This is a genomic window from Rhodocaloribacter litoris (genome assembly GCF_011682235.2).
GTDB classification, from domain to species: Bacteria; Bacteroidota; Rhodothermia; order Rhodothermales; family ISCAR-4553; genus Rhodocaloribacter; species Rhodocaloribacter litoris.
Window position 1 is genome coordinate 3,926,681 of sequence record NZ_CP076718.1, and the last position, 56,409, is coordinate 3,983,089.

General features: G+C 67.7%; 49 protein-coding genes (2 of these 49 only partly in view). 23 read left to right on the forward strand and 26 right to left on the reverse strand.

Annotation, left to right across the window (positions count from 1 at the left end; genetic code table 11):
* Positions 1–508, forward strand: partial view of an energy transducer TonB gene (locus GQ464_RS16285; protein ID WP_166973694.1) — the 3' portion only. Its footprint begins 260 nt before the window's first position; 508 of the gene's 768 nt are visible here — the last part of the coding sequence; its start codon lies off the left edge, out of view; the stop codon is at positions 506–508.
* Here GQ464_RS16285 and GQ464_RS16290 read toward each other — a convergent pair.
* Together GQ464_RS16290 and mpgS are read right to left on the reverse strand one after the other, a co-directional pair.
* The gene (locus GQ464_RS16290) at positions 489–1,328 is read right to left on the reverse strand and encodes an HAD-IIB family hydrolase (RefSeq protein WP_166973698.1); all 840 of its coding nucleotides are present in this window, start codon (positions 1,326–1,328) and stop codon (positions 489–491) included. The two genes, GQ464_RS16285 and GQ464_RS16290, sit on opposite strands and share 20 nt — an antisense overlap.
* Positions 1,325–2,668, reverse strand: a complete 1,344-nt coding sequence (gene mpgS / locus GQ464_RS16295; RefSeq protein ID WP_166973701.1) for a mannosyl-3-phosphoglycerate synthase — start codon at positions 2,666–2,668, stop codon at positions 1,325–1,327. Before mpgS ends, GQ464_RS16290 begins: the two co-directional genes overlap by 4 nt.
* Positions 2,669–2,915: 247 nt before the next feature.
* Here mpgS and GQ464_RS16300 point away from each other — a divergent pair, with 247 nt between their 5' ends.
* The 5 genes from GQ464_RS16300 to rlmB all read left to right on the forward strand — a co-directional run bounded on the left by GQ464_RS16300 (position 2,916) and on the right by rlmB (position 7,263).
* The gene (locus GQ464_RS16300; RefSeq protein WP_166973704.1) at positions 2,916–3,563 is read left to right on the forward strand and encodes a response regulator transcription factor; all 648 of its coding nucleotides are present in this window, start codon (positions 2,916–2,918) and stop codon (positions 3,561–3,563) included.
* A gap of 224 nt (positions 3,564–3,787) precedes the next feature.
* The gene (locus tag GQ464_RS16305) at positions 3,788–4,231 is read left to right on the forward strand and encodes a response regulator (RefSeq protein WP_166973707.1); all 444 of its coding nucleotides are present in this window, start codon (positions 3,788–3,790) and stop codon (positions 4,229–4,231) included.
* 255 nt (positions 4,232–4,486) lie between these two features.
* The gene (locus GQ464_RS16310; protein WP_262899678.1) at positions 4,487–4,891 is read left to right on the forward strand and encodes a response regulator; all 405 of its coding nucleotides are present in this window, start codon (positions 4,487–4,489) and stop codon (positions 4,889–4,891) included.
* A gap of 26 nt (positions 4,892–4,917) precedes the next feature.
* Entirely contained in the window at positions 4,918–6,474 is a 1,557-nt protein-coding gene (locus GQ464_RS16315) for a hybrid sensor histidine kinase/response regulator (protein ID WP_166973713.1), read from the forward strand.
* A 6-nt stretch (positions 6,475–6,480) separates the two neighbouring features.
* Positions 6,481–7,263, forward strand: coding sequence for a 23S rRNA (guanosine(2251)-2'-O)-methyltransferase RlmB (rlmB, locus tag GQ464_RS16320; protein WP_166973715.1), 783 nt, complete (start codon positions 6,481–6,483; stop codon positions 7,261–7,263).
* Here rlmB and GQ464_RS16325 read toward each other — a convergent pair.
* From GQ464_RS16325 to thpR, 6 genes are all read right to left on the reverse strand, one after another.
* Positions 7,260–7,514 (reverse strand): hypothetical protein, encoded by a 255-nt coding sequence (locus GQ464_RS16325; RefSeq protein WP_166973718.1) that lies wholly within the window; start codon positions 7,512–7,514, stop codon positions 7,260–7,262. The two genes, rlmB and GQ464_RS16325, sit on opposite strands and share 4 nt — an antisense overlap.
* A gap of 211 nt (positions 7,515–7,725) precedes the next feature.
* Positions 7,726–10,188: a HEAT repeat domain-containing protein gene (locus GQ464_RS16330; protein ID WP_166973721.1), complete on the reverse strand. Its 2,463-nt coding sequence runs from the start codon at positions 10,186–10,188 to the stop codon at positions 7,726–7,728.
* 21 nt (positions 10,189–10,209) lie between these two features.
* Positions 10,210–11,292 (reverse strand): lysylphosphatidylglycerol synthase transmembrane domain-containing protein, encoded by a 1,083-nt coding sequence (locus tag GQ464_RS16335; RefSeq protein ID WP_166973724.1) that lies wholly within the window; start codon positions 11,290–11,292, stop codon positions 10,210–10,212.
* 93 nt (positions 11,293–11,385) lie between these two features.
* Entirely contained in the window at positions 11,386–12,042 is a 657-nt protein-coding gene (locus GQ464_RS16340) for a LolA family protein (protein ID WP_166973727.1), read from the reverse strand.
* Positions 12,043–12,122: 80 nt separating this feature from the next.
* Positions 12,123–13,289 carry an aminotransferase class V-fold PLP-dependent enzyme gene (locus tag GQ464_RS16345; RefSeq protein WP_166973730.1) on the reverse strand — a complete coding sequence of 389 codons (1,167 nt, stop codon included), beginning with the start codon at positions 13,287–13,289 and terminating at the stop codon, positions 12,123–12,125.
* Positions 13,290–13,298: 9 nt separating this feature from the next.
* Entirely contained in the window at positions 13,299–13,838 is a 540-nt protein-coding gene (gene thpR, locus GQ464_RS16350) for an RNA 2',3'-cyclic phosphodiesterase (RefSeq protein WP_166973733.1), read from the reverse strand.
* 47 nt (positions 13,839–13,885) lie between these two features.
* Between thpR and GQ464_RS16355 the strand changes: the two genes are divergently transcribed.
* Positions 13,886–14,356, forward strand: coding sequence for a putative molybdenum carrier protein (locus tag GQ464_RS16355; RefSeq protein ID WP_228350373.1), 471 nt, complete (start codon positions 13,886–13,888; stop codon positions 14,354–14,356).
* A 6-nt stretch (positions 14,357–14,362) separates the two neighbouring features.
* Here GQ464_RS16355 and GQ464_RS16360 read toward each other — a convergent pair whose 3' ends face one another.
* The 3 genes from GQ464_RS16360 to proC form a co-directional block, all read right to left on the reverse strand.
* Positions 14,363–14,779 carry a hypothetical protein gene (locus GQ464_RS16360; RefSeq protein WP_166973736.1) on the reverse strand — a complete coding sequence of 139 codons (417 nt, stop codon included), beginning with the start codon at positions 14,777–14,779 and terminating at the stop codon, positions 14,363–14,365.
* A gap of 217 nt (positions 14,780–14,996) precedes the next feature.
* The gene (gene hisA / locus GQ464_RS16365) at positions 14,997–15,806 is read right to left on the reverse strand and encodes a 1-(5-phosphoribosyl)-5-[(5-phosphoribosylamino)methylideneamino]imidazole-4-carboxamide isomerase (RefSeq protein ID WP_166973739.1); all 810 of its coding nucleotides are present in this window, start codon (positions 15,804–15,806) and stop codon (positions 14,997–14,999) included.
* Between the two features lie 48 nt (positions 15,807–15,854).
* On the reverse strand, positions 15,855–16,679 hold the full coding sequence (proC, locus tag GQ464_RS16370; protein ID WP_166973742.1) for a pyrroline-5-carboxylate reductase: 825 nt from the start codon (positions 16,677–16,679) through the stop codon (positions 15,855–15,857).
* A gap of 220 nt (positions 16,680–16,899) precedes the next feature.
* Between proC and metG the strand changes: the two genes are divergently transcribed.
* The gene (gene metG, locus GQ464_RS16375) at positions 16,900–18,987 is read left to right on the forward strand and encodes a methionine--tRNA ligase (protein ID WP_166973745.1); all 2,088 of its coding nucleotides are present in this window, start codon (positions 16,900–16,902) and stop codon (positions 18,985–18,987) included.
* Here metG and GQ464_RS16380 read toward each other — a convergent pair.
* Together GQ464_RS16380 and GQ464_RS16385 are read right to left on the reverse strand one after the other, a co-directional pair.
* The gene (locus GQ464_RS16380) at positions 18,984–19,499 is read right to left on the reverse strand and encodes a VOC family protein (RefSeq protein WP_166973748.1); all 516 of its coding nucleotides are present in this window, start codon (positions 19,497–19,499) and stop codon (positions 18,984–18,986) included. The two genes, metG and GQ464_RS16380, sit on opposite strands and share 4 nt — an antisense overlap.
* A gap of 135 nt (positions 19,500–19,634) precedes the next feature.
* Positions 19,635–19,844 carry a cold-shock protein gene (locus tag GQ464_RS16385; protein WP_166973750.1) on the reverse strand — a complete coding sequence of 70 codons (210 nt, stop codon included), beginning with the start codon at positions 19,842–19,844 and terminating at the stop codon, positions 19,635–19,637.
* A 252-nt stretch (positions 19,845–20,096) separates the two neighbouring features.
* Between GQ464_RS16385 and GQ464_RS16390 the strand changes: the two genes are divergently transcribed.
* Positions 20,097–20,516: a BlaI/MecI/CopY family transcriptional regulator gene (locus GQ464_RS16390; RefSeq protein ID WP_228350374.1), complete on the forward strand. Its 420-nt coding sequence runs from the start codon at positions 20,097–20,099 to the stop codon at positions 20,514–20,516.
* On the forward strand, positions 20,500–21,873 hold the full coding sequence (locus GQ464_RS16395; protein ID WP_166973753.1) for a M56 family metallopeptidase: 1,374 nt from the start codon (positions 20,500–20,502) through the stop codon (positions 21,871–21,873). Before GQ464_RS16390 ends, GQ464_RS16395 begins: the two co-directional genes overlap by 17 nt.
* Before the next feature lie 124 nt (positions 21,874–21,997).
* Here the strand turns inward: GQ464_RS16395 and lpdA are convergent, their stop codons facing one another.
* A complete protein-coding gene (gene lpdA, locus GQ464_RS16400) occupies positions 21,998–23,413 on the reverse strand; it encodes a dihydrolipoyl dehydrogenase (protein ID WP_166973756.1) in 1,416 nt (471 codons plus the stop codon).
* Positions 23,414–23,761: 348 nt separating this feature from the next.
* Here lpdA and gyrA point away from each other — a divergent pair, with 348 nt between their 5' ends.
* Entirely contained in the window at positions 23,762–26,335 is a 2,574-nt protein-coding gene (gene gyrA, locus GQ464_RS16405; protein ID WP_166973759.1) for a DNA gyrase subunit A, read from the forward strand.
* 87 nt (positions 26,336–26,422) lie between these two features.
* Here gyrA and GQ464_RS16410 read toward each other — a convergent pair whose 3' ends face one another.
* Positions 26,423–27,952 carry a PKD domain-containing protein gene (locus tag GQ464_RS16410; protein WP_166973762.1) on the reverse strand — a complete coding sequence of 510 codons (1,530 nt, stop codon included), beginning with the start codon at positions 27,950–27,952 and terminating at the stop codon, positions 26,423–26,425.
* Positions 27,953–28,430: 478 nt separating this feature from the next.
* Here GQ464_RS16410 and GQ464_RS16415 point away from each other — a divergent pair, with 478 nt between their 5' ends.
* Positions 28,431–29,321, forward strand: coding sequence for an HDOD domain-containing protein (locus GQ464_RS16415; RefSeq protein WP_166973765.1), 891 nt, complete (start codon positions 28,431–28,433; stop codon positions 29,319–29,321).
* Between the two features lie 36 nt (positions 29,322–29,357).
* A complete protein-coding gene (locus GQ464_RS16420) occupies positions 29,358–30,269 on the forward strand; it encodes a TPM domain-containing protein (RefSeq protein WP_166973768.1) in 912 nt (303 codons plus the stop codon).
* A 38-nt stretch (positions 30,270–30,307) separates the two neighbouring features.
* Here the strand turns inward: GQ464_RS16420 and GQ464_RS16425 are convergent, their stop codons facing one another.
* The 8 genes from GQ464_RS16425 to sufB all read right to left on the reverse strand — a co-directional run bounded on the left by GQ464_RS16425 (position 30,308) and on the right by sufB (position 39,666).
* Positions 30,308–30,739, reverse strand: coding sequence for a VOC family protein (locus tag GQ464_RS16425; RefSeq protein WP_166973771.1), 432 nt, complete (start codon positions 30,737–30,739; stop codon positions 30,308–30,310).
* A 28-nt stretch (positions 30,740–30,767) separates the two neighbouring features.
* Positions 30,768–33,782: a sigma 54-interacting transcriptional regulator gene (locus tag GQ464_RS16430; RefSeq protein ID WP_166973774.1), complete on the reverse strand. Its 3,015-nt coding sequence runs from the start codon at positions 33,780–33,782 to the stop codon at positions 30,768–30,770.
* Positions 33,783–33,844: 62 nt separating this feature from the next.
* On the reverse strand, positions 33,845–34,177 hold the full coding sequence (locus GQ464_RS16435) for an SUF system Fe-S cluster assembly protein (RefSeq protein ID WP_166973777.1): 333 nt from the start codon (positions 34,175–34,177) through the stop codon (positions 33,845–33,847).
* Between the two features lie 20 nt (positions 34,178–34,197).
* A complete protein-coding gene (locus tag GQ464_RS16440; protein ID WP_228350375.1) occupies positions 34,198–34,653 on the reverse strand; it encodes a SufE family protein in 456 nt (151 codons plus the stop codon).
* 53 nt (positions 34,654–34,706) lie between these two features.
* Positions 34,707–35,957: a cysteine desulfurase gene (locus GQ464_RS16445; RefSeq protein WP_166973780.1), complete on the reverse strand. Its 1,251-nt coding sequence runs from the start codon at positions 35,955–35,957 to the stop codon at positions 34,707–34,709.
* A 40-nt stretch (positions 35,958–35,997) separates the two neighbouring features.
* Positions 35,998–37,329: a Fe-S cluster assembly protein SufD gene (gene sufD / locus GQ464_RS16450; protein ID WP_166973784.1), complete on the reverse strand. Its 1,332-nt coding sequence runs from the start codon at positions 37,327–37,329 to the stop codon at positions 35,998–36,000.
* A 63-nt stretch (positions 37,330–37,392) separates the two neighbouring features.
* On the reverse strand, positions 37,393–38,151 hold the full coding sequence (gene sufC / locus GQ464_RS16455) for a Fe-S cluster assembly ATPase SufC (protein WP_166973787.1): 759 nt from the start codon (positions 38,149–38,151) through the stop codon (positions 37,393–37,395).
* Positions 38,152–38,205: 54 nt separating this feature from the next.
* On the reverse strand, positions 38,206–39,666 hold the full coding sequence (gene sufB, locus GQ464_RS16460; RefSeq protein ID WP_166973790.1) for a Fe-S cluster assembly protein SufB: 1,461 nt from the start codon (positions 39,664–39,666) through the stop codon (positions 38,206–38,208).
* Between the two features lie 337 nt (positions 39,667–40,003).
* Between sufB and GQ464_RS16465 the strand changes: the two genes are divergently transcribed.
* Positions 40,004–40,336, forward strand: a complete 333-nt coding sequence (locus GQ464_RS16465; RefSeq protein ID WP_166973793.1) for a HesB/IscA family protein — start codon at positions 40,004–40,006, stop codon at positions 40,334–40,336.
* A gap of 39 nt (positions 40,337–40,375) precedes the next feature.
* Here GQ464_RS16465 and GQ464_RS16470 read toward each other — a convergent pair whose 3' ends face one another.
* Positions 40,376–40,843 (reverse strand): universal stress protein, encoded by a 468-nt coding sequence (locus GQ464_RS16470; RefSeq protein ID WP_166973796.1) that lies wholly within the window; start codon positions 40,841–40,843, stop codon positions 40,376–40,378.
* Positions 40,844–41,065: 222 nt separating this feature from the next.
* Here GQ464_RS16470 and GQ464_RS16475 point away from each other — a divergent pair, with 222 nt between their 5' ends.
* From GQ464_RS16475 to GQ464_RS16495, 5 genes are all read left to right on the forward strand, one after another.
* Positions 41,066–42,238, forward strand: coding sequence for a serine hydrolase domain-containing protein (locus GQ464_RS16475; RefSeq protein WP_166973799.1), 1,173 nt, complete (start codon positions 41,066–41,068; stop codon positions 42,236–42,238).
* A 75-nt stretch (positions 42,239–42,313) separates the two neighbouring features.
* A complete protein-coding gene (locus GQ464_RS16480) occupies positions 42,314–43,510 on the forward strand; it encodes a lysophospholipid acyltransferase family protein (protein ID WP_228350376.1) in 1,197 nt (398 codons plus the stop codon).
* The gene (locus GQ464_RS16485; protein WP_166973808.1) at positions 43,507–44,898 is read left to right on the forward strand and encodes a sodium/glutamate symporter family protein; all 1,392 of its coding nucleotides are present in this window, start codon (positions 43,507–43,509) and stop codon (positions 44,896–44,898) included. Before GQ464_RS16480 ends, GQ464_RS16485 begins: the two co-directional genes overlap by 4 nt.
* A 143-nt stretch (positions 44,899–45,041) precedes the next feature.
* On the forward strand, positions 45,042–45,143 hold the full coding sequence (locus GQ464_RS16490) for a 30S ribosomal protein THX (RefSeq protein ID WP_166973811.1): 102 nt from the start codon (positions 45,042–45,044) through the stop codon (positions 45,141–45,143).
* 316 nt (positions 45,144–45,459) lie between these two features.
* On the forward strand, positions 45,460–48,627 hold the full coding sequence (locus GQ464_RS16495; RefSeq protein ID WP_166973814.1) for a VPS10 domain-containing protein: 3,168 nt from the start codon (positions 45,460–45,462) through the stop codon (positions 48,625–48,627).
* Between the two features lie 16 nt (positions 48,628–48,643).
* Here GQ464_RS16495 and mtaB read toward each other — a convergent pair whose 3' ends face one another.
* Entirely contained in the window at positions 48,644–49,981 is a 1,338-nt protein-coding gene (gene mtaB / locus GQ464_RS16500) for a tRNA (N(6)-L-threonylcarbamoyladenosine(37)-C(2))-methylthiotransferase MtaB (RefSeq protein WP_228350377.1), read from the reverse strand.
* Positions 49,982–50,120: 139 nt separating this feature from the next.
* Here mtaB and GQ464_RS16505 point away from each other — a divergent pair, with 139 nt between their 5' ends.
* The 4 genes from GQ464_RS16505 to GQ464_RS16520 all read left to right on the forward strand — a co-directional run bounded on the left by GQ464_RS16505 (position 50,121) and on the right by GQ464_RS16520 (position 52,514).
* Positions 50,121–50,831: a phosphatidylserine decarboxylase family protein gene (locus GQ464_RS16505; protein ID WP_166973820.1), complete on the forward strand. Its 711-nt coding sequence runs from the start codon at positions 50,121–50,123 to the stop codon at positions 50,829–50,831.
* On the forward strand, positions 50,831–51,691 hold the full coding sequence (gene pssA, locus GQ464_RS16510; RefSeq protein ID WP_166973823.1) for a CDP-diacylglycerol--serine O-phosphatidyltransferase: 861 nt from the start codon (positions 50,831–50,833) through the stop codon (positions 51,689–51,691). Before GQ464_RS16505 ends, pssA begins: the two co-directional genes overlap by 1 nt.
* Before the next feature lie 119 nt (positions 51,692–51,810).
* Positions 51,811–52,077, forward strand: coding sequence for a phosphoribosylformylglycinamidine synthase subunit PurS (gene purS / locus GQ464_RS16515; protein WP_166973826.1), 267 nt, complete (start codon positions 51,811–51,813; stop codon positions 52,075–52,077).
* Positions 52,078–52,217: 140 nt separating this feature from the next.
* Complete coding sequence (locus tag GQ464_RS16520) at positions 52,218–52,514, forward strand: ATP-dependent Clp protease adaptor ClpS (protein WP_228350378.1); 297 nt, start codon at positions 52,218–52,220, stop codon at positions 52,512–52,514.
* 91 nt (positions 52,515–52,605) lie between these two features.
* Here GQ464_RS16520 and GQ464_RS16525 read toward each other — a convergent pair whose 3' ends face one another.
* Positions 52,606–56,409, reverse strand: the 3' portion of a protein-coding gene (locus GQ464_RS16525; protein WP_166973829.1) for an Ig-like domain-containing alpha-2-macroglobulin family protein. 2,004 nt of this gene lie beyond the right edge of the window; the window shows 3,804 of its 5,808 coding nt (coding positions 2,005–5,808); the start codon falls outside the window, past its right edge; its stop codon occupies positions 52,606–52,608.

Below are 56,409 nucleotides of genomic sequence, written 5' to 3' on the forward strand. Positions count from 1 at the left end.
TCTGGCCGGCCGGCCCGACCTGATCCGGCAACAGCTGGCGCAGGCCGTCCGGCAGAGCCTGGTCCGGCTCTACCGAAACCAGCCCGCCGTGATCGATTCGCTCTTCGAACAGTACGTCGTGCCGCGCATCATGAAGGCGTCGGTGCAGGGCGACCCGCGCGAACTGGTCGAGCAATACAAACGGGAGGGATACAAGGTGATCCGCCGGCACTTCCTGGAGCCGCGTGCCGTGCGCCGGCTGGGGGAAGACATCGTGGTACCCTATCCGGACAGCCTCCGGGAAAAGCGGGTCGGCGGGGTCGTGCGGATGCAGGTCTATATCGATGCGTCGGGCGAGCCGGCGGCCGTCGAGCTGCTCGAAGGGGTGCATCCCGTGCTCGACCGCATCGCCCTGCGGGCCGTCACCGAGATGCGCTGGCAGCCGGCCTACCTGCTGCGCGGGGGCAAGTCGGATCCGATTCCCTCGTGGACGCGCTTCAACCTCACCTTCAGCGCGCCTTCGACGTAGGGGCGCCGGGTTCGTCGAGCAGGGCGTGAAGGACCCGGGCCCAGCCTGCCGGCCCGGCGGCTTCGACGCGGGTCAGGCCGGGCACGTCGAGGTCGGCCCAGGAGCCATCCGGTCGCTGGACGAGGAACGGGCGGTCGACGGCACGCAGCAGCGGGGCGTCGTTGGGGCTGTCGCCCAGCCCGATGGTGAGGACGTCGTGGCCGGCCTCCCGCAGCAGGTGTACCAGGTGGCGGACCGCGCGTCCCTTGTCGCTGCCCGCCCCTGTGATCGTATGGAAACGCCCGCCGGGAAAGCGCACCAGCCCCCGGGCGGCCAGCGCCTCGTCGAGCGTTTGCCACTGGGCCGGTGTGAGGTGGGCGTCGATGGTTTCGCTGTAGTCCCGTTGCCGGGCCCGGGCGGCAGCCGCCTCGTCCAGGCCCGTGCGGGCGGCGACTTCGGCCACGGGCATCTCGCTGAAGCCGCGGAACGGGAGGCCGGTCTCGGCCCGGATCGCCTGCAGGGCTTTCCGGACGGTGTGAGCGGGTACGCCGAACGCAAAGACGGCGGGAAGCGTGCGGCCCCGGAACCAGCGGGTGCGGGCCTCCGCCGGCACAAAGAGCGCCGCCCCGTTCTCTACGATGAACGGCTCGTCGAGGCCCAGCGCCGTGCGGTAGACCTCCTGTTCCGCCCGGGTTTTCGAAGAGCAGAAGATGATGGGCCAGCCGGCGGCACGGGCCCGCTCCAGGGCCGGACGGGCCGCTGCCGGGCTGTACGTCTCGAAGTCGAGCAGCGTGCCGTCGAGGTCTGTCACGATGACCGGTAGGCGGGCGTTGCGCGTCATGCCGGGGGCGCGTCGGTCTTGCCGTTCTCGAGCGCCGGGGCGGCCGCCTCCTCGGGCAGCTCGTCTCCGGTATCGCCAAGGTGCCCGTTCTCGAGGGTTTCCCGGCCGGCGGGGGCGGCCTGCGGCAACGGCGGAGCATCCGGCCGGGACGACCGTTCAAGCAGCGGCGCGTAGGGCTCGTTGCACAGCGCCTTCCGCAGCGTTTCCAGGTCCACGCGGTGCAACGACGGGTAGTAGGTGCCTTCCGGCACCGGATCGCCCGGCCCCAGGATGCCGCGCTCCCGCAGCTCCTGAACGATTTCCCGCTTGAGTTCCTCCGGGCAGATCGGCGAGTGGTAGATGGTCTGCAGGGCGGCCAGGATCATCTGGTCGACGTGGGCTTCGCCCTTGGCCTCGTGCAGGTGCGGGTTGCGCGACTCGATCTGAAAGATCTCCACGTGACGCAGGATGATGTCCGACGAAAGGCTCCCGACCACCCCGCCGTAGCGTTCCCAGAGGTTGATGTAGTGGTAGGGTTCGATGGCATAGCCCGTCGCATAGTCGAGTTGCAGGGCCAGGTCCATCGTCATGGCGTGCTCACCCGCGTTGCCCGTCTTGATGACCTCCGTGCCGAAGCCGGTGTAGTGGCTGACGAGCTTGTTGAGGAAGTGGTTGGTTACCACCGAGGTCCGGCCCCACTTGGCGAAGTAGAGGTGCGACCGGACGATCTTGGGCTTGCTGTTCCAGGCGATCCGCACCATCGAGTAGTCCGAGTTGCTCAGGGCAAACCCGGCGGCGTATTCCTTGATATACTCGTGGACGGCCCCGGGGAAGTAGTTGTCCGCATCGATGAAGCCGACGTAGCGCTTCCCCGCCAGGCAGGCCAGCAGGGTGGCCACGATCATGCCCTCCGCCTTGCCGTCCCGGACGAGCCCGTCCTCGTCGAGCAGGTAGTCGTAGCCCGCCCGGGCCAGCGCATCGGACAGGACCGGATCCTTCTGGTGGAGGTGCAACAGCCGCTTGCGCGTGAACCGGGCGAGTACCTCGAGGGCCTTGTGCTCCATGGTGAAGCGGTCCACCGGTTCCCGCTTGCTGTTGGAGACGACGATGACCAGGCAGTGGTGGGGAATGCCGAAGAGTACCCCCTCCAGCAGCTTCAGCTTCTCGTCGCGGATCGGCACGACGATGGCCATCTCCTTTTCGATCTCGTACAACTGCTCGTAGGAGAGCCGCTGGATGACGCTGTCCTCGTCGCCGGAGGCTTCATGATGCGGGCCGGAGTCAAACTCGTAGACCTTCTGCAGCCCGTAGATATGGTTGGCGCCGAAACGCTCGGCTTCGCGGGGGATCTCGATGCGCATGGTCCTGGGGGTGATGGTTCAACAATCGCGGAGACGTGGCGCACAGGGACCCGAGAGCCGCCTGTCGGTATGACATTGAACAAACTACCCCTATAAATACCCGGCGTATGCGGAAGGGTTGTGTTAAAAATCGGTTCGCAGAAAAAAAACCGTTATATTGTGACGGGCGGTGGGTTGGGAAAGGTCGGGGGTGGGATGATGATCTGTGGCGGAGTCTTTTGTCTTCACCGGCTAACGGTAAGTTGCTATGGCGCGCATCTTTATCGTGGAAGACCACCCCATTTACCGGGAAGGTCTGGCCGGCTACGTGAACGAAGAACCCGGGCTGCAGGTCTGCGGGGTGGCCGACAACGTAGCCGACGCCCTGACCGGGATCGAACGGACCAATCCACACCTCGTGGTGGTGGACCTCCAGCTGAAGGGTTCAAGCGGGCTCGACCTGATCCAGGATATCCGGTATCGCTGGCCGGAGCTGCATATCCTTGTCCTGTCCATGTACGACGAGATCCGGTATGCCGACCGGGTGCTCCGCATGGGAGCCCGCGGGTATGTCATGAAGGACAAGGGACCCGAGACGGTGCTGAAGGCGATCAAAACCGTGTTGCAGGGGGAGGTCTATGCCAGCCAGCGCGTCAAGGATCAGCTCCTGATGGGCAAGGTGGAAAAGTCGCCCACCGATGTACTCACCGACCGCGAAATCCAGATCTTTCAGCTGCTGGGAGAGGGCAACACGGTCGCCGAGATCGCCGAGCAACTCAACCGGAGCCCGAAGACCATTCAGAACCATATCGACCACATCCGCACGCGCATGCACCTCAAGAGCCGGCAGGAACTCTATCAGAAATCCAAGGAATGGGTGCTGGGCCTCGGGGAAGCGGAGGACGACGCCGGATGACCCGAGCCGGAGGCCCGGGCCTGAAAAGCCGGCGCTTTCGGCGGGCGAAACCATGCAGGGGGCCCCGGCGCAACCCGGCGACCAGGAACGGGGCGTGTGAAGGCAATGTGAAAAAGGGCATTTTTTTCTTGCTCATTCGCGACAAGCAAGGTTTCTCGAGTTGACTTATATTTGCGCGTCCTGTTCATCCCAACCCCCGTCTTGCCCACGCTAACCCCATCGCCATGAAGCCGGTGCCTGCCACGATACTGCTGGTCGAAGACAATGTGGCCCATGCCGCACTCGTGTTCCGGACGCTGGAAGAATATGATTTTGATGTCAAAATCGTGCATGTATCCGATGGCGAATCGGCGCTGGATTACCTTTTTCGGCGTGGTATGTTTGCCGGGCGAACGGAGCATGACCTGCCCTGTGTCATCCTGCTCGATCTGCGCCTGCCGCGCGTAGACGGGCTGGAGGTTTTGCGGCAGATCAAGTCGAACGAACGGTTGAAGAAGATTCCGGTTGTCATCATGACGACTTCCTCCGCCGAGCGCGACGTGTCCGAAGCCTACGAGCGACACGCCAACAGCTACCTGGTCAAGCCCGTCGACTTTGCACGCTTCTCCCGGATGATGGAGGGGATGAGTGAATACTGGCTGAAGTGGAACTATTTTGCCGGGGTGTGAATACTGGCTTCTCCGTCTGGACCGGGTTCCGGCGGAAGCACCCGCCGCCTGCAGGTTGAAACGGCGGTCATAGATCGAAGGCCGGTGCAGGTTGGCCGGCCGGTTTTTTTTGAGGTATCGTTGTTTTGCTTGCCGGGCATTGCGTTTTTTGTCTATTCCGGCCTGCGTCATGAAGTCCGTGCGGTTCGGAAGGGCAAACCCGGATGCGCGTGGGGATGAGGGGATATGGAACAGGGACCATTCAGGGTCTTGCTCGTGGAAGACGATCCGGCCCATGCGGCATTGATCAAACGAGGACTGGGTGAGGGGGATGTACCGCATCAGATCATCCACCTGACGAACGGGGAAGCGGCGCTGGACTTTCTCTTTCGTCGTGGAGAGCATGATGCCGCACCACGCCCTCACGTCGTATTGCTGGATCTCCACCTGCCCCGGGTGCACGGGCTGGAGGTGTTGCGCCGGATCCGGGATTCCAGCGAGCTGCGCCTGCTGCCGGTGGTGGTCCTGACCACCTCGGAGGCCGAGCAGGACGTGGCCGGTGCGTACGAATATCGGGCCAACAGCTACGTCGTCAAACCCCTGGATTTCCAGCGATTCAGGCGTTTCATGCAGGCGTTCCGGTACTACTGGCTGGAGTGGAACCACTACCCGTGGATCTGACCCCTCCTGCCGGGCATTAGCAAAGGATGGACCTCGACCGCATCGACATACTGCTGGTAGAGGACGAGGCCGCGCACGCCGCCCTGGTGCAGCGGGCGTTCAAGGCCCGGGGCGAGGCGGTGCACCTGCGCCATGCCGACACGCTGGCCGAGGCACGCCGGCAACTGGAACGGAGTCTGCCCGATCTGGCCATCGTCGACCTGCGCCTGCCGGACGGGGACGGCATCGAGTTGCTGGTCGTGGAAGACGGCATGCCGCTTTTCCCGGTCGTCATCATGACCAGCCATGGCGACGAGCAGGTGGCCGTCGAGGCCATGAAGGCGGGAGCGCTGGACTACGTGGTCAAGTCGGAGGCCATGCTCGTGCAGATGCCCCGCATCGTCGAGCGGGTGCTGCGGGAATGGGGGCACATCGTCGAGCGGCGGCGGGCCGAGAAGGCCCTTCGGGAGAGCGAGATCCGTTTCCGAAGTCTCTTTGCCCATTCGCCCGTCGCCATCTGGGAGGCGGATTATGCCGGTGTGAAGACCTTCCTGGATCTGTTGCCGCTCACCGAGCAGGAGGACGTCCGGGACTATTTCGACCAGCATCCCGAGGTCGTGCGGGCCTGTGCCCATCGCGTGTGCATCCTGGCGGTCAACGAAGCGGCGGTACAGCTCTTCGAGGCCGACGGCGCCGGGCCGCTGCAGGAGACGGCCTCCGTGCTCGTCGCCGGCGAGATGGGCGAGGCCTTCAAGCAGGAACTGCTCGCCATCCACCGCGGGGAACGGCTGCTCGAGCTGGAGGCCGTGGCCCGCACGCTGAAGGGCAACCGTCGCGACGTGACGCTCCGCTGGACGGTTCCGCCGGGGCACGAGCAGGACTATTCCCGGGTGCTGATCTCGATGGTGGACGTCACCGAGCGCAAGCGGCTCGAGAAGGAGATCCTGGAGATCAGCGGCCGGGAGCAGCGGCGCATCGGGCGGGATCTGCACGACGGCCTCGGGCAACTGCTCGGTGGCGTGCGCTTCAAGATCGCCCGGCTCCGGCAGCGCCTGCAACGGCGGGGCATCGAGGCCGAGGCCGAGATGCTCGATGAGATCGACCAGTTCATCGCCGAGGCGATGACGCAGGCCCGGGCGCTCGCGCAGGGGCTGAGCCCGGTCAGCGTCGAGGAGGACGGGTTGACGCAGGCCCTGCGGGGGCTGGTCTACACCGTCGAGCGGCTGGGGGGGATCCCGTGCACCCTGCACGTGGACGAACCGGTCTCCATCGGCGACCCGGAGGTGGCCACCCAGCTCTATCGCATCGCGCAGGAAGCCCTGACCAACGCCATGCGCCACAGCCGGGCTACCCGGCTCCAGGTGATCCTCGCGCGCGAGGGGTCCAGCGTCACGCTCACCGTGCGCGACAACGGGGTGGGCATCCCGAAAAAAGCAGCCCGGCGGGAAGGCATGGGCCTGCACATCATGCGGTACCGGGCCCGTATGATCCAGGCCGACCTGGAGGTGCGGAACCTGCCGGAGGGCGGAACGCAGGTCTCCTGCCGCTTCTCGACGGCAACGACCCTGCGGTCTTCACGGGCGCTCTCTGCGAACGAAAGCTAGGGGTTCATGGGAAAGCAACCAGCGGTGCCCGAGAACCTGATCGTCGGGCGGAACCCGGTGCGGGAGGCCCTTGCCCGGGACGAGGGACGGATCGAGAAAGTCCTGATCCAGCAGGGGGCGGGCGGAGCCGCCATTCACGCGATCCGGCGGGCCGCGACGCAGGCCGGGGTGCCCGTCCAGTTCGTGCCGGCGGCGCGGATGGCCCGGCTCGCCCCGGGACTCAACCATCAGGGGGTGGCGGCCGTGGCGGCCCCCGTCGCCTACCTGGAGGTGGAGGCGCTGCTCAACCACATCGCGCCGGACCCCGACGCGGTCCGGGCCCGCCGTCCGCTCCTGCTGCTGCTGGATCAGATCGAAGATCCCCACAACTTCGGCGCCATCTTGCGCAGTGCCGTGGCGGCCGGCGTCGACGGGGTGATCGTTCCCAGGCACCGGATGGCGCCCCTGAACGCGGCGACCATCAAGGCAAGCGCCGGCACCGCCCTGCGCGTCCCGCTGGCCCGCGCGGGCAACCTCGCCGACGTGATCCAGCAACTGAAGGAACGCGGCTACTGGGTCGCCGGCGCGGCCGGTACGGGAGCCACCTCGCTGTGGGAGATGGACTGGGACCGGCCGCTGGCCCTCGTGATCGGCAACGAAGAAAAAGGCCTGCGTCCCCGCGTCGCCGGGGCGTGCGACTACCTCGTTTCCATCCCGATGCGGGGCCCTGCCGAGTCGCTCAACGCCTCGGTGGCGGCCGGCATCCTGCTCTTCGTCGCCATGCGGGCACGGACCGGCAACCCGGGTTAGTTCCCGTTGAGCTTGTAGACGATCTTGCGGATCGTGTCGAACTGCAGGTACGGATAGTCTTCTCTCAACTGCTCGATGGCGTCGTAGGCCGGCACGTTCTGGCGACGTAAGGCACGAAACCGCTTCCGGATCTGATAGTCCCGGACCCCCTTTTCGTTGAGCAGGTTGTGTCTCGCCAGCACCTCATAGACCTCGTCGCTGATCAGGCCCGACAGGGGGTTCTTGGTTTCTGGATTGGCCACAGCTTGCATGGGTTTGACGGAATGGTTCGTGGAAGTACGGTGTCTGTGGGGAGCGTGTCGCCAAGGGATCGGGTTCGGGTAACCCTTTTTCGAAGAGAAGAGTAGGGCAAGGAATTTTCCATACCCGGGGAAATGACCCGAACGGTCGGGCCGGCGAGACGAGTTGTTCGATAAGCGGACCGAGCCGCGGGTGTCTGCGGTGGGTTGAGGCCGGCGGCGATCAGGGGGAAGGAGCGTGCCGTTCCAGGGCGCGGCGGAGCAGGAAGCGGAGGTCGGGGTCGGGTTCTTCGGCGAGGCGACGTTCGAGCCGTGCCCGGTCGGCGGGGCCGTCGGCGAGGAGGGTTTGCAGGGAGGCCCGGCGCACCCGGGGGTCGGGGTCGTCGAGGAGGGCCCAGAGCCGCTCGCGGGCGCGGGGCTGCGTCCCGGCGAGGGCGTGAAGCAGAGGCAGGGTGGCGATGCGGACGGGAGCGGGGTGCGTCGCTTCCGTGTAGGGCAGGGCGAGGTCGAGGGCGGTCCGGGCCGGCAGGTCGAGCCGGGCCAGGCCGGTGAGGGCGGCCTGCCGGATGACGTCGCGGTGGGAAGGGGTGATCAGTGCGGAGCGGATCACGTCGAGCGCCTGCGGGGCGCCGATCCGGGCCAGGGCCCGTACGGCGGCCGCCTGCACGCGGTAACTCCGGTCGGTGTTGGCGATCTCCACCGCACGGCGGGCGACGACCTCCGAGCCGGCGAAGGCGCCGAGCCCGTCGAGGGCAGCGGCACGGACGGCGGGTGCGGGGTCCGACAGGGCGTCGAGCAGCGCCCGCTCCACGCTGGGGGCGGGCGGCACCTTCCCCATCGTCTCGACGATGGCAGCCCGCACGGTGGCGTCCGGCTCGCCCGCCAGGGCCGACCGGAGACCGAAGAGCAGGTCCGGGTGCTCCCGGAAGGTAGCCAGCGCCCGGGCTGCCCGGAGGCGGTGGACCGGCGCGGCGGCATCCCGGAGCTGGGCGACCCAGGCCGTCACCGGCTGGTCCATCCGCACCTCGGCCAGCAGCGTGCTCCCGGCATCGAAGACGACGAAGCGCGGCGGCATGCGCAGCGGGAACGTGTACCGGGCCTCTCGCCGGTGCAGGCGGAGTGGGAAGCGTTCGGTGCCGGCCAGCGTTTCGACCTCCAGCACGACCTCGGCCTCGAAGACCTCCGGCACCAGAGGACCTTCCTGCACCTGCCGGACGGTCACGTCGAGCCGGCCGGTGGCGGCGTCATGCGCGTACGCGACCTCCAGGACCGGATGGCCGGCGGCGTAGACCCACTGGTCGAAGAACGGCCCCCAGTCTCGACGGGTCTCGGCTTCGAGCGCCCGCACGAAGTCGCCCGTCTCGACGGAGGAGCGGTCGTGCGCGTAGAGGAAGCGGTTGAGGACCCGGCGGAAGGCCTCGTCGCCGATGGCCTGGCGGATCATGTAGAGGACCCAGGCGCCTTTGGCGCGGCTGTGGGCGTCGCGCATCTGGGCCGGGTCTTCCCACCGATCCCACACGAGGGGGCGGACGTAGCGGGCCGTCTCTGCCCGGTAGGTGTGTGCCAGGCGGTCCATGTGCAGCGCGAGCGCCTCTTCGCCCCAGACGTGTGCGGCAAACCGGGCGCCCAGGTAGGCGGGGAAGGCGTCGTCGAGCCAGCGGTCGGTCCAGAAGTCGGCCGCCACGAGGGTGCCGAACCACTGCCGGGCCAGCAGGCGGGCCAGCGTCGTGTCCGGGTTCTCGTCGAGGCGGGCACGTTCGTCGAGCAGGTCGCCGGCATTCAGAAGCACCAGGCCGGGGGCGGCTGCGTCGCCGGTATGGAGGCCGGGGACGGCTACGAGGGCAAGGTCCGGCGTCGGGAAGGGGTAGCGCAGGTGGTCGGTGAGGAAGCGGATCACCTCGGGCACGTGGGCCAGGGTGCGGGCTGCCGCGTCGAGCCGGTTCGGGGGAGCGGCGTAGGTCGCGGTCACGCGGGCGCCGGGCAGGGTGTCGCCGCCGGCGAGCGGGCCGGACACCGGGAGGAGGTGGTGAAAGGCGACGGGGTAGGGGGCGGTGAAATGGTAGGTCAGGGTGCCGTCATCACGGGCCTGTCCGGTCTTCGGGAGGCCGAAGAGGTAGGCCCGTTCTCCGGCTTTTACGGTCCACCGCACGTCGGCGGTGAAGCGGTCGCCGGCGGTGTGCAGGAGGGGGGTCCAGTGGGCCTGCACGTCCGGTTCGTCGCTCGCCCAGCGGAAGGCGCCGGTGGCATACAGCCCGCGCCGGGGGGCGGCGGTGTAGGCGATCTCCAGCGCGAAGGGCGTGCCGGCGGCGAGGACGGTGTCCGGCCGGATGAGGAGGGTGTCCGGCGGGGCAAGGCGAAACGGTGCCGGGCGGCGCAGGGTGTCGGAGAGGGTCAGGTGCACCGAATCCACGTGCAGCGCGGGGGCGGCCAGGAGCAGGGCGTCGAGCGAGTCGACGAGGGCGACGAGGCGGAGGGTGACCCGGCCCGCAAGGCGCTCCGGTGCCGGGCCGGGCCGGAGATCCAGGTGCAGGTGCTCTAGTTCGACCGGCGGAAGCGGTGCCTCCCGGACCGGACCCGTGAACAACGGGTGATCGAACGGTGGCGTTTCCTGCGCCGCAGCCGGCAGGGCGAGCAGCGCGCATCCGGCCACCGCCAGCGATCGGAGGAGCGTGGAGCAGCGTGGCATCGGCGACGGGAGCAGGGTGAACTAGGCAGGAGGACGCAGGCTTTCGGCCGGACCGGGTGCGGTCACGGGCGCTTCGGGCTCGCGCACGACCTCCCTGAGCGTGCGCAGGCCCGCCCCCTGGAAGGCGAGGAACGCAAAGCCCAGCATCACATAGAGCACCATCTGGCCGGCGTGGGCCACGATGGCGTAGGAGGCGGCCACACTGCGCGCCACGCCGTAGAGGTGCACCAGCGTTTCGATGGTAATATAGTGATACGAGCCCGTACCACCCGGCGAGGGAAGGGCGACGCCGATGGCGCCCAGGATCATGACGTTCCAGGCGTCGACCAGCGTCAGCCCGAACGCATCGTTCATGCCGAAGAGGACGAACGGGAGGTAGGCCATCAGCGCGTAGCAGAACCACATCGCCAGCGTTGAGAACAGGATCACGCCGGGGCGGCGGCTCCGCAGAACGGTCAGCAGCCCGGCTTTGAAGGACCGGAGCGCCGTTCGGGCGCGCCCGGCCCAGCCGCCATGCCCGCCCGCCACGAGGCGCCGGTAGACCAGCAGCACCAGCCCGCCTACGACGAGCACGCCCAGGCCGAGCACCAGCACGGATCCCGGCCCGAGCCGGGTGCGAAGCGGTGCGAAGAAAAGCGTGTCGAGGGTCGTGAGGTGGTCCAGCAGCAGAAAGAACACGCTCACCAGCGCCAGCCCGAGCACGAGCACGTCGAGGAGGCGCTCGACGGCGACCGTGCCGAGCACCCCGCTGAAAGATTGCCGGGTCCGCCGGGCCAGGTGTGCCGACCGGGCCAGTTCCCCCGCCCGGGGCGCGGCATAATTGACCATGTAGCCGATCATGAGCGAGCCGAACGCTTCACGCAGGGAGACGCGGCGCGGCGTCTCGCCGGGCAGGGCTTCGAGCAATACCTGCCACCGCCAGGCCCGGAACAGGTGGCTCAGGATCGTCACCAGCGCCAGCGGAAGCAGCCAGACGTATTCGGCCGTTCGAAGCGCCGTGCCCACCTCCGAGAAGTCGACGCCGCGAAGGGCCAGGTAGAGCAACCCCCCCGCCAGCACGAAACTGCCGGCCTGCGCCAGAATCTTGCGGGTACGCTGGGTCATGGGTTGAAAGCCGGTGGTCGGAACGAACGCCCCCTGACGGGGAGGGCCGGGGCATACCCGCCGGTGCCGGGGATGATCCCATTCGATGTCCCGTCAATCCGACCGCAGGTCGACCACCTCGGCGCCCGGCGGCGGGGTGAACGCAAACGTGTCCGGCGCCAGCGGAGGATCGAGTTCGATCTCGCGGAGGTCGAAGACCAGCTTCGTCTCGTTCACATCCACGACCTCGATCCGGGTGATCAGGTCGTCGCTTTCCCGCATCACCACCATGATTTCGCGGAAATAGGAGGCGGGGTCGCGCGGGCGGAGCCGCACCGTGCGGTGCTCTTTTCCGTTCAGGAGCGCCCGGCCGGTGGAGATGATCTCGTACCGGTCCTCGAAGTTGAAGAGGAAATCGTTCAACGAGAAGGTGGTTTCATCCTTCACGTAGTCGTTGATGAGGACCTGGTTTTCGGCGGCGTTGTAGATCCAGGTCACCCGGCCATCGGTGACGATGGTCTGCCCGGGGACTTCCACCCGGAACTGGTCGCCGCGCAGGATGAGGGTGCCGGAGAACGTGTCACCCTCGCGCCCGTCGGGCGTGATCAGGGTCTGCCGGAAGGCCGCCCGGAGGGCATCCACCCGTTCGTACCGGGTCTTGAGGCGCTCCACCACCTCCTGCCCGCTCTGGGCACGGGCGGCCGGCTGTCCGAAAAAGAGGACGGCGGTGAGGAGCGTCATCGGGCAAAAAGGCAGGAGAGCACGTCGCATGCGTCGTTTCCTTGAGGATGAATCGAAAAGCGGGGAGGCACGCTCCCAGAACGCAAACGACGTACCTGCGTTTCCGGGTGTCAGGCCGGCTGGTGGACGGCTTCGTGCAGGGCCTCGCGGAGCGCGTCGACGTCGGCGGCGTCGTTGTAGACGTGCGGGGCGATGCGGAGGGCATTGCCGCGTACGGAGACGGAGACGTGGCGGGCGTCCAGCGCGGCCCGGAGACGGTCCATGGAAAGCCCGGCGGGCGTGCGAAAGCCGAAGAGGTGGGCGGCACGGTACGCCTCGTCCTCCACGCGAAAGCCCATCGTCCGGGCCGTCTCGATCAGGTCCCGGCAGAGCGCCCGGCAATAGTCCCGGATGTTTTCCACCCCCCATGCGAGCAGGTGGTCGAGGGCGGCCCGCAGCATCGGGACGAGTGCGAAGTTGCTCCGTTCGCCCACGTCGTAGCGGACGGCGCCGGGCTGATAGGCATCGGTGTAGCGCACCAGGCCCGCAAAGTCTTCGCTGCCCCGGCGGGTGATCCAGTTTTCTTCGAGCGGGACGCCGTCGTCGAAGCGGGGGCCGTAGTAGGCGAGGCCGAGGCCGTACGGGCCCAGCAGCCATTTGTAGCCGGCGCAGACGAGCGCATCCGGCCGGATCGCTCGCACGTCGAACGGCAGGGCGCCGACCGACTGCGTGCCGTCCACGACGAACACGGCGCCCACCGCTCGGGCGTGTGCCCCGATGCGTTCGAGGTCGAACACCGTCCCGTCCGTCCAGTGGACGTGAGGCAGGGCCACCAGCCCGGTATCGGGGTCGATGGCTTCGAGGAGGCGTTCGTTCCAGGCGCGTCCCCGTCCGGTTGCGGTTTCCGGCGGTTTCACCGTGCGGAGCGTGACGCCGCACTCGTGCTGCAGGCGCCGCCAGGCGTACACGTTGCTGGGAAACTGTTCGTGGAGGACGACGATGTTTTGCCCCGGCCGGAGCCGCACGTTTTTCGCCACCGTGGCCAGCCCGTACGAGACCGCCGGGATGATCGCCACCCGCATGGGGTCATCCAGGTGGATGAGCCGGGCAAAGCGCCGGCGGACCGCATCGCTTTCGTCGAAGAAGTCGGCGGGGGTGATCGAAGCGGGCACCCGCTTCCGGCGGATCCCTTCGATGCCCGCCGCTTCGACCTGTTTCGAAAGCGGGGCCATGTAGGCGCAGTTCAGGTAATGCAGGGATTCGGGAAGGAAAAACAGGGCTTTCTGGCAGGGAAGCATGGGGGCGGATCAGGCGTTCAGAGGAAAGTCGGCGAGGCGTTCGTAGACGGCACCGGTCGGCCGGAGGGTGCTGGCGTAGAGCGCGAAGTGCCCGACGGTGAAGGACCCCGCTTCGAAGTCGACGTGGTCCCGGAGGAAGGCGCGTATCCACGCCGTATCCGGTCGCTGGAGGCGCGCCAGGGTGACGTGGGGGTGGAACGGGCGGTTCTCCGGCGGCAGGCCGGCGTCCACGACCGCCGCCTCGACGGCCTGCTGGAGCGACAGGAGGCCGGCTTCCGCATGGGCACCCACCCAGAGGACCCGGGGGCGTGCGGGGCCGGGAAAGACGCCGGTGCCGCCGAGGCGGAGCGAGAACGGGGCCGCCTGCACGGCGTCGAGCCGTTCGCGGACGGCCCGCTCCATGGCTTCCTCCACATGGCCGAGAAAGCGAAGGGTCAGGTGGAGCTGCTCTTCGCGTACCCAGCGGACGCCCGGCCGGGGCTTCATCAGGCCCAGCAGCTTCCGCCGGACCGGCCGGGGCACGTCGAGGGCAACGAACAGGCGAGCCATGGCGTTGATGCAAGCGTGGACGCGAACAAGCTACGGCTGCACGTGCAATGATCCAAAAAGTCGTCTCCGGCGGGCAGACGGGCGTGGACCGGGCCGCCCTCGATGCGGCCATGGCGGCCGGGGTGCCGGTGGGAGGGTGGTGCCCGCGCGGGCGCCGGGCCGCTGACGGTCCGATCCCGGCACGTTATCCGTTGCGGGAGACCCCTTCGTCCGTCTACGCCGAACGCACGGCCTGGAACGTCCGGGACAGCGACGGCACGCTCGTCTTGCTGCGGGGCGCTCCGGCCGGGGGGACGGCGCTGACGATCCGGGAGGCCGAGCGACAGGGCAAGCCGTGCCTCGTGTGCCGGCCGGAAGAAGCCGGGGCGCCGGCGGCCGTCCGGGCATGGCTCGCCCGGCACGGGATCCGGGTGCTCAATGTGGCCGGCCCGCGCGAGGAAGAGGAACCGGGGATCTACGCGGCCGCCCGTGCCTGCCTGGCGCGGCTTTTCGAAGCCGACGCCGCACCTCGGTCCTGAGCCCGCTCAGGGAAGGATGACGTGCAGCGACTGCAGGTGCCGCTCGGCGAGGCGAAGGCGGACCTCCTCCATGCGCAGTTCCGTCTCCAGCCGTTGCAGCTTCGTCTCTATCTCCTGCCAGTCGGGTACGGGGTGCCATGTCTCAACGTGCAGCGAGGGGGGTTCGGGAGCGGGAGGGACGGCCGGGCGAGCCTCTGGCCGGGCCGGGTGTTCCCGGGGCGGCGCGGGGACCGGAGACACGTGCCGCAGAACCCCGTGCCGGTGAAGGGCCGGTGCCTTGCATGCGACCCTCTCCGATTGCATCAGGCCGGAAAGGTGCGGGAGCACGTTGCGACGAACGGACTGGTAGAGGTTGGCCGAGACGAGCAACAGGGCGACGAGGCCAAGGCCCATGACGAGTGAGCTTCGGGCGGGTTTTTCCATGGCGGACCTCCTGGCTGGCGATCTGCGGGACGTACGCGGTCGGGCGGCTGGGCGACGAGACCGGGGCGCGGTCTGCCCGGCTACGGATCGGCGCCGCTCCGTGTTGCGTGAAGAACGGCTTCCCGCACCGCGGGCCTTCTCTGGAAGCGGTCATCGTGCCGCCCGGCGAGCCTCTGCTTCCTGAAACGACGGGAGGCCCCCGGATATTGTGGGGGGGTCAGCAGGGGGCTTCCCGGGGCTCGGCCGGTGCCGCCGGTCGCAGCGGGGCGGTGGAGAAGCGCGCAAGGTCCACCTCGTCTTTGTAGTGCCAGCACCAGAATTGCTGGCAGGGGAAGCGGTTTTCGTAGAGGGCGCGGCCCACGATCACGGAGTCCACCCGGTAGGGGGCGAGCTCTTTGATCTTGAGCAGGTCCTGATACCCGCCGATGCCGCCGGAGGCGGTGATCCGGCAGTGCCGGAGGTGTTTGCCGAGGACGCGGTAGGCCTCCGTGTTGGGACCCTGGAGGGTGCCGTCGCGGCCGATGTCGGTGTAGACGATGCGGCGGACCCCCCGGGCCTCCATGTCGAGCGCCAGGTCGACGGCGTCCAGGCCGCTGCCTTCCGTCCAGCCTTCGACGCGCACCTCGCCGTCGGCGGCATCGATGCCGACGACGATCCGGCTGCAGGTGAACCGCTCGACGGCTTCGGAGACGAGGTCCGGGTTGCGGGCCGCTGCCGTGCCGATGACCACCCGGTAGACGCCGAGTGCCAGGGCGGCTTCGATGTCCTCGAGCGTCCGGAGGCCGCCGCCGAGCTGGATCGGAATGTCGAGCTGCCGGCAGATCTCGGTGATGATGGGGCGGTTGTGTTCCGCGCCGCCGCGTGCCGCGTCGAGGTCCACGATGTGGAGCGTGCGGGCGTTCATGACCCGCCAGAGCATGGCCATGCGGACGGGATCCTCGAAGTAGACGGTTTCGCGTTCGTACGAGCCCTGGTACAGCCGCACGCAGCGCCCGCCGCGGATGTCGATGGCGGGGATGACGAGCATCGTATCGGTGGTGTCGCTTGCTGAGGGATTGTCTGAGACTTCAACGCTTCAGTCTTTCAAAAGACTCAGCTCTTTCGAGCGGGCGGTGGCCGTCGCGACCGCGTTGATGAGCATGGTCCGCAGGCCGTGGGCCTCGAGGTCGGCCACGGCGGCGATGGCGGTGCCGCCGGGGGTGGTCACCTCGTCCCGGAGGATCGCCGGGTGCTTGCCCGATTCGAGCACCAGCTTGGCCGCGCCGTAGACCGTCTGCGCCGCCAGGCGGAACGCCTGTGGCCGGGGCAATCCCTGCTTGACGCCGCCGTCGGTCAGGGCCTCGATGAACATGTACACGTAGGCGGGCCCGCTGCCCGAAAGCCCCGTTACGGCGTCCATCAGGTATTCCGGAACGACCTCGACCATCCCCACGCCTTCGAAGAGTTGCCGGGCGATGGTCATGTGGGATTCGCGCGCCAGGGCCCCCGCCGCGATGGCCGTGGCGCCCTCGTCCACGATCATCGGGGTGTTGGGCATGGCCCGGACCACCGCAATCTCGCGCGCGAAGGCTTCCCGGAGGACCTGCGTCGTGAGACCGGCCAGCACCGAGATGACGAGGACTTCTTCGGGAAGGTGCTGCCGGATCTCCCGGATGACCTCGAAAGCGTTCTGGGGTTTGATGGCCAGCACCACCACCGAGGCGTCCTGCACGGCGGCGGTGTTGTCCGTCATCGTTCGGATGCCGGGAAACTGTTCCTGGAGCGCCGCCAGCATGGCCGGGTTCCGCCGGGTGGCCCGGATCTGGTCGGGGTTCAGCTCATGGGACTTGAGCATGCCACCGATGAGCGCCCGCCCGATGTTACCGGCACCGAGGATGGCAATCGTCTGGTTCGTCAGCATGTGCGCAGGAGAAAGGAAGCAGGGTCGGGAAAGCCATGAAAGTTAGGGGGGGCGCGGCCCGCGCTCAAGCCCCGGCCCGTGCCGGGTGTGTGCTGGAAGGGGTTTGCGCCGTAAATAAACGGTGAAGCCGTATCCGCAGCGCGCGGCAGGCATTAAAGGGAGGCTGCATTTTTGTTTATTCCGGACACACCCGACCTGCCTTCCGCGGAAGAACACACCTATGCCGGACCGATCCTTCGAACGCATCCTGGTGACGGCTGCCCTGCCGTATGCGAACGGCCCCATCCATATCGGTCACCTGGCCGGGGCCTATCTGCCCGCCGACCTCTATTGCCGCTACCAGCGGCTCAAAGGGCGCGACCTCGTCTTCATCTGCGGTTCCGACGAGTATGGCGTGGCCATCATGGTCCGCGCCCGGGCCGAAGGCATCACGCCGCAGGAACTCGTCGACCGGTACCATCCGATGATCGAGGAAGCCTTCGCCCGCTTCGGCATGAGCTTCGACCACTACGGCCGCACCACCTCGCCGGTCCATACCGAGACCAGCCAGGACTTCTTCCGGCGGCTGGCGCAGCAAGGCACCTTCATCCTCAAAACGGAGCAGCAGCTCTTCGATCCCGAAGCCGGTCTTTTTCTGGCGGATCGCTTCGTGCGCGGCACCTGTCCGGTCTGTGGCTACGAGGAGGCCTATGGCGATCAGTGTGAAAAATGCGGCACCTCGCTCAGCCCCCTCGAACTGCGCAATCCGCGGAGTGCGCTCACCGACGCCACGCCGGAACTGCGCGAGACGACCCACTGGTATATCCCGCTCGGCCGGCTCCAACCCGCCCTCGAACGCTGGATCGACACCAAAAAGGACTGGAAGCCGAACGTCCTCGGGCAGGTGCGAAGCTGGCTTCAGGACGGGCTCAAGGACCGGGCAATCACGCGCGACGTGCCCTGGGGCGTACCCGTCCCCGAAGACGTTGCCCGGCAGGCCGGTGTCGATGCCGCCGGCAAGGTCATCTATGTCTGGTTCGACGCGCCCATCGGCTACATCTCGGCTACCAGGGAATGGGCCGCCCGCCAGGGCGATCCCGACCGGTGGCGCACCTACTGGCAGGATGCCGGAACGCGCCTGATCCATTTCATCGGCAAGGACAACATCGTCTTTCACTGCCTCATGTTCCCCGCCATGCTGATGGAACACGGGGAATACGTCCTGCCGGACAATGTGCCCGCCAACGAGTTCCTCAACCTTGAAGGGCAAAAACTTTCCACCAGCCGCGGCTGGGCCGTCTGGCTCCACGAATACCTGGAAACCTTTCCGCCGGACCTGCTCCGCTACAGCCTGGCCACCACCCTCCCCGAAACCCGCGACGCCGACTTCAGCTGGAGCGATTTCCAGACCCGCGTCAACTCGGAGCTGGCCGACATTCTGGGCAACTTCGTCAACCGGACGATGACCTTCGCCCACCGCTTTGCCGGGGGGAAGGTGCCGCCGCTCGTCGAGCCGGGGGAAGTGGACCGGGCCGTGCTGGCCGAGCTGGCCGCCTTCCCGGAGCGCATCGGCGCGGCCTACGAGGGCTTCCGTATGCGCGAGGCCGTCTTCGAGACGATGAACCTGGCACGGCTGGGGAACAAGTACTTCAACGATACGGAACCCTGGCATACCCGCAAGACCGACCCGCAGGCGTGCGCCAACACAATCCACGTCTCGCTCCAGCTCTGTGCCGCGCTCAGCGTGCTCATGGAGCCGGTCCTTCCGTTCACGGCCGCAAAGGTGCGCCGGATGCTCCACCTCGAGGGCATCCGGGCCAGCACACCGGAAGGACCCGGGACGGGACGTGGATGGGACGACGCCGGGCACCCGCTGCTGGAGGCGGGACACCCGCTGGGGAAACCGGAGATCCTTTTCAAAAAGATTGCGGACGACGTGATCGAAGCCCAGGTCCGGAAGCTGGAGGCCGCTGCGGCGGCACCGGAACCCGCCTACGAGCCGGTGAAGGAGACCGTCACGTACGACGACTTCGCCCGGCTGGATCTGCGGGTGGGCGAGGTGAAACGGGCCGAGCCCGTCCCGAAGTCGAAGAAGCTCCTGCGGCTGGAGGTGGATCTGGGCTTCGAGACGCGGCAGATTCTGGCCGGTGTGGCCGAGCAGATGGCGCCCGAAGCGCTGCTGGGACGGCGTGTCGTCGTCGTCGCCAACCTCGCGCCACGCAAGATGATGGGGCTGGAGAGCCGGGGGATGTTGCTCATGGCGGAGGATCGGGACGGCACGCTCACCCCGTTGATTGCTGCGGGAGAACCGGGTGCCGTCGTGCGCTAACGGGACGGCGCCCCGGGCTCGTCGTTCAGGGTGGAGAGCAAGTCGTCGAGATCGAGCCGGCGGGTGTACATGGCCAGCGTGCCGTCCGGCTGGCGCGGCCAGGCGGCTTCCGGGCGGTCCCGGTAGAGTTCGACGCCGTTGCCGTCCGGGTCGTGCAGGTAGAGGGCTTCGCTGACGCCGTGGTCGGCGGCGCCGTCGAGCGGGTAGCCGGCCCGGATCAGGCGGTGCAGGGCCCCGGCCAGCGCACGGCGAGTCGGGTAGAGCACGGCGAAATGGTACAGGCCGGTGTGGCCCGGGGGCGGAGGACTGCCGTCCCGGCTTTCCCACGTGTTCAGGCCCAGGTGGTGGTGATAGCCGCCGGCACTCAGGAAGACGGCTGAAGTGCCCATGCGCTGCGTCACCTCGAAGCCGAGCACGTCGCGGTAGAACCGAAGGGAGCGCTCCAGGTCGGCCACCTTGAGGTGAACGTGACCGATCCGAACGCCCGGATGGATGGGGGCAGGTCGTTCCATGGTTACGGGGATGGGGATGCGGGTCGAATCCGTCGTGCTGCCCGGAGGCGGGGTATTCCGGGCTACGAGGGGCGGAACAAAGAAAAAGCCCGGTCGGGGGACCGGGCTTTTTCGTGGCGTGTTGCGAAAGCGGGCTCAGTCGAGCCGCTGAACGTTCGTGGCGCTGAGACCCTTGGGGGTGCGTTCCACATCATATTCCACTTCCTCACCCTCGCGCAGGCCGTCGTTCCAGCCAAGGCCGTTGACGTTGTTGCGGTGCACGAAGACGTCTTTGCTGCCGTCCGCCGGTTCAATGAAGCCGTAGCCTTTGTCCACATTGAACCATTTTACCTTACCGTGTGCCATTGTGTTGTACTTGGATTGCTCCGCGGTGCGCGCGCTCAAAGACCAACCTGAAGAACCCCGCTGCACGAGGTGCCCGAAGTGCCTAAAGGGGATTTGACGTCGTACCGGGGAGGTGTTACAGGGTGTAATGATAGGGCGTCAACGCGCGGGGTGTCCGAAGGTTCGCCCGGTGAAAAAAATTTTTTCCGTCGTGCGGCAACTCTGGAAAGAATCGATTGTATTACTATCAAGTTAGTACTATCCAGGACGTAGATGGCATTCGATTCGCTCATGCGCAGAAAGAAGTCGCTGATACCGCTTGGTGAGACCGAGATGGAGGTATTGCAGCACGTCTGGAGTCTGGGGCGTGCCACGGTGGCGGAGGTGCATGCCCGCCTGCTGAAGGAGCGGCGCGTGGCCTATACCACCGTCATGACCGTGATGAAGAATCTGGCCGACAAGGGGTATCTGGGGTTCGATCGGGAAGGCAACACGTACGTCTATCACCCGGCCCGTTCTCCCGAAGAGGTGCGCCACAGCCTGCTCAAGGGGCTGTTGCAGAAGGTGTTCCGCGGTTCGCCGTCGGCCCTGGTGCAGACCCTGGTACGGCACGAGCCGCTCTCCGAGGCGGAACGGGCGGCCCTGCTCCGGCTGATTGAAAGCATCGAAGACGACGATGGAGACACTGCTTGAGCTGCTCTACCGGCTGGGGAGCGGTGCCCTGTCGCACTTCTGGATTCCGGTGCTGGTCTGGACCCTGGTGGCCCTGCCGGTTTACCTGGTGCTGCGATGGCGGGGAAGCCTCTGGCCGGAGGGAGGGTACCACGTGCTGCGGGCGTTGCTCTTCGCATTGCCGCTCGGGGTGATGCTCGGGGCGACGACCGGGCAGGTGCTGGTGCGGTTGCCCGGTTTCGTTTCGGTCGATCCGTTGCGCCCGGACGGCGCGGGTGCGGTGTTGCCGGGCGTTGTCGCGACGGCGGGCGAAGGGGCGGGGTGGGGGCTGCTGCCGCTGGTCGGGTTGTTCACGCTGGGGACCGCCGTCGTCACGCTCTGGCAGCTTGGCCGGCTGCTGTGCCGGTTTCGTGCCCTGAGATCCGTGCGCCGGTGTCTCGCCCCCGTGGCGCCGGAGCGGGTGCCGGAGTGCGACGTGCTGGCCCGCCGCCTTCGTCTCCGGCGGAAAGTTCACCTGGCCACCCTGCCCGGGGACGTGGTGCCGATGACGTTCGGGGTTCGGAAGCCGGTTGTGGTGTTACCGGAAGCCCTGCTGGCGGATCCGTCCAGGCGGTATCTGGCGCTTGCACACGAACTCGTTCACGTCCGGCGACACGATTTCCTTTTCCACGGCATCGAGGGGTCGATTGCGGCGGTCTTTGCCTTTCACCCGCTGGTGGATCGGCTCTGCCGGGCCATCGGCGGGTATCGAGAGCTGGTGTGCGACCGGGAGGTGCTGGCGCTGACGGGATGCGGGCGCCGGCGCTATGCCACGTTGCTTTTCAGTTTTCTCGTTTCCACGCGCCATGTCCGTACCGTTGCGGTCGGAATGGCTGAGTCCTCTCACCTGACACAACGTATCCAAGCCATGAAAAACAACCGGAAACTCGTCTCACGTTTTTCGAAACGCACTGCACTGGTGCTGGGGCTTGTGGTCCTGGCCGGCGGCACGTTCATCGTGGCCTGCACCGATTTCGTCGGGAGCGATGTCGATGAACCGGCGGCAGAAGCAGCGCTTCAGAAGACCGGGCAGGAGACCTTTATCGTCGTCGAGCGGATGCCGGAATTGATCGGTGGCCTGGCCTCGATCCAGAGCAAGATCCGCTATCCGGAGATCGCCAGGAAAGCGGGCGTCGAAGGGCGCGTCATCGTGCAGTTCACGGTCGACGAGGAAGGCCGTGTCGTCGACCCGGAGGTGGTCCGGGGAATCGGCGCCGGGTGCGACGAGGAGGCCATCCGTGCCGTCATGGAGGCCAGGTTCGTTCCGGGCATGCAGGGCGGCAAGGTGGTGCCGGTGCGGATGACGATCCCGATCTCGTTCCGGTTGCCGCGCGATTGAACGTCCGGTCACCGGGCCACCAGCTCGATGCGGCGGTTGGCCGCCCGGCCTGCTTCCCTTGCAAAGCAACGGCCCCGGCATCGCCAGGATACCGGGGCCTTGCTTCCCGTACGGTAAAGTCGGTTCAGATGTTGATCGGCATGCCGTAGGCGGCGCGGGTGGCCTCCATCACGGCCTCCGAGAGGGTCGGGTGCGGGTGGATGGCCTCCATGATCTCGTGGGCCGTCGTTTCGAGGACCCGGGCCGTGACTGCCTCGGCGATCAGTTCGGTGGCGTCGTAGCCGATGATGTGGCAGCCCAGGAATTCGCCGTACTTGGCGTCGTAGATCACCTTCACGAAGCCCTCGGTATGGCCCAGCGCCGAGGCCTTGCCGGAGGCCGTGAAGGGGAACTTGCCGACCTTGACCTCATAGCCGGCCTCCTTTGCCGCCTGTTCGGTGTAGCCGACCGAGGCGATCTGCGGCTGGCAGTACGTGCAGCCCGGGATGTTCTTCTTGTCGAGCGGGTGGACGTCCAGGCCGGCGATCTTCTCCACGCAGAGGATGCCTTCGTGGCTGGCCTTGTGGGCGAGCCAGGGCGGGCCGGCCACGTCGCCGATGGCGTAGATGCCCGGCACGTTCGTCCGGCCAAAGCCGTCGACCACGATGGCGCCGCGCTCGGTCTTGACGCCGACCGTCTCCAGGCCGAGGTTCTCGATGTTGCCCACGACGCCGACGGCCGAGAGCACCTGGTCGCACTCGATGACCTCCTCGCCCTTTTTCGTCTTCACCTTCACCTTGAGCGTCTTGCCCTTCGTGTCGACGCCCAGCACCTCGGCACTCGTCATCACGTTGATGCCGGCCTTTTTGAACTGGCGGGCCAGCTCCTTCGACACGTCGGCATCCTCGACCGGTACGATGCGGTCCATCACCTCGATGAGGGTGACCTCGGTGCCCATGTGGTGGTAGAAGTAGGCAAACTCGACGCCGATGGCGCCGGCGCCGACGACCACGAGCCGCTTCGGTTGCGTGGTCTGGAGCATCGCTTCCTTGTACGTGATGATCTTCTTCCCGTCGACGGGCAGCGGGGGGATCTCGCGGGCGCGGGCTCCGGTGGCCAGAATGATGTGCTTCGCCTCGACGGTCCGCGCCTCCCCGATCTTTTCCCCGTCCATGTTCTCCGACGGCTGCACGTCGATCTTGCCCTTCCCGGTGAGGCGGCCGTAGCCGTAGAGGACGTCGATCTTGTTCTTCTTCATCAGGAAGTCGACGCCCTTGTTCATCTTGTCGGCGACGGCCCGGCTGCGTGCGATGACCTTTGGAAAGTCGGGCTTGACCTGCCCGGCGAGGCCGTAGGCTTCCAGGTGCTTGCCGTACTCCATCAGCTCGGCGCTCTTGAGGAGGGCTTTCGTGGGGATGCAGCCGATGTTGAGGCAGACGCCGCCGAGCTTGTTCTTCTCGATGACGGCGGTCTTGAAGCCGAGCTGGCTGGCCCGGATGGCGGTCTCGTAGCCGCCCGGCCCCGTGCCGATGACGACCACGTCGTACTGGGAAGTTGCCATAGGGATCTATCGGTGGAGTTCGGAAAATCGCAAAAAAAAGCGGGACGCGTCAAAATACGGGGTGCGGCGCACCGGTGCCAAAAAGCACTGGAGGGGACGAGAAAAGCTTGTGTGAAAAAGGGGGCGCACCGGTGACGAAACTCCGGGTATGCCTGCCCGGAGAAGAATCCGTCAAGATGGAGAAAAGCCCTGCACCGCCCTTTCCGGATGGACCCGTATCGTGGTTTTTGGGTTCAATTATGGGTATTTTGAGCAGATTTTATTCCGGTTGTGATGCCGGGGCCCGGCAGGGGGGCCGGGCCTGTTTTGCGTCGCACCGCTACGTTGTCCCACCACGAGACCGGTTGCATGGAACAGGATAGAAGACGCGTCATCCCGATCAACATCGAGGAGGAGATGAAGTCCTCCTACATCGACTATTCGATGTCGGTCATCGTCAGCCGGGCCCTGCCGGACGTGCGCGACGGGCTCAAGCCCGTGCACCGGCGGGTGCTCTACGGGATGAGCGAGCTGGGGTTGACTGCGGGCAGTGCCTACAAGAAGAGCGCCCGCATCGTCGGGGAGGTGCTCGGCAAGTACCACCCCCATGGCGACTCGGCCGTCTACGACACGATGGTACGCATGGCGCAGGACTTCTCCATGCGCTACCCGCTCGTCGACGGGCAGGGAAACTTCGGCTCGGTCGATGGCGATGCGGCGGCGGCCATGCGCTACACCGAGGCCCGGCTGACCCGCCTGGCCGAGGAACTCCTCCGTGACATCGACAAGGACACGGTCGACTTCCAGGAGAACTTCGACGGCTCGCTCCAGGAGCCGGAGGTGTTGCCGGCTGCCTTCCCCAGCCTGCTCGTCAACGGGGCCGACGGCATCGCCGTGGGCATGGCCACGAAGATCCCACCCCACAACCTCGGCGAGGCCGTCGACGCGGTCGTGGCCTACATCCGCAACCGGGACATCAGCGTCGACGAGCTGATGAAATACCTGCCGGCCCCGGACTTTCCCACGGGGGGGATCATCTACGGCTATGCGGGGGTGCGGGAGGCCTATCACACCGGGCGCGGCCGGGTCATCATGCGGGCCAGGATGCACGAGGAGGAGATCCGGCCGGGGCGGCAGGCCCTCATCATCACCGAGATCCCGTATCAGGTCAACAAGAGTGCGCTCATCGAAAAGATCGCCGCGCTGGCGAGGGAAAAGCGCATCGACGGCATTGCGGACCTGCGGGACGAGAGTGACCGCGAGGGCATGCGCATCGTCGTCGAACTGCGCAAGGACGCCGTGCCGCTGGTGGTGCAGAACCAGCTCTACAAGTACACCCCCTGCCAGCAGACCTTCGGGGTGAACATGGTGGCGCTGGTGGGCGGCCGCCCGCGCACGCTGACGCTGAAAGAGATGATCCAGCACTACGTCGAGCACCGGCACGAGGTCGTCGTGCGCCGGACGACGTACGAGCTGCGCAAGGCCGAGGAGCGGGCGCACGTGCTCGAAGGCCTGACCATTGCCCTGGACCACCTCGACGCCGTCATCACCATCATCCGGCATGCCCCGGATACGGAGACGGCCCGCGCCAACCTGATGGCCGGCGTTTTGCCCGCCGGCCTGACGCCGGCGCAGCGCGAGCGGCTCGGCCTGCCCCTGCACGAGGGCTCTCTCTTTGCGCTCACCGAAAAGCAGGCCGATGCCATCCTGGCCCTGCGCCTGAGCCGCCTGACCGGCCTGGAACGGCAGAAGATCGAGGAAGAGTACCGGGCCGTCCTGCAGGAGATCGAGCGCCTCCGAAGCATTCTCGCCAGCGAGCCGCTCCGCCTCCAACTCATCATCGACGAGCTGCTGGAGATCAAGGCGAAGTTCGCCGACGCCCGCCGCACGGAGATCGACTATGCCGGCGGCGACGACCTGCTCATCGAAGACCTGATCGAGGACGAACAGGTCGTCGTGACCGTCTCGCACCAGGGCCTGATCAAGCGCACCAGTATTTCCGAGTACCGCAAGCAGGGGCGCGGCGGCGTCGGGATGCGCGGCAGCGGCATGCGCGATGAGGACTACATCGAGCACCTCTTTGTCTCCTTCAACCACGACTACCTGCTCTTCTTTACCGATCAGGGCCGCTGCTACTGGCTCCGCGTCTATGAAATCCCCGAGGGCAGCCGCACCAGCAAGGGACGCTCCATCCGCAACCTGATCCAGATTGCCCCCGATGACCGCGTCCGGGCCGTGCTGGCCGTGCGCAAGGAGGACTTCCTCGATCCGGATTTCCTCGAAAACCATTACGTGCTCATGGCCACGCGAAAAGGACTGGTGAAGAAGACTTCGCTGGAGGCCTTCAGCCGCCCCCGCGTCGACGGCATCATCGCCATCGACATCATGGAGGAGGATGAGTTGATCGAGGCCAAGCTGACCGACGGAGAGGCGGACGTGATCCTGGCTTCCTCCAGCGGGCTGGCCATCCGCTTCCGGGAACAGGACGTGCGTCCGATGGGGCGCAATACGCGCGGCGTGCGCGGCATCAGCCTGGGATCGGGCGAACGGGTTGTCGGGATGGTGGTCATCGCCGGCGGCGAGGAGCGCGACGTCCTGGCCATCAGCGCCAACGGCTACGGCAAACGCACCCTGCTCGACGACTACCGCGTGCAGACGCGCGGCGGCAAGGGGATCATCACCCTCAAGACGACCGTCAAGACGGGCCCCCTCGTAGCCATCAAGGGGGTGCAGGAGACCGACGACCTGATGATTTCGACCCACAACGGCATCATGATCCGCATGCACGTGGGGGACATCAGCGTCTTCGGGCGCAACACGCAGGGCGTGCGCCTGATCAACCTGAAGCCCGGTGACGCCATCGCCGACGTGACGCGCGTGGTCACCGAAGAGGAGGAGCAGGAGAGCGCGACGGCCGGCACCCCGGTCCTCTCAGCCGACTGACGCCCGGCGAAGTAACCAGCGAAAGGGGGACACCCGATGACGGGTGCCCCCCTTTTTTCCGCCGGGCATGGTCCGGTAAGGGCCGGCTTACCGGTCATGGTCCTGCCGGGGGATCGAGTCGGCACGCTGGTAGCGGGAGGCGCCTTCCTTCGTGGTGGTCGGAGCGGCGGCCCCCATGCCGTGCGTGCTGATGCGCTCGGCCGGGATCCCCTGGCTCACGTAGAAGGCGCGGACGGCCTCGGCGCGTGCGGTGGAGAGCTCGTCCGGGTTCCGCTCGTTGGCGGCGGCCCAGCCCTCGATGCGCACCTGCACCCGCTCACAGGCCGCGAGCACCTCGACGTTTTCCCGGAGGCGGATGCGGCCTTCCTCGGTCAGGGTCGACCCGTTGCGGTCGAAGTAGACCTCGTTCATGGTGAGGAGCGAGGCGCAGAACGGCGGCTCGTAGGGGACGACCGGGATCGTCAGGGTCTCGGTGTCCGTGCCGTGCTCGTTCGTGACCGTCAGGCTTACCTCATACGTGCCCGGCTCGGAGAACGTATGGGAGAACCGCTCGCCCTCGGCCGTGGTGCCGTCGTTGACCTGCCAGCGGTAGGCCAGCGGGGCGTCCCCGGTCACGGTGGCCGTGAAGGTTACCTCGGTCTGCGTGTCGGGGGCCGTCGGCGAGGCCGTCAGGGATACGATCTGTGCCGGCACGGGCGGCGGCACCACCTCGACGGTAAACGTCTCCGTGTCGGTGCTGCGGTCGTTTTCGGCGGTGAAGGCGACCGTGTAGGTGCCCGGCCTGTCATACGCGTGCCGGACGGTCACGCCGCGTCCCTCGGTGCCGTCGCCGAAGGTCCACGTGTAGCTGACCGGCTGCGTGGCCGATTCCAGGTTGGTGTCGGCGGTGAAGGTGCCTGTCTCACCGACCTGAAGGGTGGCCGGACCGCTGATCCCGTAGACCTGTACCGGCGAGAAGGCTTTTCGGAAGCTGTACTTCACGCCGAAGGTCAACCCGTTGAGGGCATCGACGCTCCCGAACCCGCCGTCGGTGGTGCCGTCCACGGCCGCGTCGTCGAGGCTGAAATCGGTGTTCCATTCAAACACCAGCGAGGTGCGGCCGGAGACGGCCACATCCAGGCCGAGCCCTGCGGACGGGCCCCAGCCGATCGGCCGGTCGCCGGTCACGGGGTCCTGGAAGCCGAGGGTTGCGTTGGCACCGGCCTGCACGAAGGGGGCCACCCGCCAGCGATCGCCCATGATCGTATAGCGGAACAGCAGGTTGAGCGTGTGCCGGTCGGTGTCGCGTCGTTCCTGTGGTTCAAGGGCATCTCCGAATTGGCGGATGACGGGATATTGTCCGTAGCGATAGCCCAGGCTCACGTCGAACCGCTGCGTGGCCTGATAACCGAGCTCCAGCCCGGCGCTGATGGGCGCCTTGCCGTCTACCTTGAAGGCGTCCATGTTGAAGTTGAAGGGGGATCGCTCGTTGTCTCCCAGGTAGCTGGACAGCCCCACCTCGGGCTTTATGTAGAATGATTTGTCGGGACGTACGTTTTGCCCCTGGAGGCTTACCGGCCCCAGCAACAGGGCCAGCAGGGTAAAGATCAGGGGATGGAAAGATCGGGGTCGTTTCATGACGAATTCTATGGATGATGAACAGGCCAACGATGATCGGGAAATCAGAGCAGGCGCGTTGCGGGCCATGCTCGACAGGAAAGTAGCGCCGGACGGGTGCGGGTGTCTGTAGGCGATACGGGAGAGGGTGTGTCAGACGGTCCGGTGCCTTCGGGTAGGAAGGAGATGAAGTAACCTGTCAGAAAGATCTTACACGAAAACGGGCACCGGGACGAGGAACGTTGCCGGCTGCCCGGAGCCGTTGCCGGTGCGATTCGGGCAGGGCAACCCGAACCCCGGGGTCCTCCGGCTTTAGGTGACGGGCGAAAGGTCGATACCCGAGACGGATGGACGGCTCAGGTGCCTTCAGGTTGGAAAAGGGACGGTTACGTCATGAAGGCCGTGAGCCCGCATTGCCGGCCGCAGGTGCCCGCTGCTGCGTCAGATTTCCCATCTTGAGTGCCACCCCGGTCCTGTGTTCCATGAGCCGCACATAGACATGACGGATACGCCTGTGGTGACCGGACTGCCCGGAGAACCGGACCTTTCCCTCCAGTTTCCTCCCCTTCCGAGATCGGTGGCGGAGGTCATGATCATGATGGCCGAGGAGAACGACGTTCCGGATACCCCCCGCCTCGTCGAGGTCATGCATACGGATCCGGTGCTGTCCATGGCGGTGTTGCGCCGTGTCAACTCGGCCTACTATGGCCTGCCGCGCCGCATCGGTGAGGTCCGGCAGGCGGTTTTCCTGCTCGGCTTTCACGAGGTGTGTAACCTGGTGCTGGCGGAGGCCATGCGGGAGCTGGGCGAAATCCTGAACACGCGCGAACAACGCGCGATCTTTCACCGGATGATGCAGCAAAGCCTGGGCACGGCCTTCTTTGCCCAGCACCTTGCCTTCCATTTCGAACTGCCGCATCGACTGATCGCCTACACGCTGGGGTTGTTGCATGTGGTCGGGCGCCTCGTGCTGCTCTACAACCTGCCCGACGCCTATGAGGCACTCTGGGCGACGAGCCGGGCCGGGACCGGGCCCCTTCCCGAGGAAGAGCGGGGGCTTCTGGGCTGCGACCACCAGGTGCTGACCGTGAAGGCCTGCCAGGCCTGGAACCTGCCCGATACCGTCACGACGGTGCTGGGGGGGCTGCCGGATCCGTCCGCTCTGGAACGGAAGGAACATCAGGCGCTGGCGTGGACGGTGGTCGTCGGCGCGGCGGCGACGAGCCGGCTCTGGACGCCGCAACCCGGACGAGAGACCGAAGCGAGGTGGCAACGAGGCGTGGCGAGCCTGGCGGCGCTCGTGGAGGTCACCCCCGCCATGCTCGTGGCATTGCTCGATGCGCAACGTGAACCGGCACTTCAGTATATTGCCTCGATGGAGGCCTCCTGATCGGGCCGTCTCGCTCATCTGTTCTTCGCCGGACCCATGGCGCCTTGCCGTGCATTCCTGTTCCTTTGCTGGCTCGGGGTGGTGACCCTTTTTGCCCCGGAAGCCGGTGCGCAGAAGGCCGTACCGCCGCTGACCGGCCGTGTGGTCGACGAGGCCGGTATCCTTTCGCCCGAGACGGAGCGCCTCCTGGCCGGGCTGCTGGCCGAACACGAGGCCGCCACGGGCAACCAGGTCGCCGTCCTCACCGTCCCCTCGCTCGATGGCGAGAACCTGGAGGACTACAGCCTGCGCGTGGCGCGAACCTGGGCCCTGGGCACGGCCGAGCACGACAACGGGGTGCTGTTGCTCGTCGCCGTCGCGGACCGCAAGCTCCGCATCGAGGTGGGGCTGGGGCTGGAAGGGGCCCTGCCCGATGCGGTGGCTGCCCGCATCATCCGGCACGAGATGACCCCGCGCTTCCGGAACGGCGACTTCGACGGGGGTGTCGTGGCTGGCGTGCAGGCCATCGTCGGGGCCATCGAGGGCACGTACACGCCGCCGGAGGACCCTGCCGGGAAGCCGCCGTTCTGGGCCGGCCTCATCTTTCTCGTCGTGCCCTGCCTGTTTGCCTTTTTCGGGCTGATCTCGCACGGCTGCGGGCGGTGGTTCCTTTTCGGCGTCCTGATGCCCTTCTTCTGGGTGGTCGGGTCGCTGCTTTTCGGCTTTACCTACGGGGGGTGGATCGTGCTGCTGCTCTACGTCGTCGCGTTTGTCGCGCTGACGCGCCACCCCGGGGTGCAGGCCGTCTCGGAGAAGTTGAAGGCGGGCCAGAAGGCGAAGGTGGGACCGTTCACGTTCACGGCCGGCAGCGGCGGCTTTGCAGGCGGGGGCGGCGGGGGCTTCGGCGGTGGTGGTTTCAGCGGCGGCGGGGGTTCCTTCGGGGGCGGAGGTGCTTCGGGAGGCTGGTGATCGCCGGGCGGGGTGGGCAGAAGAGCCCCGCCCCTGCATCAGTCCTGTTCGATTTCGAGGACGAGGCCGTCGGTGTCGCGGACGAAGAGGCGGCCCCGGGTTTCCTGGTAGGGATAGGCGGCGGCGTCGAGGCGGGAGCGAAGGGCGTGCCAGGCCCGGCGGGGGAGGCGGAACCCCAGGTGATGCAGCCCGCCCCGGCCGGGGATAGACGGGTGGGCCAGTTCCGGCATCTCGATGAGTTCCAGGATGTCATGTCCCCGGGCATCGGTCAGCAGGGCCCGGCGTCGTCCTTCGCGTATCGGGTCGGGTTCGATGGTGCGGAGCGTCAGCCCGAGCAGGTCCACGTAGAAGGCGACGGCTTCGTCGAGCCGGGTGGTCAGGACGGCCGCGTGGTCGAGGTGCACGGGCGTCAGGGGGGCGCTTTCGGAGCCTGGTGCCGGCGTGGTCGTGGAAGTCGTGGGGGCGGTCATGGCATGCTCGGATTGGGATGCTACCGGATCAATTGGCCTGGAGGACGGAGGCGCCGGTGTGCCCGGCCGGGCGCTGCTGGAACCGTGCGGGGTCGATGCCGAGGCGTTTCATCTTTTTGTAGAGTCCCTGGCGTGTCAGGCCGAGGACGTCGGCGGCGGCGGTCACCTGGCCGCCCGTCTCGGTGAGGACACGCTCGATGAGGGCTTTTTCGGTGCCGGCCAGGACGTCGTCCAGGTTGTATTCGGAGCGCAGGATCAGGTCGTGGGGACCGGGGGGTGGGGTCGGGGTGCCTTCCACGGCGTCCAGGAGCGTGGGGGAGAGGTCCTCGAGGTCGATCGTCGGGGCCGGTTCACTGCTCACGTAGACGAGGGCGCGTTCGATCTCGTTGCGGAGCTGGCGGACGTTACCGGGCCAGTCGTAGCGCAGCAAGGCATCCAGGGCGCGGTTGGTGATGGAGGCCACGGGGGTGCCGGCCGGGCGCAGTTGCTGGAGGAAATGGCGGACGAGCAGGGGGATCTCTTCCCGCCGCTCCCGCAGGGGCGGAACCCGCAGGGGGATCACGTTGAGCCGGTAATAGAGGTCCTGGCGGAACCGGCCCGCCCGGATCAGCGCTTCGAGATCCTGGTTGGTGGCTGCGATGATGCGGACGTTGACCTGTACGGGCCGCCGGGCACCGAGCGGGAAGATTTCGCCTTCCTGGAGGAACCGCAGCAGCTTCGGCTGCACGTCGAGGGGCAGGTCGGCGATTTCGTCGAGGAAGAGGGTGCCGCCGGCGGCCTCGCGGATGACGCCGGCGTGGGCGCGGACGGCCCCGGTGAAAGCCCCTTTTTCATGACCGAAGAGGTGGCTTTCGAAGAGTTCGCGCGGGACGGTCGAACAGTTGAAGGCCAGGAAGCGGGCGTGTTTGCGCTCGCTGGTGGCGTGGACGGCACGGGCGATGAGTTCCTTGCCGGTGCCGCTTTCGCCGGTGATGAGCACGGGGCTGTGGCTGGCCCGGATGCGGTGGATCTGTCGCGCCACCTGGCGCATGGCCGCGCTGGCATAGACGAAGTCTTTCAGGGGGATCTCCGGTTCGCCGTTGTGGGCGACGTCGTCCGGCAGGGCAGCAGTGAGCCGGCGGGCGCGTAGCCGGGCATGGTCGAGGGCGAGGGCCGCCACGGGCAGCCAGGGACGGAGGCGGGCTTCGGCCACCTCCCAGGCGGGGTCATCCTCCCCGGCGGCGACGCCGAAGAAGAAGGCCGGGCCGGAGGCCGTGTCGCACGGGCCGTGCGCATGCAGGCGCAGCCACACGACGGCCCCCTGCCGGCTTCGGGGCTCGGTCGGGGACGGAAAGGCGAGGTCGTCGGGAGGGGTGCCGTGCTGGTGCAGGAGCGACCAGCCCGCGTCTTCGTGGAAGGTGTAGAGGCCCAGCCAGCGGTTCGGGAGCAACCGTTCGGCGGCCTGCAACCATGCCTCGGCCACGAGTTCGACGGAAAGGGAGGCCTGGGCGAGCGAGGCGCCGAGCGCGGTTTCCGGCATCTCCGGGGTCCCTTCGGCGCCGGTGGGCCAGGCCGCCTGGAGGGCGCGGGCCTCGTCGAGCTCGGGCCGGGCCTGCAGGCGGCTGAAGGTGAGCACGGCGGTATCGAGCAGCGGGCGCGTCTGGGCGGGGGCCACGCTCCGGCCCAGCCGGGCCAGGGCCAGCTGCATCCGGGCCGTCTGGTAGACGTCTCCGATGAGGGAATAGGCCGAGAGGGCCTGGGTGAAGTAGGCGCGGGCCTCGTCCGCATGTCCTTCGGTGCGGGCGAGGTGGCCCAGCGCGTAGAAGCGGCGGGCGGCGAAGGGCAGCAGGCTGAAATACTCGCCCAGCGTTTCGCTTTCGCGCAGGTATTCACGGGCCCGGCCCAGCTCGCCCCGGTCGGCGTAGAGGTGGGCCAGGTGGAGGAGGGTTTCGAGGCGGCGCCCGTCATGGGCGGCTTCCCGGGCGCTGTGATAGGCCCGGTGGGCCCATTCGGTGGCCCGTTCGTGTTGTCCCTGCCGTTCGAGGAGCTGGCTTCGTACGAGGGCAACGGAGGCGGCGGCCGACTGGTGCCGGCGGTGGTGCAGGCGCCGGAGCAGCTCGTCGAGCAGGTCGCCGGCGGTGGCGTGGTCTCCCCGGATGAGGGCCAGGCGGGCCCGGTATTCGAGGAGGTAGGCGTCGGCATCCGGGATGCCGGTGGTGGCCCGCCGGGCGCGGTCGATGAGCCGGTCGGCGCCGTCGAGGTCGCCTTTGCGGATGAGGGCGCGGAGGTGACTGCGGAAGGCGTCGAGCAGTGGCCGGCCGGCGCTTGCCGCGTCGCCGGCCAGCAGGTGTTCGGCGGCGCGGGCGCTTTCGAGGACGGTTTCCGGGGCGCGGCCGAGGTCGGCGTCCAGGAGGGCCTGGTAGGCCAGCGCACGTCCCCGCGCCATGGGGTCGTCGGTCGTGTGGGCGAGGGCGGCGAGGCGATCCAGGTGCAGGCGGGCGCAGGCATAGCGCCCCTGGAAGCGGTCGAGCCGGGTGTGCAGGTCCTGGAGCCAGAGGGTGGCCTGCACGTCCTGCAGGGTTTCCTCCAGCACCGCGGCCTCGTCCAGGGCCTGGCGCATCAGCTGCACCTCGTCGATGCCGAAGTAGGCGTGGGCCTGTCCCAGCAGCGTCCAGCACCGGCCGCCGGCGTTGAGGGCCTGGCGGAAAAGGCGTTCGGCCCGGTCGAAGAAATAGAGGGCACGGGCGTCGTCGTAGGTTGCCACGTCCTCCCAGGCGTGGGCCCAGCCCAGCCACAGGGCCACCTCGGCCCGCACGTTCGGGTCGACGTCCTTCCGGTCGATGAGGGGTTCATGGGGGGCCAGCAGGGCGTGGGCCCGGCGGGCATCCCCGTGGCGCAGCAGCCGCACCCGCGCCATCAGCGTCCGGAGCACAACCAGCCCCGTGTCCTCGCCGTCCGCACCGGTTCCGGGCGGAAGCAGGGGCTCCACCATCCGCGCCACGTCGGCCACCCGCCCTTCGGCGAGCAGCCCCCGCGCCATCGCTATGGTCTGGGTGTGTTTCAACGGCTTTCACCGTAAGCGTTGTGTCCCGGGCGTTCGGGAGCGTCAACGTGCCGCGTTGACGTTCAAAGGAAGCCCAGCTCCAGCTTGGCCTCGTCGGACATCATCTCGATGGTGAACGGCGGGTCGAAGGTGAGCTCTACCCGCACGTCTTCGACGGCCGGGATGGCCCGGATCCGCTGCTCCACCTCGTAGGGGAGGTAGCCGGCCGCCGGGCAGTTCGGCGCCGTCAGTGTCATCTTCACGAAGACCGTGTTGTCCGGGTTGGCCCGGATCTCGTAGATCAGGCCCAGGTCGTAGATGTTGACGGGGATCTCCGGGTCGTAGACCGAGCGGATGGCTTCGATCACCTGCTCGCTCAGCCCGGCGGGGGATTCGTCATAGATCTCGGTGCTCATCGTTCCGGGAGGGTTGGTGCTTATGCCTTCTGGCCGCGCGGCGCGGCCGAGACGTTCTCACCGCCGAGGGCCACGGCATACAGCTTCATCTGTCTGATCATCGCGTCGAGCCCGTTCTTTCGGGTCGGCGAGAGGTGTTCCTTCATCCCGATGCGGTCGAGGAAGGACAGGTCGGCGTGGGCGATGGCTTCGGGGGGCTGGCCGTTGAGCACCCGCACCAGCAGGGCGATCAGGCCCTTGGTGATCAGGGCGTCGCTGTCGGCCTTGAAGACGATGCGGCCGTTGTCCCGCTCGGCCCGGAGCCACACCTGCGCCTGGCAACCGCGCACCTTGTATTCGTCCGTCCTGTACGCGTCCTCGATCAGCGGCAACGAACGGCCCTGTTCGATCAGGTGCTCGTACTTGCCCATCCAGTCGTCGAACAGGCTGAACTCCTCGACGATGGCCTCGGCGCGTTCCGCGATGGTGTCTTTCACGGGATTGTGGGGTTGCAGATTGCAGATTAAAGATTGCAGATGGCGGATGCTGGTCAGCCAAAAAGCTTCTTGACCCGGTGGATGCCTTCCACGAGCCGGTCGATCTCGTCGCGGGTGTTGTAGAGGGCGAAGGAGGCGCGCACGGTGCCGGGGATGCCGAAGCGCTGCATGAGCGGCTGCGTACAGTGGTGGCCGGTGCGCACGGCGATGCCGAGGCGGTCCAGGATGGTGCCGGTGTCGTACGGATGGATGTCGCCGACGAGGAAGGAGACGACAGCGGCTTTGTGGGCTGCCGTACCGATGATCCGCACGCCGTCGATCTCGGTGAGGCGCTCGGTGGCGTAGGCGAGCAGGTCGTGTTCGTGCCGGGCGATGGCATCGTAGCCGATCGAAGCCAGGTAGTCGATGGCGGCGGCCAGGCCGATGGCACCGGCGATGTGGGGGGTGCCCGCCTCGAACTTGTGCGGCGGTTCGTTGAAGGTGGTGCCGTCGAACGAGACCGTCTCGATCATGTCGCCGCCGCCCTGGTAGGGGGGCAGGCGGTCGAGCCACGGCGTCTTCGCGTAGAGGACACCCAGCCCCGTGGGGCCGAACATCTTGTGGCTGGAGAAGCAGTAGAAGTCGCAGCCGAGGGCCCGCACGTCCACGGCCATGTGGGGCACGGCCTGGGCGCCGTCGATCAGCACGGGGATGCCAAGTGCGTGTGCGTCCCGGATGGCCTGCCGGACCGGGTTGACCGTGCCGAGCGTGTTCGAGACGTGCACGAGGGCGACGAGCTTCGTCCGCTCGCCGAGCAGGGCCAGGTACTCTTCGTAAATCAGCTCGCCGGTGTCGTCGACCGGGGCGACGCGGAGGCGGGCGCCGGTGCGCCGGCACAGGAGCTGCCAGGGCACGATGTTCGAGTGGTGCTCCATGGCCGAGACGACGATCTCGTCGCCGGGCCGGACGGCCAGCCGCCCATAGGCATCCGCCACCAGGTTGACGGCTTCGGTGGTGCCGCGCGTGAAGACGATCTCCTGCGGGCCGGTGGCGTTGATCAGCCGGGCCACCCGCGCGCGAGCCGCTTCGTAGGCGTCGGTGGCCTGCTGGCTGAGCGTGTGCACGCCCCGGTGAACGTTGCTGTTCTCCCGCTCGTAGTAGGCCCGCAGCCGGTCGATCACCGGCCGGGGTTTCTGCGACGTGGCCGCATTGTCGAAATAGACCAGGGGGTGTCCGTGGATCTCCTGGTGAAGGGCCGGGAAGTCGGCCCGGATCCGCTCCACGTCGAACGTCGTCTCGAGGGCTGTCGGGGCCGGGGTTGCCATGGGGCACCTCACAGGGCTGGGGTGAAAGAGGGGGCCGGGGTCAGTCCAGCCGCAACGCGATGACCTCGTCGAGGTGGGTGCGCAGCGGCTCGATCCGGATCTCGTCGATGACGTCGCGGGCGAAGGCCAGCAGCAGCACCTTGCGGGCCTGCTCCGCGGTCAGGCCGCGGGTGCGCAGGTAGAAGAGGGCCTCGCGGTCGAGCTGGCCCGTGGTGGCGCCGTGGCTGCACTTGACGTCGTCGGCGTAGATCTCCAGTTCCGGCTTCGAATACATCTGGGCCGTCTCGCTCAGGAGCACGCTCTTGTTCGACTGGTAGGCGTTGATCTGCTGCGCGTCCGGGCGGACGTACACCTTGCCGTTGAAGACGCCCGTGGCCTGGTCGTCCAGGATGCCCTTGAACAGCTCGTTGCTGAAGCAGCGGGGCCGGGCGTGGTCCACCAGGGTGTGGTTGTCGACGTGCAGCTTGCCCTTACCCAGGAACAGGCCCAGCAGGTGCGTCTCGCAGTTTTCGCCGTCGGGCAGGTAGCCGTGGTTGTTCCGGACGACGTCGCCGCTGAGCGTGATCGTGTTCGTCGACGCATAGCTGCCGGTTGCCTGGTAAAGGTGCCGCGTATCGACCTGGGAGGCGTTCGGGCCTTCGTCCTGGATCAGGTAGGTGTCCACGTGGGCGTTCGGGCCGGTGTAGAGCTCCGTCACCCCGCTGGTGAACGTCCTCGTCCCGGAGAGGGCATGGCGGCTCTCGATCAGGTGCAGCCGGGCCCCTTCCTCGACGACGACGAGCTGGCGCGGCTGGAGGAACAGGGGCTCGTCCGTGCGGACCAGGCTGATCACGTGGACCGGCTTCTCGACGACGGTGCGGGCCGGCACGTGGATGAACAGCCCGTCGTGAACGAATGCCGTGTTCAGCGCGGTAAAGGCGTCTCCGGCGGGGTCGGCGTAGCGGCCGAAATGGCGGTTGAAGACTTCGGCATGGGACTCGGCGGCCCCGGCCAGGCTCGTCACGGCGACGCCTTCCGGCAGGCCGTCGAGCGCGGAGAGGGCCGGCACGAACCGGCCGTTGAGGAGCACCACCCGGTAGGCGTCGAGGTCCGGGATCAGGAACGGCGCCAGTTCGTCGGGGTTCAGCGCGGCCTCCGGTGCCAGGCGCACCGCGTAGTCGCGCCGGAGCACGTCCGTGATGGGGGTGTATTTCCAGGCTTCTGCCTTGCGGGCCGGGAAGCCGAGCCGCTTGAAGTGGGCGATGGCCTCCTGCCGGAGCCGCTGCAGGTGCGGGTTGCTGCCGTTGAGGGTATGGCCTGCGTGTACCTCGAAGGCGGCCAGGAACCGGTCCTCCGGGCGGGCGGCGGTGTCTTTTTCGAGGGTCGTCAGCATAAATTCTATAGCGTTACGCGTTGGGCGTTAAACGTTGAACGTTGAACGTTAAACGTTGGACGTTTAACCGACAGGGGCGGCTTCCTCGCGGATCCAGTCGTAGCCTTTCTCTTCGAGTTCGAGGGCCAGGTTCTTGTCGCCCGTCTTGACGATGCGCCCGTCGACGAGCACGTGCACCACGTCCGGGATGATGTAGTTGAGCAGGCGCTGGTAGTGGGTGATGACCAGGAAGGCCCGCTCAGGCGAGCGCATCTGGTTGACACCGTCGGCCACGATGCGCAGGGCGTCGATGTCGAGGCCCGAATCGGTCTCGTCGAGGATGGCGAGCTTCGGCTCGAGGATGGCCATCTGGAAGATCTCGTTGCGTTTCTTTTCACCGCCGGAGAAGCCCGCGTTGACGGAGCGCTGTTTCAGGCTCGGGTCCAGGTTGACGAGGGCGGCCTTTTCCTTCATCAGCCGGAGGAAGTCGACGGCGCTCAGGGGTTCCTGTCCCCGGTGTTCACGGACGGCGTTGAGGGCATGGCGCAGGAAGTTCTGCATGCTCACGCCGGGCAGTTCCACCGGATACTGGAAGGCCAGGAAGACGCCTTCGCGGGCGCGCTCGTCCGGTTCCATGGCCAGCAGGTCCCGGCCTTCATAGCGCACCTCGCCGCCGGTCACCTCATAGTCTTCGCGGCCGGCCAGCACGGCGGCCAGGGTGCTCTTGCCCGAGCCGTTCGGTCCCATGATGGCGTGCACCTCGCCCGGGCGGATGGTGAGGTTGACACCTTTGAGGATCTCTTTGTCCTCGACGCGCACACGCAGGTCTTTTATCTGAAGCATCTCGTTTTCCGTACGTTTGGAGGGGTTGTTCGGTGAAAACAGGGCGACGGCCGATCAGCCGACGGAGCCTTCGAGCTCGATGTCGAGCAGCTTGCGGGCTTCGACGGCGAACTCCATCGGGAGCTGGGCCAGGATCTCCTGGCAGAAGCCGTTGACGATCAGCTTGATGGCGTCCTGTTCGCTGATGCCGCGCTGCTGGCAGTAGAAGATCTGGTCCTCGCCGACCTTCGAGGTCGTGGCTTCATGCTCGACCTGGGCCGTCGGGTTGTGGATCTCGAGATAGGGGAAGGTGTGGGCGCCGCAGGTGGAGCCGAGCAGCATCGAGTCGCACTGCGAGAAGTTGCGGGCGTGGTCGGCGTTGCGGTTCACCTTCACCAGGCCGCGGTAGCTGTTGTTCGAGAAGCCGGCCGAGATGCCCTTCGAGATGATCGTGCTCCGGGTGTGCTTGCCCAGATGGATCATCTTCGTGCCGGTGTCGGCCTGCTGGTGGCCTTTCGTGAAGGCCACCGAGTAGAACTCGCCGACGGCGTGGTCGCCCTTGAGGATGACGCTCGGGTACTTCCACGTGATGGCCGAGCCGGTCTCGAGCTGCGTCCACGAGATCTTCGACCGCTCGCCGGCGCAGATGCCGCGTTTGGTGACGAAGTTATAGACGCCGCCCCGGCCCTTGCGGTCGCCGGGGTACCAGTTCTGGATGGTCGAGTACTTGACCTCGGCGTCGCGGTGCGCGATGATCTCGACGACGGCCGCGTGGAGCTGGTGCTCGTCGCGCATGGGCGCGGTGCAGCCTTCGAGGTAGCTCACGTAGGCGCCTTCTTCGGCGATGATGAGCGTGCGCTCGAACTGCCCGGTGCCCGCCTCGTTGATGCGGAAGTAGGTGGAGAGCTCCATCGGGCAACGCACGCCCTTCGGGATGTAGCAGAAGGACCCGTCGGAGAAGACGGCCGAGTTGAGGGCGGCGTAGAAGTTGTCCGTGTAGGGCACGACCGAGCCCATGTACTTGCGCACCAGTTCGGGGTGCTTCTGCACGGCCTCGCCGAAGGAGCAGAAGATGATGCCGAGCTTTTCGAGCTCCTCTTTGAAGGTGGTGGCCACCGAGACGCTGTCCATGACCACGTCGACGGCCACCCCGGCCAGGCGCTTCTGCTCTTCGAGCGGGATCCCCAGCCGGTTGAACGTCTCGATGATCTCGGGATCGACCTCGTCGAGGCTGTTGTACTTCGGCCGCCGTTTCGGGGCGGCGTAGTAGCTGATGGCCTGGAAGTCGATGTCCGGATACCTGAGGTGCGCCCAGCGGGGATAGGCCGCCTTCTGCTGGAGCGACTGCCAGTGGCGGAAGGCCCGGAGCCGCCATTCGAGCATCCATTCGGGCTCTTCCTTCCGGGCCGAGATGAAGCGGATGATGTCTTCGTTGAGCCCGCGCGGTGCCAGCTCGGCTTCGATCGGCGTCACAAAGCCGTAGGCATACTCGCGCTCGGCCACTTCCTGGAGGAAATCGGTTTCCGTGTTGCTCATGGTGCAGGGCTGGGTTTGAAGGAGAAAGACCGTGCCCGCGAGCACCGGCCTGTTTTATCTGGACTTAGTCTAGCAAAGCAAGTACGGTGCCGCGCTTTCCCGGGGACGGCAGGGGGGAAAAGGCGTTCCACAACGACAACCTGTTAACTTCCGTTGACGCAAAGATAACGATCGTTTACGCCGGAAGGCAATGTCAACGACCGATTACAGCACGCCCGCCACGCCTTTCCGTTCCCTTCTTAACGCGACTTTAACGCGGAAACACCGGCCGGGGCCGCGGGTATGCATGCCTCGGAGCCACCGGCCCCACCGCTGTCGAAAAACCGTCTCGCATCCTATGGAAATCACCATCACCGACCGTGCCCGGACCAGGATCCGGGACGTCGCCCGCAACGAGGGCGTCGACCTGGGCACGACGTACCTCCGCATCGCCGTCGTGCCGGGGGGATGCTCGGGGCTGACGTACGACCTGGGCTGGGATACCACCCGGCAGGAGACCGATCACTACGCCGAGGTCGACGGTGTGCGCGTGCTCATCGATCGGAAAAGCTTGCTCTACCTCGAAGGCTCCGAGCTGGATTTCACCGACGGGCTCGAAGGCAAGGGATTTCACTTCATTAACCCGCAGGCCATCCGCACGTGCGCCTGCGGCGAGTCCTTCGGGCTTTGAGGACTTCCCGCGGCCGGCGGTTTCACGGATCCGGGCCGCTCAGGCCTGTTTTTGCTCCCGGTGGATCGGCATGAGGAGGACGGGGCGGGTTGCGTGCTCCACCACGTCGCGCGTCACGCTGCCCAGCAGCAACCGCTCCAGTCGCCCGTGATGGCGTTTGCCCAGCACGATCAGGTCCACCGCCTCCGCTTCGGCTTCGTCCAGGATGGTGGCGGCCGGCTCCCCTTTGCGCAGCGCGGCCCGCACCGGCCGGCTGAAACGCTCGACGAGGAACGCGTGGAACTCGTGCTCCTCGGCCCGTTCGATGTTTTCCTGCACCGCGGGGTCGTAGACCACGTACGACAGATCACCGAAGCCCGACATGGGGTCGATCGGGAGGGGTGTGGCGGGCGCAGTGGCAAAGACGTGCAGGACGAGCAGCTCGGCTTCGAGGCGCGTGGACAGCGTTTCGACGGCCCGGGTGACCTCGACCGGCTCTTCCAGGTCGACGGCGAAGAGGATCTTCATGGGCGGGGTGGAAAAGGCCGCATGACGCGGCGTACGTGGGCGGTTCCGGTGCGAGCACATGATACGACGCGGCGCTGCCGACCTCAACAGCCGGCCGGGTGGTTCGATCCGGAAAAGGCTTGCATACCGGCCGCGTCGTGCTTTTTTTCCGGGAAAGTCGCCCCCTGCTGATCCCCTCACGGCATCCCGTTTTTTCCACCCCACCCAGACGGACGGCACGACATGATCCACGGTTATCGCGGGCGGTGGCTCGGCGCTCTCCTGTTCTTCCCGCTCCTGGTGCATCCGGGCCTTGCCCAGGATGTGACGTATTTCCCCGGTCCCGGCGACGACTGGGAGCGGCGCCCGCCCGAGGCCGTCGGCATGGATCCGGCCCGCGTGGACTCGGCCGTGGCTTTTGCGCTGGCCGGCGAAAGCCCCGACCCGCGTGACCTGGCCGAGATGATTGCGCTCAGCTTCGCCCGCGAACCGTACAACGACATCATTGGCCCGACGAAGCCGCGCGGCGGGCCGGCGGGGCTCATCCTGCGCCACGGCTACCTTGTCGCCGAATGGGGCGATACCCGCCGCGTCGACATGACCTTCAGCGTCACGAAAAGCTTTCTCTCGACGGTCGTCGGGCTGGCCTTCGACCGGGGGCTCATCCGCCGCCTCGACGACCCCGTGCGCGCGTACGTGCCCACCGGCCACTTCGATTCGCCCCACAACGCGAAGATCACCTGGGACCATCTTCTCCGGCAAACGAGCGCATGGGAGGGCACGCTCTGGGGCAAACCCGACTGGGCGGACCGTCCCGTTGGCGACGATCCGAACGCCTGGCCGCACCGGCCGCTGCCCGAGCCGGGGACGGTCTGGAAATACAACGACGTGCGCGTCAACGTGCTGGCGCTGGCGGTGCTGCACGTCTGGCGTCGCCCGTTGCCGGTGGTGCTGCGGGAGCTTGTCATGGATCCCATCGGTGCCTCGAACACCTGGCGGTGGGAGGGCTACGAAAATTCCTGGGTGACGCTCGACGGCCTGCGCGTCCAGTCGGTCAGCGGTGGTGGACACTGGGGCGGCGGTATGTTCATCAGCGCCCGCGACATGGCCCGCTTCGGCTACCTCACCCTCCGGCGCGGCCGCTGGGGCGAGCAGATCATCTTCTCCGAACGGTGGTACGACCTGGCCACCACCCCGACCGGTCCCAACCCCGGCTACGGTTTCATGAACTGGTTCCTCAACACGGACCGGCAACTGCTGCCGTCCGCCCCCGAGACGGCCTTCGCCCACCTGGGTGCCGGAACGAACATGGTCTACGTCGATCCCGAGCACGACCTGGTCGTCGTGGCCCGGTGGCTCCGGCGCGACCGGCTCGACGGCCTCGTGCAGCGTGTGCTGGCGGCTGTGCAGGAGTAGGGGCCGGATGGGCGTTCGTCTTCGTTCCCGCCGTCTCCGTATATTGAGGCGATCCGTGAACCATCCCGTGCGTCCATGAGCGAGCCAGACCGGGCCGGGCACCTGCTGGCCGAGGCGCTGCTCCGCGCCACCGTCGGGGCGTTTGCGAAAGCGATGTGGCGGCCGGTGCTCGTCAACCCGGAGGCCCTGCCGGCGCGCGGGCCGTGCTTTTTCTACGGCAACCACTCGAACATGCTCGATGCGTTCGTGCTGAACGCCTTCACCCGGTTCGGGCAGTGCACGGCCGGGGTGATGACGCGCGAGCGGTTCCGGGGCGGGCTGGCCACCTGGGCCTTCCGGCGCATCGGGCTGCTGCCGACGCAGAAGCGGCTGGCCGAGCCGCCCCTCATCCGGGGCGTCTACCGGCTCCTCGAGGCCGGGCGGGCGGTGGTCATCTACCCCGAGGGCGGGCAGCGCTGGACCGGCCGGCCGATGCCGTGGATCGAGGCAACGGCCAAGCTGTTCGTCCGCTGCGGCGTACCCGTCTACCCCGTCCGCACGCACGGCTCGTACCTGGGCTGGCCCCGCTGGGCGGACCACCCGCGCCCGGCCCGCCTGTTCGTCGAGATCCTCCCCCCGCTCACGTTCGACCGGGCGACACCGCTGGACGAGGCGCTGGCGCGGCTCCGGGCGCCCATCGCCGCGCACGACGACGCCGTCTTCCCGCCCGAGAGCCGCCCGCGCCGCGCCTACCGCCCGGCCGCCGGCCTCCACCGCCTCCTCTACCGCGACCCCGACACGGGCACGTACGGCGGCCTGTCCTCGCCCGACGGCACCCACGTCGTCAACCGCGCCGGCACGCTCCGCCTCCGCATGCTCTCGGACAGCACCCTCGTCGACGAGCGCACGGGCGCACGCCACACCACCGGCGACCTCTACGAGCGCATCCGCGCCCTCCCGCTCGAGAAGGACCGTGACGGCGCCCTGCTCCGCGACCGGGTCGCGCTCCACACCGAGCGAGCGTATCCTCACCTCGTGCCCCACGGCACCGTGACGGCCACCCTCTACGACGACGCCCTCCGCCTCGAAGGCCCGGACGTGCGCCGCACCGTCCCGCTCGAAGCGCTCCGCTATGCCGACATCGAGCGGAACTACAAGCTCCAGCTTACCTTCTCCGACGAGATGCTCCAGCTCGGCTTCACGGGGGCGGGGAGCGCCCTGGCCTGGCTCGACGCCCTGGCCCGCCTCCGCCCCGACGTCACCGCCACCGTCACCGAACGCGCCGCCGCATGACCGCCTGGACGCACGCCCTGACCCTCGGCCAGTTTATGTTCGACGTCGCCGTCGTGGGCGGGCTGCTCCTCGCCGGCGTGGCCCTGCGCCGGTACGTCGCCTTCTTCCAGCGCTACCTCATCCCGGCCAACCTGATCGCCGGGTTCGCGGGCCTCATTCTCGGCCCGGAGCTGCTGGGCTGGCTCGACTTCTCGCTCGAGCGGATGGGCGTCTACGTCTACCACCTGCTGGCCCTCACCTTCATCGGCGTGGGGCTCCAGGGGGGGATGGAGAAGCATTCGCGGGGGGCGCTCCACCTGGGGTTCATCCAGATCATGACGTTCCTGCTGCAGGCGCTCGTCGGGTTGGCGGTGGTGCTGGGGATGGTCTACCTGGTCGATCCCGACCTGGTGCCGGCGGCCGGGATGCTCCTGCCGCTGGGTTTCGGGATGGGGCCCGGCATCGCCTATACCATCGGGCAGTCGTGGGAGGCGTACGGCTTCCCCGAGGGCGGGGCCATCGGGCTGACGGTGGCGGCCATCGGCTTCCTCGTGGCCTACTTCACCGGCATCGCCCTGGTGCGCCGGGGCATCCGGCGCGGGCACGCCGCCCTGGTGCGCGAGGCCGACACGCTCGACGCCGCCACGCGCACGGGCGTGGTGCAAGACCAACCGCCCGTGGCCGCCCGCCTGACGTTCATGCCGGGCGCCGTCGAGCCGCTGACGGTGCACCTGGCGCTGATCGCCGTCCTCTACCTGGGCACCTACGGCCTGACGCGGCTGCTGGCCGCCGGGCTGACGGCCGCCGGGCTGGCCCACGAGGTGCCCACGCTGTGGTCGTTCCACTTCATCCTGGCCAACCTGCTGGCCTTCGGGCTGCGCCGCCTGATGCGCCGCCACCGCGTGGACCACGTCCTCGACGAGGGCTTCCTCCACCGCATCACCGGGGTGCTGTGCGACTTCCTCATCGCCGCCTCCATCATGGCCATCAGCCTGCGCATCGCCTGGGACTACCTCGGCCCCATCCTGCTGATGTGCGCCGTGGGCACGCTCGTCACGTACGCCGCGATCAAGTACGTCGCCCAGCGCGTCTTTTCCGACTACCCGTTCGAGCGGTTCGTGGGCATCTACGGCGAGATGACGGGCACCATCAGCTCGGGCCTGGCGCTGGTGCGCGTGGCCGACCCGGAGCTGGCCTCGCCCGTGGCGCAGGATCTGGTCCTGAGCAGCGGCATCGCCCTGGCCTTTGGCTTCCCGCTCCTCGTCGTCATCAACCTGCCGTTCACGGCCTTCGGCGGCGCCCTCACGGGCTACGGCGTCGTCGCCGGGATCGTGCTGGCCTACCTGGCCTTCGTCTTCCTGCTCTGGCGCCGCTTCGGCCTGCGCCGCGAAAAGGTGATGTCGTTCTGACTTGTTGGCGTCTGCGGGGGGATGCCTATCCTGCCGGCCCAGCAGTCTGTACCGGCGGCAGGGCGGGAGGATTTCCTCGGAGAAAATCCGTATACTCCGGCGCGTCTGTCGTTATTGTTGAACCGTTGAACCGGAGATAGACCATGGGGAAAGGAGACAAGCGCACGCGGCGCGGTAAGATCTGGCGGGGTACGTTCGGGAAGGCACGCCCGAAGAAAGGCAAGAAAAAGCGCCGGAGCCGATGACCGTGGCCTGCCGCACGGTGGAATCCCTTCGTTGAGCTGCCGTGCGGTGTGGAAGGAGAAAGGCCCTTCGAGCCGGCCGGCGGGGATCCTTTCGGAGAGAGGGGAGACGCCGGCCGGTTGTCGTTCTGTGCGTCGCCGGCGCCGCGGGCGGACGGCGTGTGCGCACCACGCGTGAGACATCGGCCGCCGGACCGGGCAGCCTTGCCGGTGAGGTGCCGTTGCCGCGCGTCTTGCCTTAAAGGCTGGAATCGGGTACTATGGAGAGCTCCTTCGCGGAACGTTTTCCCACCACCCACCAACCGGCGGAGGTAAGGTCATGGTTTTTCGCACCCTGTTCCGGCTCGCGGGCTTCTGGCTTGGCGGGCTTCTTCTCTTGGTGGCGGCCCCCCATGTCCGGGCCCAGGCGACAGTCGACGTGGCGGCCCTGAAGTCGCTTCAGTGGCGGCCCATCGGCCCGGCGAACATGGGCGGGCGCGTCACGGACATCGCCGGCATCCCCGGCGACCCCAACACCTTCTATGTGGCGGGAGCCGACGGCGGCCTGTTCAAGACGACGAACGCCGGCACCACCTTCGAAGCCCTTTTCACGGATGAACGGGCCTATTCCGTCGGTGCCGTGGCCGTGGCGCCGTCCAACCCCGAGGTCGTCTGGCTGGGCACCGGGGAAGGGGATCCGCGCAACAGCGTCGGCTACGGATGGGGCGTCTACCGCTCCGTCGATGGCGGCAAGACGTGGACCCACCTGGGGCTCGAAAAGACCGAGCGTATCAAGCGCGTGCGCGTCCACCCGCACGATCCCGATGTGGCCTGGGTCTGTGCGCTGGGGCGGGCATGGGGGCCCAACCCCGAGCGGGGTGTCTTCAAGACCACCGACGGCGGCCGGACCTGGCGCCACGTCCTCGCCATCGACGAGGATACCGGCTGCTCCGACCTCGACCTGGAGTGGGCCAACCCGAACATCCTGTACGCCGGCATGTGGACTTTCCGCCGCCGTCCCTGGCGCTTCGACGACGGCGGCAAGCAGACGGCCCTCTACAGGTCCACCGACGGCGGCGAGACGTGGACGAAGGTGACGGGTAAAGGGATGCCGAAGGGGCCGATGGCCCGCATCGGCGTGGCCGTGGCCCAGAGTGCTCCCCACATCGTGTACCTGATCACCGAGACGCCCGAGGAAGGCACCCTCTTCCGTTCCGACGACCGGGGCGCCACCTGGCGCATGGTGAACGACGACCGCAACATCAACTTCCGCCCGTTCTACTACAGCGACGTCCGCGTCGACCCGACCGACCCCGACGTCGTCTACGCACTCTCGGGCGGGCTGTTCAAGTCGGTCGACGGGGGCAAGACGTTCGAGCGCATCGCCCGCGACGTGCACGGCGACCACCAGGCCCTCTGGATCGACCCGCTGAACCCGAAACGCCTCCTCAGCGGGAGCGACGGCGGCTTCCAGGTTTCGTACGACGCCGGCGCCACGTTCGACATCATCAACAACGTGGAGCTGTCCCAGTTCTACCAGATCTACGTGGACGACCGCGACCCCTACTACGTGTGCGGCGGGTTGCAGGACAACGGCACCTGGTGCGGGCCGAGCAACTCGCTCCGGGGCGAGCGCGGTATCCTCAAGCGCGACTGGTACGGCCTGGCCGGCGGCGACGGGTACTACGCCATCCCCATTCCCGGGCGCGAGCACGAGGCCTACGCCAACCTGCAGGGCGGCGTCATCTTCCATGTCGACAGCCGGGTGGGCAACGTGCGCACCATCCATCCCTATCCCGCCATCATCGGCTCCGCCGGCGACGCCATCGCCGGGCACCGCTACCGCTTCAACTGGGATTCGCCCATCCTCATCTCGCCCCACGACCCGAACACGGTCTACTTCGGTGGTAACGTGGTCTTCCGGACGACCGACGCCGGCTACACCTGGGAGGTCATCAGCCCGGACCTGACGAACGACGACAAGAGCAAGCAGCAGTCCTCGGGCGGGGAAATCTACCAGGACAACACCGCCGCCGAGTTCCACAACACGATCCTGACCATCGCCGAATCGCCCCTGCAGCAGGGCGTTCTGTGGGTGGGCACGGACGACGGCAACGTCTGGATCTCACGCGACGCCGGGGCTAACTGGACCAACGTGACCGATCGCATCGACGGCTTCCCGGCCTTCGGCTGGGTCGGCAAGATCCACGCCTCCGAGCATGAGGCCGGCACGGCCTTCGTCGCTGTGGACCAGCATCGCATGGACGACTTCCGCCCCTATGCGTTCATGACGACCGACTACGGGCGGACGTGGACGAAGATCAGCGACGGCCTGCCCGCCGACGACTACGTGAAGGTCGTGCGCCAGGACCCGCGCAACCCGAACCTGCTCTATGCCGGGATGGAGCACGGCATCTTCGCCTCGTGGGACCGGGGGCGGACCTGGCATGCGATCCGCAACAACCTGCCCCCGGTCTCCGTGCGCGACCTGCGGGTGCAGGCCCGGGAAGGTGACCTGGTGGTGGGCACGCACGGGCGCGGCGCCTGGATCCTCGACGACATCCGCCCCCTCCAGGACCTGGCCGAAGTCCGGAACAAGACCGCGCACCTGTTCCCCGTGCGGACGGCCACGCGCTGGCACCTGGACGACCGCCTGGAGAACCAGGGACAGCGCCGCTACCGGGCCCCGAATCCGGCCTACGGCGCCTACCTCAACCTGTACCTGGCCGAGACGCCGGACACGCCGGTGGAGGTGACCATCGCCGACGACCGGGGGAACGTCGTGCGCACCTTTACCGACTCGACGGCCCGGGCGGGGATTCACCGCCTCGTCTGGGACCTGACGTACGACGGCCCCACGCCGCTGAAGGGGGAGCGCGGCGGCTTCTTCGGTGGCGGGTCGCTGCGCCCGATGGCGCCACCGGGCACGTACACCGCCACGGTGAAGGTGGCCGGAACGACCCTCTCCGCCCCTGTCACCGTCCGCCCCGATCCCCGGCTGGACCTGACGCCGGAGGACTACCGGGCCCAGCTCGACGCGGTGACGGCCCTGCGCGAACTGCTCTCGGAAACCCACCGGATGCTCAACGCCACGGCTGACCTGAAGGAACAGCTTCAGGACCTGAAGACCCGGCTCGACCGGCTCGACGACGGGGCCGCCGGGGCCACCGATGCCGCCGCCCTGCCGCAACCCGCCGGTGTGCGCGACGCCATCGACGAGACGCTGGAAGCGATCGACACCTTCCGGGCCACCTTGCAGCGGCCCCCGCCGGCGATGAACTACCGGCAGCGGCCGCGCCTGCGCGAGGAGATCAGCCGGCTGATGCGGGCCATCAACGAGGCCAGCGCCCGGCCCACGACACCCCAGCTGGTTCGCCTCGAAGAACTGCGTGCCGAGACGGATCAGGCCCGTGCCGCCTTCGACCGCCTGCTCGACGAGCGCATCGCCGCGCTCAATGCCATGGTGAAGGAGGTGCCCCAGATCGTCGTGGGTGCCGGCCGCCCGTGACGACCGGCCGGGCGGCTCAGCCCAGCGGGACGAAGGCGGCCTCGCCGTCGACGCCGGCCGTTTCGGCCTCCAGGGTACCGTCCGGGGCCGGTGCTCCGAGACGGACGGGTTCGATCCGGCCCTCGAAGGCCGGGTCGTAGGGACGACGCACCCGGATGTAGTTGTCCGTGAAGCCGTGCATCCACCCGTCCCGGTTATCTCCTTCCCAGAGGACCGGCCGCACGGTGCCGATGTGCTCCCGGTAGAACGCCTGGCGCTTCTTCTCGGAGAGGAGCCGGAGCCGGCGGTTGCGCCGGGCGCGCTCGGGTTTCGGCACCGGGGTGCCGCCGGCGCGGTCGGGGTGGTCCACCGCCGCCGTGTGCGGGCGTTCCGAGTAGGTGAAGACGTGGAGGTAGGAGACGGGCAGCGCGTCCAGAAAGTGCCAGGTGTTCTCGAAGCGTTCCGCCGTCTCGGCCGGAAAACCGACGATGACGTCGACGCCAATGCAGGCGTGTGGCATCCGGTCCCTGATGCGGGCGACGCGCTCGGCGTAGAGCGCCCGCCGGTAGCGACGCCGCATCTTGCCCAGTACGAAGTCGTCCCCGCTCTGCAGGGGGATGTGGAAGTGCGGCTGAAACTTTTCCGAGGCGGCCACGAAGTCGATGATCTCGTCCGAGAGCAGGTTGGGTTCGATGGACGAGATGCGGTAGCGTTCGATGCCCTCGACGGCGTCGAGCGCCCGCAGCAGGTCGAGCAGGGTCAGGCCGTGTTCCTGCCCGTAGAGGCCGATGTTGACCCCGCTCAGGACGATCTCCTTGTAGCCCCGGGCGGCGATCTCACGGGCCTGCGCGATCGTGGGTTCGAGCGGGTGGGAGCGGCTTCGACCCCGGGCCAGCGGGATCGTGCAGAAGGAGCAGCTGTAGTCGCAGCCGTCCTGCACTTTCAGGAAGGCCCGGGTGCGCTCGCCGGACGAGTAGGCCGGTCCGAAGTCGGTTACGTCGTCGATGCAGGAGACGGCCACCTGCGTCTGTTCCCGCTTCGAGAAGTCGTCGAGGATGTCGAAGATCCGGAACTTTTCCCGGGCGCCGAGCACGGCGTCGACGCCGGGAAGGGCGGCGATCTCCCCGGGGCGGAGCTGGGCGTAGCATCCGGTCACGATGATGAAGGCGCCGGGGCTGGCACGGCGGGCGCGGCGGATGACCTGCCGGCACTTGCGCTCGGCTTCCTCCGTCACGGTGCACGTGTTGATGACCGTCACGTCCGCCGGCGATCCGAACGGCGTGACCTCGAAGTCGTGCGCCTCGAACGTGCGGGCCAGCGTGCTCGTCTCCGCGTAGTTGAGCTTGCAGCCGAGGGTGTAGAACGAAACTTTCACGGGCGGGACCGGAAGAAAGAATTCACCGGGAAGCCCCACATGAACGAATCGGGATGTCGTACGTTTCAGCCCCTGGCCCGCCCGGGTCGATCTTCCGGAAAATCCATCATCCATGCGGCCGTAGGGCCGCCAGAGGTCCGTGTTTGCTCGCGAAGGCTATCTTTTGATTCTCGCTGCCGCCGTGCTGGCGCTGGTACTGGCCCTGATCGGCCTGCAGTTCGGCACCGCCGTGCGGGTGGTGCTCGGGGGGCTGGGGGTGCTGGTCCTGGGGTTTACGCTCTATTTCTTTCGTGATCCGCAGCGGACGCCCCCTCCCGGGGCCGGGCACCTCATCCTGGCGCCGGCCGACGGCAAGGTGGTCCAGATCGTGGACGTGGAGGAGCCGCTGTACCTGAAAGGACCGGCCCGCCAGGTCTCGATCTTTCTTTCCCCGCTGGACGTGCACGTCAACCGGGTACCGGCCGACGGGGTGATCGAGTTCGTCCGCTACGTGCCGGGAGACTACCTGGTGGCGTGGCATCCCAAGGCGAGCGAGAAGAACGAGCGCTCCGAACTGGGGTTGCGGCATCGGGGCGGAACGAAGATCCTTTTCAAGCAGATCGCCGGGGCGGTGGCGCGGCGCATCGTCTTCCACGTGCAAGAGGGGGACACGGTGCAGGCCGGCGAGCGTTTCGGCATCGTCAAGTTCGGCTCGCGGATGGATGTGCTGGTGCCGCCGGGCATCCCCATCGACGTGCAGGTGGGGGACCGCGTGCGGGCCGGCGAGACGATCCTCGGCCGCCTGCCGGCCGCACCGCCCGGGGGCGCGCCGGTTGCCGCGGCCGAAGCCGGGGAGGAGGCGGCCCGCTGATGCTGCGTCTTCGCCAACCTCGCCGCGACCCCGCCCGCAAGCAGCGCCGCTTTCGCCAGCGGCTGCGGGCCTACCGGGAGAAGCGCTACGGCCGTCGCCGGCGCCAGATTCCCCGGGCCGCCGTCCCGTCCTTCTTCACCCTGATGAACCTCCTGAGCGGGTTCATCGCCATCGCACAGGTCTACGAGGGGCGGTTCGAGCACGCCTGCTGGTTCATCGTCCTGGCCGGCTTCTTCGACCTGCTCGACGGCATGGTGGCCCGCCTGTCCAACGGCACCAGCCTCTTCGGCGTCGAGCTCGACTCGCTCAGCGACGTGGTTTCCTTCGGGGTGGCGCCGGGGTTTCTCGTCTACGTCTTCGGGCTGCGCGAATTCGGCCTGCTGGGGCTGGTCGTGGCCGCACTACCGGCCGTCTGCGGGGCCGTCCGCCTGGCCCGCTTCAACACGACCTTCGACGGGGAGAAGAAGGACTATTTCATCGGGCTGCCGATCCCGGTGCAGGCCATCGTGGTGGTGACGCTCATCCTCAACGTCAACGACGCGGCCTGGTTCAACGAGTACAGCCTGAACAACCTGTCCGTCCTGATCCCGATCATCGTCGTGCTGGCCGGGTTGATGGTCTCGACGATCCGTTTCGACGCCGTGCCCAGGCCCTCGGCCTGGTACATCCGCACGCACCCGCGCAAGGCGGCCGCCTACGCCGTGGCGCTGTTGCTGGTGATCTTTCTCCAGCAGATCGGCCTGCTCCTGGTGCTGACGGCCTACCTGTTTCACGGCATCGGCCGGGCGACGTACAACCTCGTGCGGGCCATTCTGGAGACGCCGCTCGACGAGGGGGCACCCGAGCACGAGAAGGCCTGAACGCCCTCCGGCACGGCCTTGCGCGAAATCCTGGCGAAGCCGGGCAACATCGGGCCGGAATGGACTATCTTTGCACGGGCTCGCCCCGTCGCCACACGGATTCAACGCTGTAGCACGACATGTACAAGGCCAACATCCACATTACGCTTCGTCCTTCCATCCTCGACCCGCAGGGGAAAGCCACCCATCAGGCGCTGGTGCAACTCGGCTTTCAGGAGGTGGAACAGGTTCGCATCGGCAAATATATTGAACTGTGGGTGGAAGCGACGGACGCGGCCGAGGCGGAACGGGTGGCCCGGCAGGCGTGTGAGAAGCTGCTGGCGAATCCGGTGATGGAGGACTTCACCATCTCGCTGGAGCCGGTGGCTTCCGGGGCGGCCGGATAAGGCCGCGATCCGGATCGTGGAAAACGGCGCCGGGCTTCCCGGACGTCGTTCGTTGCCGGATTCAGGGGGAACGTAGAACGATGCAGGGCAGCAACGTGGATCTTTTCTCGATGCTTCGCTCCGGGGGAAACCCACGGCTTTTGGCCACGCCCGCCCCGGCCGAACCCGACGTGGCGGTGGCGGAGGAAGAGGAGACGGAGGAGCATCTGGACACACCGTGGCGGGTGATCCTCTACAACGACGACGTGCACACCTTCGAGGAGGTGATCCTGCAACTGGTGAAAGCCACCGGCTACAGCATGGCCCGGGCCGAGGAACTGGTCTGGAAAGTGCATACGGAAGGGAAGGCGGCCGTCTTCGAGGGCAGCTTTGAGGAGTGCTTCCGGGTGCAGGCCGTGCTCAACGAGATCGCCCTCGTCACCGAACTGGAAGGGTGATTGCTGCGGCCGTCGCCCGGTTGGACGGCGCCGGTCTTCGGGGATCCCGGTTCCCTCTTGCGGAAACGGGCACGCTTCCCCCCTCCACACCTCATCGCCGGGCCGTTTCGGGCGGCGGGGGCTGTACGACGAGCGTGCCGGTGGGCGAGTGGCCGTTGACGGACGGCTCGTACATCATCTCGCCCCGAACGGGGGGGTGGACGAACGTGCCGGGGGTGGTGGCGCGGGCCACATAGGTGTAGGTGTGCTCGCCGCGCTGGAGGTAGTCGGCGAAGAGGAGGACGCGGTCGTCGTGGATCTCGGCGTGGTTGAACGAGCCCCACCAGCGTTCTGTGCCGGTGTTCCGGATCGCGGTGCGATCGGTCGTTTCGAAGGCGGCGTTGAGGGCTTCGAGCCCGGCCGGGAGGGCATCGTCCACCACCACGTAGTGCCGGTCGGCGGGGCTGGTCAGGCGCAGGGTGACGCGCACGAGGTCCCCGGCCTGGAGCGTGATGCGTTCTTCCCCGCTGGTCATCGGGCGGCCTACGGGGCGGCCCTGGCGGTCGAGGCGCTGGATCGTTCGGGCCAGGCGAAGGCCGTTATCCCGGGCCGGCAGCGGGACGTCCCGGTAGGTTTCGAGCATGAGGGAATAGTAGAGCCGCCCCGTGCCGATCTTTTTGATTTCGACGGGGGCGGGGTTGCCGGGCGGCAGTTCGTCGAGCCCCATCTCGGCCGAGGCGACCTTGAAGGAGCGTCCTTCGAACATCTCGCGGATCAGGGGCTGGCCGGCCACCCGTGCCTCGGCGATGAAGTCGGGCCGGTTTTTTTCGAAGGAGGCGAAGTAGGTGGCCAGGGCCTCGACGACGGCGGCGTTGTCCTGTGTGGTGGCCCAGTGGCCGGGCCCGCGCCGGTTCATCAGGTAGCGGATCATGCGCTCGGCAAGCTGCCGTGTGTCTTCGGAGGGGTCGGCCTCGATGAGGGCCGTCATGCCGTAGGCCGTGGCCCGTGCGTCGGAGGCGAAGATCCATCGCCAGGCCGGATCCTGGGGGACGGAGAAGTAGGCCTGGCCGCCTTCGAGGCGGATGCGGCTCTTGATGCGGTCGAGGAGGCGGGGGCGGAGCTGGCTCAGCACGCGGCTGTTGGCCCGCACGACGGTGCGCAGCAGGAGGCTCTGGCCTTCGACGCTCGAGCGGGGATCGCGCAGCAGCGTCTCGGCCAGCGTGTAGGTTTCGTCTTCGAGGAAGCGGTCGTGGCGGGCGAGGGTGTAGAGCATGAAGGCCCGCACGTCGTTCCACACGACCGGGTCGTAGTAGGCCGGGCGGTCGCTCCGGTTGCGGACCTGCCGTTCGAGCGCGGCAACGGCGGCGGCGGTCAGGTCGCGGGGTACGTCGAAGCCGGCGCTTCGGGCCTCGGCCAGGGCAAGCACCACGTAGGCGCTCACGTACGGCGCCGGGTGGGCCCCGCCCGGCCACAGGCTGAACCCCTCGCCGGTCCAGTAGTCGTTCAGCAGCGAGAGCCATTTCCGGATCTCCGAGGCCCGGTTGCCGTCGAGGGCGTTGAGGTCGAAGGCGGTGAGCAGGTTGTCGGCCAGCAGGAGGGGGCGGATGCGCGAGGTGCGCTGTTCGAGGCAGCCGTACGGGTATTCGAACAGGAAGCGGGAGGCGCCGTCGAGGCCGACGAGGGCCGTGCCGGAGAGCCGGACGGTGAACCGGCCGAGGCCGGGGAGCATGTTGGAGGGGAGGCGCACGGCTTCCCGGGCTTCGCCCTCGGTGGAGGTGAAGGTGGCCGTGGTTTCCCGGGTCAGCGGGAGGCGCACGGGCAGGGGCCACCGAAGGGCGTCGCGCTCGCGTCCCATCACGGCTTCGAAGGTGAGCTGGGCCGTGCCGACCTGCTCGACGGCCCAGGTGAAGCGAACCTCTTTCGTCTCCCCGGCGGCCAGGGGAAGCTGGTGGGTGGCCGGTCCGGTGAGCGTCAGCCCGCTGGCCCGGGCGCTTACGGTGACGGTGCCGTCCTCGTCCGTCCGGTTCGAGACGAGCACGCCGGCCTCGAACGTGTCGCCCCGGCGGGCGAAGCGGGGCAGCGCCGGCTGGAGCACGAGCGGCTGGGAGACGAGCACGTCCCGCGTGCCGGCGCCGAAGCGGTTGCCCTCGGCGACGGCGGTCGCCATCAGGCGGAAGGTGGTCAGGCTCTGGGGCAGGGTGAAGGTGACCTCGGCGCGGCCGTTGCGGTCGGTGCGAAGCGCGGGTGCCCAGTGGGCCAGGGGGCGGAAGTCCTGCCGGAGCATGTAGTCGGCCTCGCCGCCGCCGCCGCCCATGTCTTCCGCCTTCTGGCCATAGCTGCGTTGTCGCACGAGGTGGGCGCGGGTTTCGGTCGTGATCACCTTGAGGGGGCGGGGGCCGTAGAAGGCCTCGAACGGGTCGGGCAGGCGGTAGCCGATGAGGTTGAGCACACCGGCGTCGACGGCGGCAAAGGTGACTTCGGCCGGCACCCCGCGCCCGGCGGCATCCCGGACCCGGATCGTGACGGTGACCTCCTCGCCCGGCCGGAAGTCGGCTGCCTCGGGTTCGAGTTCGACGGCCAGGCGGCGCACACCGGGATCCACGCGGATACCGGCATAGCCGATCTTGAAACCGGGTGCCCCGACGTCGGCGGCGGCCGACGGGGCGGCGGTGCGGCCCTGGAGCAGGATCACGCTCACGTACACGTTCGGCAGGTGTGCCTCGGTGAGCGGCACGCTGATCTGGGGAGCACTTCCCACGAGCGTCTCCACCCGGCTCGACAGGATGCCGTCCCGCTCGACGGTGATGAGGGCCGTGGCCGATTCATAGGGCGACTGAACCAGGAACCGGGCCGTCTCGCCCGGGCGGTAGACGGGGCGCTCCGGGATGAGCTCAATACGGTCGTCGTCGGTGCGGGCCCAGGCGACGTACCCCGCGCCGGTGGCATAGAAATAGGCTTCGGAGCGGATGGGGTTGCCGCGCATGTCCGTGCCGGTGGCGCGGATGACGTAGCTGCCTCCCTGCTGGATGGGGATGTGGAGCCGCCGGGCCCGGCCCGCCTCGGTGTCCAGGCGTTGCCGGCCGTGGGACTCCTCGGTGCGCTCGGTACGCCAGCGCAGCCGCCCGTCGAAGCCCACCTCGCGCACGCTGTGCCACTGCTGCCGGATCACCTCCACGGTGAGCCCTCGGGCCGCCACGGGACGCCCCGCCGGGTCGACCGTCGCCACGTCCACCGTGATTTCACGGGTGCGGGACAGGTCGAGAAACGTGGTGGCGGGCTTGAGGCCGATGTAGAAAAGGCCGGGGTGCAGCGGCACGACGGTGCGGGCGGAGAGCTCCTGCCGGGCCGGATCCGTAACGGTGGCTTCGAAGACGAGGTCGGCGCCGGTGCCCGACGCCCGGCCGGGCAGCGGCAGTCGGACGTGCAGCCGGCCCTCCTCGTCGAGAAGGGTATCGCCCCGGGCCAGGATCTCGTGCGGGTTGTCTTCGCCCGGCACGCCGAAACGGTAGCCCGGCAGGCCGGGCGGGGTGTAGGTTCCCGGGGTGCGGGTGAGGGTGTAACGGACCGGCTGGCCGCCCATCGCGGCGCCGAAGAGGTAGCGGCCCGCGATGCGTCCTTCGAAGAAGTCGCCCGCCACGTAGGCCGGTGCGGCCGCCCGGGCATCGACGCTGAAGGTGGCCGTGCGGAAGGCGTCGACGCGGAAGTGGCCCCGTGCGATGTCGCTGCGCTCGGAAGGCGATGGCACATCGCCAAAGGGGCGGCCGGCGGCGCTGGTGTCGCTGGCGTAGGCCACACGGACGGTGTAGGCGCCAAGGGCCGCACCGGTGGGGACGGTCCAGGAGAGGTCGAACGTGCCGAGGGCGCCGGGCTGCAGGCGGCGGTCGAGCAACCGCTCGTCTCGCGGGCTCTCGATGAA

Excerpts from the sequence above, each read along its gene's own strand:
- GQ464_RS16465 (WP_166973793.1), top strand. The coding sequence starts at position 40,004 with ATGGAAATCACCATCACCGACCGTGCCCGGACCAGGATCCGGGACGTC.
- mpgS (WP_166973701.1), bottom strand. The coding sequence starts at position 2,668 with ATGCGCATCGAGATCCCCCGCGAAGCCGAGCGTTTCGGCGCCAACCAT.
- GQ464_RS16420 (WP_166973768.1), top strand. The coding sequence starts at position 29,358 with ATGGCGCCTTGCCGTGCATTCCTGTTCCTTTGCTGGCTCGGGGTGGTG.
- GQ464_RS16390 (WP_228350374.1), top strand. The coding sequence starts at position 20,097 with ATGGCATTCGATTCGCTCATGCGCAGAAAGAAGTCGCTGATACCGCTT.
- GQ464_RS16325 (WP_166973718.1), bottom strand. The coding sequence starts at position 7,514 with ATGCAAGCTGTGGCCAATCCAGAAACCAAGAACCCCCTGTCGGGCCTG.
- sufC (WP_166973787.1), bottom strand. The coding sequence starts at position 38,151 with ATGCTTCAGATAAAAGACCTGCGTGTGCGCGTCGAGGACAAAGAGATC.
- GQ464_RS16380 (WP_166973748.1), bottom strand. The coding sequence starts at position 19,499 with ATGGAACGACCTGCCCCCATCCATCCGGGCGTTCGGATCGGTCACGTT.
- GQ464_RS16395 (WP_166973753.1), top strand. The coding sequence starts at position 20,500 with ATGGAGACACTGCTTGAGCTGCTCTACCGGCTGGGGAGCGGTGCCCTG.
- sufD (WP_166973784.1), bottom strand. The coding sequence starts at position 37,329 with ATGCTGACGACCCTCGAAAAAGACACCGCCGCCCGCCCGGAGGACCGG.
- GQ464_RS16495 (WP_166973814.1), top strand. The coding sequence starts at position 45,460 with ATGGTTTTTCGCACCCTGTTCCGGCTCGCGGGCTTCTGGCTTGGCGGG.
- hisA (WP_166973739.1), bottom strand. The coding sequence starts at position 15,806 with ATGCTCGTCATCCCCGCCATCGACATCCGCGGCGGGCGCTGCGTGCGG.
- GQ464_RS16335 (WP_166973724.1), bottom strand. The coding sequence starts at position 11,292 with ATGACCCAGCGTACCCGCAAGATTCTGGCGCAGGCCGGCAGTTTCGTG.
- GQ464_RS16345 (WP_166973730.1), bottom strand. The coding sequence starts at position 13,289 with ATGCTTCCCTGCCAGAAAGCCCTGTTTTTCCTTCCCGAATCCCTGCAT.
- GQ464_RS16475 (WP_166973799.1), top strand. The coding sequence starts at position 41,066 with ATGATCCACGGTTATCGCGGGCGGTGGCTCGGCGCTCTCCTGTTCTTC.
- GQ464_RS16485 (WP_166973808.1), top strand. The coding sequence starts at position 43,507 with ATGACCGCCTGGACGCACGCCCTGACCCTCGGCCAGTTTATGTTCGAC.
- GQ464_RS16490 (WP_166973811.1), top strand. The coding sequence starts at position 45,042 with ATGGGGAAAGGAGACAAGCGCACGCGGCGCGGTAAGATCTGGCGGGGT.
- GQ464_RS16410 (WP_166973762.1), bottom strand. The coding sequence starts at position 27,952 with ATGAAACGACCCCGATCTTTCCATCCCCTGATCTTTACCCTGCTGGCC.
- sufB (WP_166973790.1), bottom strand. The coding sequence starts at position 39,666 with ATGAGCAACACGGAAACCGATTTCCTCCAGGAAGTGGCCGAGCGCGAG.
- GQ464_RS16445 (WP_166973780.1), bottom strand. The coding sequence starts at position 35,957 with ATGGCAACCCCGGCCCCGACAGCCCTCGAGACGACGTTCGACGTGGAG.
- GQ464_RS16305 (WP_166973707.1), top strand. The coding sequence starts at position 3,788 with ATGAAGCCGGTGCCTGCCACGATACTGCTGGTCGAAGACAATGTGGCC.
- GQ464_RS16290 (WP_166973698.1), bottom strand. The coding sequence starts at position 1,328 with ATGACGCGCAACGCCCGCCTACCGGTCATCGTGACAGACCTCGACGGC.
- pssA (WP_166973823.1), top strand. The coding sequence starts at position 50,831 with ATGCTGCGTCTTCGCCAACCTCGCCGCGACCCCGCCCGCAAGCAGCGC.
- thpR (WP_166973733.1), bottom strand. The coding sequence starts at position 13,838 with ATGGCTCGCCTGTTCGTTGCCCTCGACGTGCCCCGGCCGGTCCGGCGG.
- GQ464_RS16355 (WP_228350373.1), top strand. The coding sequence starts at position 13,886 with ATGATCCAAAAAGTCGTCTCCGGCGGGCAGACGGGCGTGGACCGGGCC.
- GQ464_RS16415 (WP_166973765.1), top strand. The coding sequence starts at position 28,431 with ATGACGGATACGCCTGTGGTGACCGGACTGCCCGGAGAACCGGACCTT.
- GQ464_RS16435 (WP_166973777.1), bottom strand. The coding sequence starts at position 34,177 with ATGAGCACCGAGATCTATGACGAATCCCCCGCCGGGCTGAGCGAGCAG.
- GQ464_RS16340 (WP_166973727.1), bottom strand. The coding sequence starts at position 12,042 with ATGCGACGTGCTCTCCTGCCTTTTTGCCCGATGACGCTCCTCACCGCC.
- GQ464_RS16300 (WP_166973704.1), top strand. The coding sequence starts at position 2,916 with ATGGCGCGCATCTTTATCGTGGAAGACCACCCCATTTACCGGGAAGGT.
- purS (WP_166973826.1), top strand. The coding sequence starts at position 51,811 with ATGTACAAGGCCAACATCCACATTACGCTTCGTCCTTCCATCCTCGAC.
- GQ464_RS16480 (WP_228350376.1), top strand. The coding sequence starts at position 42,314 with ATGAGCGAGCCAGACCGGGCCGGGCACCTGCTGGCCGAGGCGCTGCTC.
- GQ464_RS16360 (WP_166973736.1), bottom strand. The coding sequence starts at position 14,779 with ATGGAAAAACCCGCCCGAAGCTCACTCGTCATGGGCCTTGGCCTCGTC.
- metG (WP_166973745.1), top strand. The coding sequence starts at position 16,900 with ATGCCGGACCGATCCTTCGAACGCATCCTGGTGACGGCTGCCCTGCCG.
- GQ464_RS16385 (WP_166973750.1), bottom strand. The coding sequence starts at position 19,844 with ATGGCACACGGTAAGGTAAAATGGTTCAATGTGGACAAAGGCTACGGC.
- GQ464_RS16330 (WP_166973721.1), bottom strand. The coding sequence starts at position 10,188 with ATGCCACGCTGCTCCACGCTCCTCCGATCGCTGGCGGTGGCCGGATGC.
- GQ464_RS16470 (WP_166973796.1), bottom strand. The coding sequence starts at position 40,843 with ATGAAGATCCTCTTCGCCGTCGACCTGGAAGAGCCGGTCGAGGTCACC.
- lpdA (WP_166973756.1), bottom strand. The coding sequence starts at position 23,413 with ATGGCAACTTCCCAGTACGACGTGGTCGTCATCGGCACGGGGCCGGGC.
- GQ464_RS16425 (WP_166973771.1), bottom strand. The coding sequence starts at position 30,739 with ATGACCGCCCCCACGACTTCCACGACCACGCCGGCACCAGGCTCCGAA.
- rlmB (WP_166973715.1), top strand. The coding sequence starts at position 6,481 with ATGGGAAAGCAACCAGCGGTGCCCGAGAACCTGATCGTCGGGCGGAAC.
- GQ464_RS16315 (WP_166973713.1), top strand. The coding sequence starts at position 4,918 with ATGGACCTCGACCGCATCGACATACTGCTGGTAGAGGACGAGGCCGCG.
- proC (WP_166973742.1), bottom strand. The coding sequence starts at position 16,679 with ATGCTGACGAACCAGACGATTGCCATCCTCGGTGCCGGTAACATCGGG.
- gyrA (WP_166973759.1), top strand. The coding sequence starts at position 23,762 with ATGGAACAGGATAGAAGACGCGTCATCCCGATCAACATCGAGGAGGAG.